This window comes from Rubrobacter marinus (assembly GCF_011492965.1).
Lineage (GTDB): Bacteria > Actinomycetota > Rubrobacteria > Rubrobacterales > Rubrobacteraceae > Rubrobacter_F > Rubrobacter_F marinus.
On sequence record NZ_CP045121.1, the window covers coordinates 449,072 to 504,912 of the forward strand.

Sequence of the window (55,841 nt, forward strand, 5' to 3'; positions counted from 1 at the left end):
ACCCCGAACGCGCGCCATGGCAGTACGGCACCCCGTGGCTGATGACCATGAGGTACCACGACGCTAAGATGAAGTTAAGGAGAGAGCTTCGAGCGCCTGGGCTTCTAGCCTGGCCTGACATGGGGGAGATGAGTCTCGACGGACTACCCAAGGGAAAGCGCGGGGAGACCCTGCGCATGGCGGCCGAGCACTCCCGGCTATGGGAGCTTCAGCCGTGACGGTGCGTCCCAGGGTACTGCCGCGCCAGTACTTGCCAGTCGCGCGACTTGGTCCTAGCATATGCGAAGCAAACGTGGCTAGATCGGCGGTACCTTGAAACAAATAACAGAAGGAAGCAGCCCAGCGGTGGCATCAGCCTCTATGGTCCTCGGGGGCCTCGCTACGCATGCCAGCAGGACGATGATGCTTGCCGAGCTTTCGCTGCTCCTGGAGGCGGTGCCTGCGGGCAGCTCGTCGAACGACTACGCCCGAGCGGTCACGGACGACAACGTCCTGCTGAAGGCGGCGTCTTCTACCCGGAAGAAGACTCTTCGGCACCTGCGCGAGCTGTACGCCCTGGACGAACGGGACGTTACGTTCGGCATCCTGCGCAAGCTCTGGGAGTACGACCCGCCGTCGCGCCCCTTGCTGGCGCTCTTGATGGCGATCACCCGCGACGGCCTTCTACGTACTACGGTTCCTGTAATCGTGGAGGCGCCCTTTGGTGACGCTGTCGACGCCGGCAGGCTGTCCGAGGCCGTAGGCGCGGCTTTCTCGACCAGGCTGACGAGTGACGTGCGCGCCAAGGTCGGGCGCAACACGGCCTCGTCCTGGACCCAGTCCGGGCACCTGAAGGGAAGGGCGAAGAAGGTGCGCGTCCGCGCGGGTGTCTCGGCCGGCGCCGTCGTCTTCGCGCTCATCCTGGGGCACCTCCACGGGGTACGGGGCCTCCCCCTGTACGATACGGTGTGGTCGCGGTCTCTCGATGCGTCCGGCAACGAGATCGACGCGCTCGCCTTCGCCGCCTCGCAACGGGGATGGATGGAGTACCGCAGGATGGGCGAGGTGGCCGAGTTCGGCTTCTCGAAGCTTTTGCCCCGGAGGGACGAATACCGTGGCTAGCGTCGAGGGTCTAGTCAAGGCTTACGAGCGCTTCGTGAGCCTGCCCTGGGGCAAGAGCGTCGCCCCTCAGCAACGGGTCTGGTTCGCCCTCTACGACCCGCGCGACGAGCGGCGCCTTCGAGTCCGGATCGGAGCTTTCGAGGCGGCGACGGTCCGCTCCGACCACGCGTGGATCGCGTGCGACCTCACCGACGAGTTCGCCCGCTGGATGTCCGCGCACGACTACCGCGAGAGCTACTTCGAGTCCCCGGAGGATCTCGGCGGGATGGTCCTAGATGAGTTCGCCGATCACGTCGCTGAAACCGTCAAGCAAGCCCTCGCCTCCCCGAGCGCCGGCCCGGAGAGCGTGGTCGCGCTCTACGGGATCGCCTCCCTCTTCGGCTTCGTGCGGGTCTCCCGGTTGATGGAGATGGTCGCTCCGCACGCCCGTGGTCGCCTCCTGGTCTTCTTCCCCGGCGAGCACGACAACGGCAACTACAGGCTGCTCGACGCCCGCGACGGCTGGAACTACCTCGCCGTCCCCGTAACTGCTCAGGAAGGTATCCCTCTGTGAGAAACCGAGAAGTCTTCGTCAAGGACCCCCTGAAGACCACCATCCCCAATGACGGGGTGGCGAAGCTCGGCGAGCCGAGCACGGAGCAGGAGTGGGAGGTGCTGCGCTACGAGCTCTCTACCTTCGTCTGCAAAGGCGAGTACGAGCGGGGCCTCGACAAGATGCTTTCCAGCTACCTCGCAAACCTCGGCAAGGCCACGCAGCCCGCCGCCTGGGTCAGCGGTTTCTACGGCTCCGGCAAATCCCACCTCGTCCGCGTACTCGAGTTCCTCTGGCGTGACGTGGCCTTTCCGGACGGAGCGACCGCCCACGGCCTAGTGGACCTGCCCGACGGGATCCGAGAGCACCTACGCGAGCTGACCACGATCGGGAGGCGCGGAGGGGGCCTCTGGTCGGTCGCCGGCACCCTGGGTGCCGGAGCCGGCGACAGCGTGCGGCTGTCGATCCTGAGCATAGTGCTCCAGAACGCCGGGCTGCCTGGGCAGTACGCTCAGGGCCGCTTCGTCCTCTGGCTGAAGCAGAACGACCTCTTCGATACCCTTAAGGAGAGGGTCGAGGCGGACGGACGGGGTTGGCGCGCCGAGCTCTCGAACCTCTTCGTCTCCCGGCACATCCCCCGCATCCTGCTGGAGCTCTCGCCGGGCTTCGCATCGAGCGAGGCCGAAGCCCGGCAGACCTTGAAAGCTCAGTACCCGGAGCGGCAAGACATAAGCGACGAGGAGTTGCTCGACGCGATGACGGAAGTGCTCGCGTTGCAGTCCGGCGACCGGGAGAACCCGCCCTGCACGCTGCTCGTGCTCGACGAGCTCCAGCAGTACGTTGGGGACAACGCGGACCGTGCCCTGCGGGTGCAGAACGTGGTCGAAGCGTGCTCCTCGCGCTTCGGAAGCCGCGTCCTGTTCGTTGCTACCGGACAGTCGGCGCTGCAGGCCACGCCGCAACTCAGCCGGTTGCAGGGGCGGTTCACGGTCCGGGTCCCGCTCGCCGACGCCGACGTCGAGCAGGTCGTCAGGGAGGTCGTGCTCCGTAAAGCCGAGGACAAGCGGCCCGACCTCCGCCGCGTTCTCGACGACAACAGCGGCGAGATCGACCGCCAGCTCAGCGGGACCGAGATCGGGCCCAGAAGGGCCGACAGCGACGTGCTGATCGCCGACTACCCCCTCCTGCCCGCCCGGCGGCGCTTTTGGGAGCGTGTACTGCGCGCGACCGACAGGGCCGGGTCCAACTCTCAGCTCCGCGCCCAGTTGCGCATCGTCCACCAGACCACCCGCGAGGTCGCGGACGACCCCGTCGGTACCGTGGTGCCGGCCGACGCCCTCTACGAGCACCTGTACCTCGATATGATCTCGACCGGCGTCCTTCTTCGCGGGGTGGACAACACCATCCGCGAGCAGCGGGACGGGACCCCAGGAGGCGAGATCCGCTCGCGGCTCTGCGCCCTGATCTTCCTGATAAGCCAGCTCCCGACCGAGCCCGGCAGCGACACGGGGGTCCGGGCGACGGTGGAGACCCTGACGGATCTTCTGGTCGAAGACCTGCGCGCCGGCGGCGCCTCCCTTCGCGCTAGCATCCCCCAACTCCTCGAAGGGATGGTGGAGAGCGGCAAGCTGATGCAGGTGGACGGCGAGTACCGGCTGCAGACGGTCGAGGGCGCCGAGTGGACGGCCGCCTACGGCAGCGCCTACGCCCGCATCATCGGCGATGACGGCCGGATCGCCAACGACCGCGCGAGGGAGCTGAAGCAGGCCGTTGCCGGCGCCCTCAAAGGGCTGGGCTTCCCCCAAGGCGAGAGCAAGACGCCCCGCAAGGTAGAGCCGCACTTCGGCGCCGACGCTCCGCAGACCGGCACGGGGGCCGTCCCCGTCTGGGTCCGCGACGAGTGGTCCGTGGGCGCGAAGGCCGTGAGCGACGAGGCGCGCGCGGCCGGCGTGGAAGACCCGACGGTGTACGTGTTCTTGCCGCGCCGCGGCGCCGACGAGCTCAAGAAGGCCCTCGCGAGCTACGAGGCGGCCACGGAGGTCCTGAGCAGCCGGGCGACGCCGAGCACGCGCGAGGGCGAGGAGGCGCGCGCGGCGATGGAGTCCCGCCAGCGCAGGGCCCGCGCCGGCCTGGACGCCGCCATCGGGGTGGTGCTGGAGAACGCCCGCGTCCTCCAAGGCGGGGGCACGGAGGTCGTGGAGGGCTCCTTGCGGGCCGCGGTCGAGAGGGCCGCTCGTGCCTCCCTCGAGAGGCTCTACCCGCAGTTCCGCACCGGCGATCACGCCCGCTGGGATGCCGTTATGAAGCGCGCCCGCGAGGGAAGCGGCAGCCCGTTGGAGCCGCTGGGCTACGAGGGCAACGCCGAGAGCCACCCGGCCTGCTCCCGGATCCTCGCCTCCGTCGGCGCGGCTGGGAAGAGAGGCCGAGACGTGCGCGCCGAGTTCAGGATGCCCCCCTACGGCTGGCCGCAGGACGCGGTGGACGGCTCGCTCCTTACGCTCCTCTCGGAGGGTCTGCTGAGGGCCTCCCAGAACGGCAGGCCCGTCACCGCGAAAGAGGTCGACGGCGCTAAGGTAGGGGCCACCGAGTTCCGGTCCGAGACCGTACACTTCACCCGGCTGCAGCTCATCAAGGTCCGCAAGCTGTTCGCCGACGCGGGCATGCAGGTGAGGAGCGGAGACGAGCTTCAGGCCGCCCTCGCGTTCCTCGACGCGGCGATCCGACAGGCCGAGGCCGCCGGCGGAGACGCTCCGCTCCCCGCGCCGCCCGACACCCAACACCTGAAGGCTATGAAGTCCCTGAGTGGCAACGAGCTCCTGCTGGCCCTCCACAACGCGGCCGATAGGCTGCGCGAGGAGATGGCCCTGTGGAAGAAGGCCGAAGCAGAAATCCGGATCCGCCTGCCGCGCTGGAGACGCCTGACGCGCCTCCTCGACCACGCCCGACCGCTCCACGAGTCCGACGGGCTCCGGGGGCAGGCGGAGGCCATCCGCCGGGAGCGGACGCTGCTCGACGAGCCAGACCCTGTACAGCCGCTCCTCCGGGAGACCGCGGACCTCTTGCGGGCGGCGGTAGGGAGCGCCCACGCACAGTACGCCTCGACGTTCGAGGCCGGGCTGCGGAACCTGGAGGGCTCGGAGGCTTGGCGCTCCCTGCCCGCGGGGGAGGCAGGAAGCATCCGAGCCGCCAACGGCTTATCGGCCCGACCGGAGCCGGGTCTCGGTACCGCCGAGGCCGTCCTCGACTCCCTCGACCGCACCTCGCTCTCCGAATGGGACAGCCTAATTGTCGCCCTCCCCGAGCGCTTCGCGCGCGCCTCTGAGGCCGCCGCGAAGAAGCTCGAACCGCAAGCCTTCCGCCTCCGGCGCCCCAGCGCTACGCTCAAGACGGCTGCTGAGGTCGACGCCTACCTCGACGAACTGAGGGCCGAGATCATGACCCACATCGAAAAGAAGCGGCCGGTGATCCTGTGAGCCGCCCGTGCTAACGCGGTGGACGCCTGCCCCGAGCGGCCCGGAAAGCCCAGAGGATCGGTCGCGCCGGAGGGAAGCAAGGAGAACGTCAAAGATACGGGGGGACAGAGATGCAACTCTTTAGGGTGCGTACCGACGATCACCTGAGCGTGGAGGGCGAGGTCGCCCCCAGCCGTTTCAAGGACTGGACCGTGGGCGGTCGCACGGGCCGGGAAGAGCACATCGAGGAGCTGCTCGTGCGTCACCCTGGCCTCCTCAACTTCGAGACCTTTGACCTTGGCATGAGCTCGAACGACGAGGTCCTTATAGTCTCCCAGCAGCCCATCGCCTCTAACAGAAAAAGGGCAGATCTCCTGGGAGTGCATAGAGACGGCAGCCTCGTGGTGATCGAGATAAAGCGCGACGCCGAAGACGCGAGCCATCGCACTGAGAGCCTGGAGTTCCAAGCCCTGCGCTACGCCGCAGCGAGCAGAAAAATGACCGCGTCCGAGGTGATTGGCCTCTTCAAGAACCATCTAAGGAAAAAGGAGGCGAGTGAGGAGACCGGGGAGCTGGGAGACTCCTATTGGAGGGCGCTCGCCGTAAAGCGTCTCGGCTCTCACCTTGTAGAAGAGGACGAGGAGATGACCGAGGAAGACCTCGCCTCTATCATCGATCCGCGTAAGAAGCAGAAGATTTACTTGGTGGCCGCGAGCTATGAAGGGGACGCTACGGCCGCCTGCGCCTGGCTGCGCGAGCACGGTATCGACATCTCGGCCTTTCGACTGAGGCCGTATGTCATCGCGGGCGAACCTGTACTCGAGCGGGAACGGCTTATCCCGCCGCCGGAACTCGACGAGTTTATGAGCGAAACGTTCGCCGCTGTGCAGGCGCCCGAAACGCCAACAACCGCTTCCACGGCCCGGAAACCCATCATAAAACCCAGTGAGTTGACGTGGTCCGACAGGGAAGAACCGGTGTATGTGGCAAGTTGGCGAGCCCTACTCCAGCACGTCATTACCCGGGCGCTCTCGGAGGGCATGCCTCCCGAACAATTGCCCTTGAGATGGGCTCATGACGACAAGAGCGGCATGATCGCTTCGGCGTGGATAGAGACTCAAAATTCTTCCGTGGAAGGGCAAGATCGCCATGAACACAGTGGGATGTTCGTAGATCTGCACGGCTCATCTGAATTCATCAGGGGTACGGTGAACACCATACTGCAAAGATGGAACACGCCGGTTGAGCTAACAGTAGAGACCGTCAACGGCGACACCTACGAGTTCCCGCTCTCCCCATGACCAGGGAAATGCCAACGCGGTAGACCACGATACGCGCGCGGACCAAATTCCTGCGTCCCACCCCCAAGCCCCAAGAGGTCCACATCCAAAGGAGACTATGGCACCCCTAGATCCAGCCCTCCGCAGAGTCCTTGAAGTCAGGATCATCGCCGCCCGCAAGGCCGCGGAAGCGGCAGCCCGCTCCGCGCTCGACGCCCTCGCCGTCCGCGAGAGGGAGCCCTACGCAAACCTCGGCCCAGAGGACCGCAAGCTCCGCAACCAGTTGCGGGCCAGGGCGCGACAACTTGGGGAGGGGAGCCTGGAGGCAGGCTACGACCGGCTCGTGGCCGAGTGCGCCTACGAGCAGTGGCACCGGATGCTCTTCGCCCGCTTCCTCGCCGAGAACGACCTCCTAATGCACCCCGAAGGCGTCCCGGTGACGCTGGCCGACTGTGCGGAGCTCGCCGGCGAGGAGGGCGATGCGGACGCTTGGGCGACCGCATCGCGCTACGCCGCTCGCATGCTCCCCGGCATCTTCCGCAACGAAGACCCCGTCCTCAAGGTGCGCCTCTTCCCCGAGGGGCGCAGCGCCCTGGAGCGCATCCTGGAGGAGATCCCCCCGCCCGCCTTCACCTCCGACGACGGGCTCGGCTGGGTCTACCAGTTTTGGCAGACGGAGGCTAAAAGAGAGGTCAACGCGAGCGGGCGCAAGATCGGGGGCGCCGACCTCCCTGCCGTCACCCAGCTTTTCACCGAGGACTACATGGTGAAGTTCCTCCTGCACAACACCTTGGGGGCGTGGTGGGCCGCCCGCCACCCCGACAGCCCGATCAACGAGACCCTCGAATACCTCCGCCGCCTCGACGACGGCGCCCCCGCGGCCGGAAACTTCCCCGGCTGGCCCGAGACCGTGGCCGAGTTGCGCGTCCTCGACCCCTGCTGCGGCAGCGGCCACGTCCTCACCGCCTCCGCCGACCTTCTCGCCCGGATGCGCGCCGAGGAGGAGGGGCTGGACGAGGCAGAGGCGTTCGAGGCCGTGCTGCGCGACAACCTCTTCGGGCTGGAGCTCGACGCCCGCTGCACCCAGCTCGCCGCCTTTGCTCTCGCCCTGCAAGCCTGGAAACGTGGCGGTTACCGCGAGCTGCCGATACCGAACGTCGCATGCAGTGGTCTCGCGGCCGGCGGGCGCATGGAGGAGTGGACCCGGCTCGCGAACGGCGATGCTCGCCTGGAGGAGACCCTGCGCCGGTTGCACGCCCTCTTCAAGAACGCCCCCGACCTCGGAAGCCTCATAGACCCGTCGCGCGTTTCGCAAGCTTTCACGTTTGAAGTCGCCGACTTCGAGGAGGCCGAGGAATTATTAGGGAAAGCACTCACCCGTGAAAAAAACGACGTTGATTTGACGGCTGCTGTATTTGGTGAGACAGCGCGTGGTTTGGCGAGGGCCGCAGCATTGCTAAAGGGGCGTTACCACCTTGTCGCTACGAACGTCCCGTATCTAGCTCGCGGCAAACAAGACGAAATCCTCAAAGATCACCTCGAAAAGTATTACCCAGCTGGTAAAGCCGATCTCGCAACTGCTTTCGTCCAGCGGTGTAGCGACTATTGCGCCCCTGGTGGCTCTTACGCTCTGGTGACACCACAGAACTGGCTCTTTCTTGGCACATACAAGAAGCTGCGCGAACGTCTGCTTAAGACACAAAGTTGGGACTTCGTCGTTCGGTTGGGTCCGAAGGGTTTTCAGACGCCCATGTGGGATTTCAACGTGATGCTGATAACTCTTAGCAACACCCCGCCCGCTTCGGGTTACCCAATGGCCGGCCTCGACGTCAGCGATCGCAAAACGCCCGCCGAGAAGGACCACGCTCTCCACGATGCGGAAGTTTTGACACTTCCGCAGGCCGAGCAACTGGAGAATCCGGATGCTCGCGTGGTATTGGAAGAATCATCTACTCTGCCTCTACTGCAGAAATACGCACGGAGCTTTCAGGGAATAAAAACGGGAGACGATCTGCGTTATCGAAGGACTTTTTGGGAAGTTCCCTCCTTCAAGGGTGTACGACCCTTCCACAGTACGGTAGCTTCGACGCAAACTCACGGGGGTCTTGAACATGTCGTTGACTGGCGCGATCACGGGGCGGGAATGGCTCGCTTACAGGGCATGGGTGCGTGGAGGAAGCAGGGTGTTGCTGTAAGCCAAATGGGGAATTTGCCTGCGGCGCTATTCTTCGGCGATGTTTTTGATAGCAACATGTCTCCAATAATTCCAAACGATAAAGCTTATCTTCCTGCTATCTGGTCGTTCTGCTCTTCTCAAGAGTTTAGTGTTGAAGTGCGCAAAATCGATCAAGCCTTAAAGCCGACTAACACAGCTCTTGTGAAGGTTCCCTTCGACCTCGAACGCTGGCAGAAGGTCGCAGACGAGCAGTACCCGGACGGCCTGCCGGAACCGTACTCTGACGACCCGACGCAGTGGTTGTTCAAGGGAATAGTGACGGACACGACCGAGCCGTTGCAGGTCGCGGTGGCGCGGCTGCTGGGCTACTCCTGGCCGGATCAGGCCGAGGACGGCCTCGCACCCGACGCGGACAGCATAGTCTGTCTGCCGGCGGTCGAGGACGAACTGCCCGCCGCCGAGCGGCTGCGCTCCCTCCTGGCGCGGGCCTACGGCGAGGAGTGGTCGCCCGCCCTGCTCGACCGGTTGCTCGCGGGCGCGGACCACGCCGGCAAGGACCTGGGTACGTGGCTCAGAGACAAGTTTTTCGCCCAGCACTGCAAGCTCTTCCACAACCGCCCGTTCATCTGGCACGTCTGGGACGGCAGGAAGGACGGCTTCTCCGCCCTTGTCAACTACCACCGGCTAGATAAGTCGAACCTCGGGCGACTGATCTACACCTACCTCGGCGACTGGATCGAGGCCCAGACGAGCGCGGCGAGGGCCGGCGTAACCGGGGCGGACCTTCGCCTCGCCGCCGCCCAGGACCTCAAGAGGAGGCTGGAAGCCATCCTGCACGGCGAGCCGCCCCACGACATCTACGTCCGCTGGAAGCCTCTCCACGAGCAGCCCATCGGCTGGGAGCCTGACCTCAACGACGGCGTGCGCCTCAACATCCGGCCCTTCATGCAGGCCGGCGTGCTCCGTGCGAGGCCCAACATCAAGTGGAACAAGGACCGCGGCAAGAACCCCGACGGCTCCGAGCGCCACAACGACCTGCACCTCACGCGGGCGGAGAAGGATGAGGCTCGCAGAAAGCAGGCGAACACGCCGTGAGCAAAGTTCACTACTTCCAGCGTTACAGCCAACGGGAGAACGTCGCGACGAACAACACGCTCCTGCTGCTCTCGCGCCTGTACGCCCACGACCCCTCGTACCTTGCCGCACTCTTGAACGACCTCCTCGAGCCGACGGAGCCCATCAAGGTCGGCCCGACATTCACCCAGCAGCGGAGCCACGAAGGCGCGAGCGTCCCCGACGCCCTCATAGAGCAGAGAAGCTTCAAGCTCGTCGTCGAGGCCAAGCGGGGGACGGAGGCCACCCTGGCGCAGTTGAAGGAGCACCTGAACGCCTTCAAAGACGAGGAGACGAAGGTACTTGTGCTGCTTACGCCTACCGAGCAGACAGACGCCTTCAAAGAGGGGTTGAGAAAGGCGGTGAAGGAGTTCAACGTCCAGAGCGCCGAGAAAGGAAAAGAGGTCGTAGATCTCTGCACGACGTTCGAGAAGATAATAAACAGCTTCGGCGCCATCCTGGCCGACCACGACCACGAGATGCGGGAGCTCCTAGAGGACTACGAAGAGTACTGCTACGAGGAAACGTTGCTCCCTCAAAGGGATTCGTGGTTGCGAGCAGTCCCCTGCGGCAAGACGTTCGAAGACAACAAGGAGCTGAAGCTCTACTACCAGCCGGTCACGCGGTCGTCGAGAGAACACAAATACCTCGGCATCTACAAGGACAAGCAAGTCCGGTTCATCGGAAAGGTCCAACACATCGTCGAAGCCGACCTTGTCGAGGGAGAGCTATCCGGCAAGCTGGACGGCCTCGGTTCGGGAGAGCGAACCAGGATCGAGAAAGCCATCATGAAAGCCAAAAACATAGAAGGCTATGATATTTCCACCGGACACAAGTTCTTTCTCGTAGAGGAGTTCCACGAGACCTCGTTCGAGAAGGTGTCCCCAGGTGGCTTGCAGAGCCAGCGCTACTTCGATCTCGTAAACGAGTTGGGCCTGAAGAACGCGAAGGAGCTGCCCGAAGTAGCGGAGATAGCTCCATTGCTGAGTGAGAAGAAGTGGAGATAGCCTGCATAGAGGGCGGCAACCATACGACGCCACCCCGAAGAAATGCCTCGACATGGGACGGCCGCGGGACGAAAGGCAGAGCACCTGGCACCTCTTCAATGAGAAGCGGCCAATATCACCTCAAAGCCATCGGCGGCGTCGCGCGCATCAAGGAGAAACGTAGAACTGGGGCATTAGCACGTAAATACGTGCTACGCTACTTTGCGTGAACGGAACGGAGGCGCGCATGGAGACCAGGAACATAACGCTGTCCCTGCCCGAGGAGGTGCTGCGGGAGGCCAAGGTCTTAGCGGCGCGACGGGGCACGTCCGTCTCCGCGCTGCTCGCCGGGGCACTCTCGGAGCTGGTGGAGCGCGAGAGCGGGTACGCCGCGGCCAGGGAGAGGAGCCTGGCGGCGCTCGGCGGGGGTCGGGACCTCGGCACCGGAGGAGAGATACGTTGGGGCAGGGACGAGCTGCATGAACGTTGAGGCGGGGAGCCGGGAGCGGCGCTTCGTGGACACGAACCTCTTCGTGTACGCCCACGACGCTTCGGCCGGGCCGAAGAGGGAGGCCGCCCGGGACCTCATCGCCGGGCTGTGGGGGGAGCGCTCTGGCTGCCTGAGCGTGCAGGTCCTACAGGAGCTGTTCGTCAACCTGACGCGTAAGGTCCCGAAACCGCTGCCGGCGCGGGACGTAGCCGCCCTGGTGGAGGACCTCTCCGCTTGGACGATCCACTCGCCGGGCCCGCGCGACGTACTCTCCGCCGTAGAGCTGCACCAGCGGATGAGCGTCTCCTTCTGGGACGCCATGATCCTGACCAGCGCCCGCTCCCTGGGGTGCCGCGTCCTCTACTCCGAGGACCTGGGCGCCGGGCAGAGCTACGACGGCGTGCGCGTCATGAACCCCTTCGCGCCGGAGGACGGGCGGTGAAGAGCAGCCCAAGCGCGGCGCCGGCGACCCCTTGGGACGCCCTGCGCGAAGCCCTCCGCGCCGCCTCGGGCTACAACCGCGCCGACGTGGCGCCCCCCGCGGCGGTACTCTGGACGGACAAGGAGCGCCGCTGGGAGGGCATCGTTACTCGCCTGCGCGGCGATCTGCCCGTCCTGACGCTCGGCCCCTACGCCCCCGACGCCCTCACCGGGCCCGCAATCTGGCTGCGATGCGTCATCGCCGGAACTCTCCCCGAGGTAGAACTGCCGGCGGGGGACGCCCCGATCCTCTACCTGCCGGGCGTGGGACGTGCCGACCTACGGGCCGTCGAGGATTGTCCGAGGGAGCTTCAGCCGCTCGCCGAGTTGCAGTATCGGGGCGTGCTTTTCACCCAGAAGAACGCCCGCGACTGGACCCCGGCGGCCCTCCTGCAAAACAAGCTGGGCGTCGGGGTCTCCGAAGACGCCGCCACCCGTGAAGCGCTCGCCCGCTCCCTCCCAAAGCTACTCGACGAGCCCTTAGCGAGCCTCGAAGGCCGCTCCCCCCTGAACGCGGCCTACCTCGACGAGCTCCTGAGGCCCGACCCCGAGCGCGGCATACTGCTCTGGCTCGACGACCCCGAGGGCCAACGCACGCGCGCCGCAACCGTGGACCCCGGAGGTTGGGCCGCGTTTCGCGCGATCTGCAGGAGCCGTTACGGCTTCGACCCCGACACCGACGGCGACGTCACCGCCGCCGGCCTCCTCGGCAAACGCGAGGGGCCGTGGGAGGCCGTGTGGCGGCGCTTCGCCGAGGCGCCCACCAGATACCCCAACCTGCCCGGCGTGCTGGACCGCGCCCGGCCACACAAGACCACCCTCTTCGAGTCCTCCGCCGCCTACTGGCCCGGGGACAACCGGGAGGAAGAAAACCGGCTCCGCGCCTCGCTGCTAGGCTTGCCGAACGAGACCTTCCCCAGGGAGGCGCTTCTCGCCCTGGAGGCCGAGCACGGCGAACGGCGCGGCTGGGTATGGGCCGAGCTCGGGCGTGCCCCGCTCGCGCACGCCCTGCTGCCCCTCGCCGCCCTCGCGAGGGCCGTCGGGGAGCCACACGGCACGGGAGACCCTGCGGAGCTAGCCGAGCACCACGCCTCCGGCGGCTGGAAAGCGGATCGGGCCGCCCTCGAAGCCCTCGCCTCCGCCGTCTCCACAGAGGATTCGCGCGCCGTCCAGGCGGCCGTCGAGGCCGTCTACCGCCCCTGGCTGGAGGAGTGCGCCCGTCGCTTTCAGGAAGCCGTCGCCGCGACGTCCCTCCCCTCTCTGGAGCCCATCGCCTACGGCCCGGAGGGCGGGCTCTGCCTCCTGTTCACCGACGGCCTCCGCTATGACGTGGCCCAGCGGCTCGCGGAGACCCTGGAGGAAGGCACCGCCCACGTCGAGCGGGACTGGCGCTTCTCAGCCCTCCCCGGCGTCACGGCCACCGCCAAACCCGCCCTCTCGCCCGCGGGACCTTTGCTAAGTCCCGGTAAAGACTTCGACGCCGTCGCAAACGGTTCTAGGGTCACGGCGGATGGCCTCCGCCGCCTCCTCACGGACGCCGGATACCAGGTCCTCAAGGGGGAGGAGGTCGGCTCCCCGGATGGGTCGGCCTGGACCGAGTTCGGCGACCTCGACGCCACCGGTCACAGGAGGGGATGGAAGATGGCCCTCGACGTCGAGCGTTCGGTACGGGACCTTGCGGAGCGCATCCTCGAACTCCTCGAAGCCGGCTGGCCGGAGGTCCGCGTCGTCACCGACCACGGTTGGTTGCTCCTTCCGTACGGGCTCCCCAAGGTGGAGCTCCCCCAGCACCTGACGGTGGTCCGCAAGGGACGCTGCGCCCGGCTCAAAGGGGACTCGAGCGTCGATGCACAGGCCGTCCCCTGGACCCTCGACCCGGAAGTGCGGGTCGTCGTGGCCCCCGGCATCAGAGCCTACGAGGCCGGCAAGGAGTACGAGCACGGCGGCCTGAGTCCCCAGGAGTGCGTTGTGCCCGTCCTGACCGTAACGGCGGGCGCCCCCGCCACGGCCGCAACCGCGACCATCGCCGAGATCAGGTGGACAGGCCTCCGGTGCCGGGTTCGCGTAGAAGACGCGCCGGAAGGCGCGAGGGTAGACCTCCGCTCCCGTGCCGCCGACCCCTCGACCTCCATAGCGCCGGCCAAAACCCTAAAGGGCGGAGCGGCCTCCCTGCCCGTCGCCGACGATTCCCGAGAGTTCGAAGCCGCCATCCTCGTCGTGCTGGATCCCGACGGACGGGTGCTTGCCCAAAGGCTCACCACGGTGGGAGGCTAGAATGCCCGCGATGGAGCTCGACACCCTCGACAGGATCGCCGCCGAAGTCTTCGAGGGCTACGTCGTGCGCAAGGACCTCGCGCTCCGCTTCAAGGGACAGTACCCGGTCCCGACCTACGTGGGGGAGTTCCTGCTGGGCCGCTACTGCGCCAGCACGGACGAGGAGGAGATCGCCGAGGGCCTCGCCATCGTCGAGCGACAGCTCAAAGAAAGAACCGTGCGCGCCGGCGAGGAGGAGCTCTATAAGGCCCGCGCCCGCGAGGAGGGGCGGGTCAGGATCATAGACCTCGTCACCGCCCGCCTCGACTCGAAGAGCGACTCGTACCTCGCCACGCTCCCGAGCCTGCGCCTCAACGACGTCCGCATAAATCCTCAACTCGTTGCTGGCAACGAACGTATGCTCACCGGCGGCTTCTACGCCGAGGTCGAGCTCGAGTACGACGCCATCGTCGCTCAGGAGCAAAGCGGTCACCCCTTCGGCGTTGCATCCCTGCGAGCCATCCAACTCAGCACCCGCGCGGTCCTGGAGGACCTGTCCCGCGGACGCGAGTCGTTCACCACGGAGGAGTGGAAGCGCTTTCTGATCCGGAGCGTGGGTCTGGAGCCCGACGCCCTCTCCGAGCGTGAGCAGGACATTTTGCTCCTCCGTATGGTCCCGTTCGTCGAGCGGAACTACAACATGGTCGAGCTAGGACCCAGAGGGACCGGCAAGAGCCACCTCTACCAGCAGGTCTCGCCCTACTCCCACCTCGTCTCGGGCGGCAAGGCCACCGTCGCGAGGATGTTCGTCAACAACGCCACGGGCCAACGCGGGCTCGTCGCCCAGTACGACGTCGTCTGCTTCGACGAGATCTCCGGCGTCTCCTTCGACCAGAAGGACGGCGTCAACATCATGAAGGGCTACATGGAGTCCGGCGAATTTTCGCGCGGCCGCGAGAGCATCCGGGCCGACGGCGGCATCGTGATGGTCGGCAACTTCGACGTGGACGTCGAGCACCAGCAGCGCATAGGCCATCTCCTCAGTCCTATGCCCCCCGAGATGCGCGACGACACCGCCTTCATGGACCGCATCCACGCCTACCTCCCCGGCTGGGACGTCCCCAAGATGCGCTCCGACCTCTTCACGGAACACTTCGGCCTGGTGAGCGATTTCCTCTCCGAGTGCTGGGACCGCCTCCGCTCCGAAAGCAGGGTTTCCACCCTCCACGGTCGTGTCCAGTTCGGCGGCGCCCTCTCGGGCCGCGACACGATGGCCGTGCAGAAGACCGTCAGCGGTCTCCTCAAGCTCCTCTACCCAAACGCCCTCAAGCCCGTAACCGACGAGGACCTCGAGTGGGCCGTGCGGCTCGCGCTCGAGTGCCGCCGGCGCGTCAAGGAGCAGCAGAAGCGCATAGGGTCGGCCGAGTTCCGCAACACGCACTTCTCCTACCGCATCGGTGAGGACGGAATAGAGCAGTTCGTCCTTACCCCGGAAGTGGGGAGCGATGACCAGATAGGTGCCGACCCGCTTCCGCCGGGCCAGGTTTGGGCCATCGGTCCCGGCGGCCCAGACGACTACGCTGGCCTCTACCGCGCGGATGTCACCGTCGGCCCCGGCTCCGGCGTCCGCATCCTCAACCAGCCGGTCCCGCCGGCCTTCCGTGAGAGCGCCCGCTACGCCGAGCAGAACCTCTACGCTCGAGCTCAGGCCCTCGTCGGCGACCGCGACCCGCGGGGGCACGAGTTCTCGGTACAACTCCGCGCCTTCGACGCCTCAAGAAGCGGTGCGTTCCTCGGGTTGCCCGCCCTCCTGGCGCTGTGCAGCGCACTGCTGAAGAAAAGCCTCCGCGGCGGCCTTATAGCCGTCGGCGGCCTCAACCTCGGCGGCGGCCTGGATCCCGTACACAACGCCGTGAGCATCGCGGAGCTCGCGGTGGAGAAGGGCGCGGCTTCTCTCCTCATCCCCGTCTCCGCCCGGCGCCAGCTCAACGATCTCTCCGACGAGATGGCTACCAAGCTGACGATCCTCTACTACTCCGACGCCCGCGAGGCACTGGTCAAGGCACTGGGGAATTTTTAGGTGGACCACGGTGCGACATCGCAGCCGAGCCACGAACGAGGCGGACAACGCGTTGGGACAGAACGTACTCTCTTCCCGGCGACGTGAAGAATAAGGATCTGATGGGCGGTCGCTTGATGCGGGGTCGGGGCATGAACCCAAAGGTTTCTCCGCCTCTGTTTGCGGCATCCTACGGTGCCCCGAACTTGGGCGGGAGCACGTGACGCATGCGCATCTCGTACAACGCCCTCCCGACGAGGGAGGTCCGATCGAGGAGATCCCAAAGGTCCGAGACCTTGACCAGCAGGTCGGCGTCGGCCACCTTACTGGCCGGCGCGCCTCCTGAGGGTCCGCGCGGCAGTGCCCTCGTGGCGGCCTCCGTGCAGGCTATTCCGGTCGCGAGGTAGCTGATCATGATGCTCTGCGCGTACTCGGTCTCGACGACCTTCTCCTTCTCGGACGTCGTGAGCCTCATGTTGCCCTCCATGAAGCCAGGCATTAGCTTACGAAACCCGGAGTGGCTGTATCCAGAGAAGTAACCGTACTCCCTCTGCCAGCGCCGGAGCGCGTCCTTAAGCTGGGGATCGGAGACCTCGTCTATTACCTCCGCGGGCATCGGGAAGTTGGCGATGGTCTTAGAGGCCGCCTTCAGGTGGGGCGGCCTGGGCGTCCCCGGCGGGTTCCGGTAGCGCCACTCCACGAACTCCTTCTCCTCGTCAGAGATCCCCAGCCCCTTGCGCTCGTTCTCCAACCCGTCCGCATGCTCCTTCAAAAAATCGTCGTACCTCGTCAAACCCGAACGTTCGTCGACGTCCAGCAGGTGGCGCTCGTAGGCTTTGCGCCATTCGTCTTTGAGGTAGCGCTCGGTCCATTGCTCGGGGTTCTCAAGCAGCAACGCCACCACGTAAACCTTCTCGATCTGCTCCCGGGTTAGCGACATCGCGTCGGCCACGGCCGAAGGGTTCTCCTCGCGGTTCTTCATGAGCAACCTGATGCTCTTGTGTGTGCCTAGGAACTGCCTGAGCATGTCCGCCATCAGCGCCCGAAACGTGGCGCCCAGATCCGCCGACCGCTCGAAGGCGAGCGCCAGTGGATTCACCACCCGGGCGATTTGGTCATCGACCTGCTCCGCGTTGATGGCGTCCTCGACGTCGATGTCTCGCGAGTGCGCGTAATGGACCAAACGCCGCCTCCCGGAATTCTGTGGTTTATTCTGATTCCGAGTGACCAGTGCCGGCGGTCCGAAGAACTGGGAAGAACTCGAACTGCTTATACCCGAGTCCTCCCTGGCGGCGCTGCTTGCGGAGAAGGCGTAACTTGGCCAGACGGTCGGTGCGGTTGCTACAGGTAGTTAGCTTAAGGCTGAGCCTCTCGGCTAGCGAATCGTTTGTGTCTCCGGGACGAACTGAAGCAAGGGTGTGCGCTAGATAATCGGGCAGCTCGCCGACGACGTCCAGCACGGCCGGTCCTTCTTCGGGGACGTCCGCGATCAACATGGCAAGCTTCTTGCGTTCGAGGGCTACCTGGATTTCCTCCATGAGGTCCTCCTGCTCGCCGGACGAAAGGATGAGCACCACGTAGCGATCCTCGGCCTCACCAGCCGATAGCTCCTGCGCCAGTACGCGGAAGCACTCATCCGCGAAGGAAAAGTTCATGAACTCCGACGCCCGCGCGTCCACGCCCAGCACGGAGCCGGAACCTAGAGACCCGAGCCGTCGCTTGAGGCGGTCCCGCTCTATCGAACCGGTCTTGCGACCGGCCAAAACGCCAGAGACCCCCTCTTCGGGCACCGCCACGACGTCGTCAAGCGCGGCCAGATCCGCGGCGTGTGTGCTCAGAGTGGTCATGGCGCTCCTTTCATCACAATCAGTGAACGCTTAGTTTACTTTAGGCGCCGTCCGGGCCCAGTGTCAAATCTCACCCAAGCCGGAACTCGGCCTCAACGCACGTCCCGCAGAAACGGTCGGCTTCCTCCACGCGCGCGCCGGAGTACCCGGTGAATCCCACCCAACCCTCCCCGGACCAGGCAGTGAGCACGCCGTTGCCCTTTCCGACTTGCCTGAGGGCGCTGCCGAAGCCGCCCCCGCGGTCGTCGCTCACGCTCGACACCTCGTCCACGGCCGCCAGCCGAATGAGGTCGCCGTCGGTCAGGATGCCGCGGCCCACAGCTGCGGGGTGGTGTTTGAGCGTGGCCGGTATGCCAACACCCGCGTCCGAGACGGCCACGCAGATCCTCTTGCCCCCCGACCGGTAGGTCTGGACGGCAGTGTAGGCGCCGCACAAAGACTGGGCGTGGACCACCGCGTTCTCGAGGAACTCGGACAAAACCTTGCAGCAGCGCTGCACCTCCGCCTTCGCCAAGTTTTCTTTGGAGAGGAGACGATGGAACTCTAGGGTCACGGCCTGGACCTGTTCCTCGGTTTGAACGGTGCGCAGCTCTGACAGGGACGCATCGGCGTGTCGGGCGCCGACCTCCAGACGCGTAATGTCCCGATCGTAAACTGCCTTGTCACCCAAAACGTCGAAGACGTCCATGCGCTTCATGTAGCCCGCGACGTGGTCGGGTGGCAGCCGCACGCCCAGAGGGCGGTCCTCCATCGTCCACGTCTCTATGAGGCTGGACAGGCCGACCATCCCGCCGGGTCTGACGAACCGCACCCCCGACAAGTCTAGCTCGCCATTGGCGAGTAAGGCGCCAGACGATAGCTTGGCGCGGAGGCTTCCCATAGTGAGATCCCAGCTCGAACCCGCCCTCATAGCATAACCACCACCACGGGATGGATGTTAGCCCAAACCGGCCGCATCCCGCAGACGCCCCTTCCCTGCTTGACAGCAACAGGGCGAGTTGGTAGGTTTTCATTAAATTTGATGAATACTTTGAAATCAACTCGTTCGAACTGAGGAGGACTGCCTTGTCCGAGGACATGTACCGTAACAAGCTGGTCCGCCTGCAGAAGAAGAGGGCGGAGTTGGAGAAGGGGAAGGGGCGGGAGGCCAAGGAGTTTGAAAAGCTAGAGTCAGAAATAAGCAAGGCTCAGAAGGAGATGCTCCGGACCAAGAGCGAGATGACGCGTCGCTCGAAGGCCCGTCAGGTGGAGTCGAAAAGGAAAAGCGCGGTCAAGGCGCAGGAGAAGCTCGCTAAGATCGAGTCCGATCTCGCCAAGAACTTCTCCGACCAGGCTGGTGCCCAGAGGCAGCTCGACCGGGCGGTGGCGCAGCGGATGAAAAAGGAGGAGTCGCAGGAGAAGAGGCGTCAGGCGGAAAGGATGCGCCACGAGCGGTCCGTGAGCCGCGAAATCCGCGAACAAAACAGATTGTATTCTGAACGGCTCAGCGCGGAGCAGTTGCGGGACTTACCCGAGAAGATCAAGGTGCTGTTCTTCGCTGCCGATCCGTTCGAAGAAGACCGTCTGCGCCTGGACCGGGAGGTCCGCAACGTCGCAGAGAGGCTCCGCATGGCGGAGTACAGGGACTCGGTGGGGCTGGAGCCCCGCTGGGCGGTGAGGCCGGGCGACCTCCTGCAGGCGCTCAACGAGGCCAAGCCGCGCGTCGTCCACTTCAGCGGGCACGGCTCGGAGGACGAACTCCTCTTCGAAGACGAGGCCGGCAACCCCAAGCCCATATCCAAGGAGGACATTACACGATTCATCGCGCTGGGCTCGGACCACGTGCGAGTCGTGATCTTTAACGCCTGCTTCAGCCGCGACCAGGCCGAAGCGGCGGCCGAGCACGTCGACGTCGCAATAGGCATGAACGCACCCATAGGTGACGAGACGGCCATAATGTTCGCTGAGCAATTCTACTCGGCCATAGGGTTCGGAGCGTCGGTGCAGCGCGCCTTCGACCAGGCGCTGAACCGGATAGGGCTTGAGGGGCTCCCTGGCGCGAAGACCCCAGAGCTGTTCTCGCGCGAGGGCGTGGACCCGGACGAGGTTGTTCTCGTCCGGCCGGACCTCGAAAGGAGGGCGTCTTGAACTTCCTGCACTACGAGGTCAACGCGGGGCCCGGCGACGTAGTGCGGGTCACCCTCGACAAGCAGGCCAACGTGAGACTCATGGATAGCCACAACTTTCAGCGCTACCGGAATGGGCAGAGCCACGAGTATTACGGCGGTCTGGCGGAGGTCTCGCCGTTCAACTTACGACCGCCTCACCGTGGGCGGTGGCACGTAACGGTGGACCTTGGAGGTTACGGCGGTAGCGTTAGGGCCTCCGTCTCCGTGTTATGACTGGAAACTTTCTGGAGACGTTCCGTGTACGTACACAGAGATGGTTTAGTCCAAGCATGAGCCTGAACTGCACGACCCAGGGGGTAGGTTAATCGTGGAACTCTATCGACCGGAGCTTATGCGCGGCATAGTCGACGTGCAGCGAGAGTTAGCCCAGCTAGAGGAGGTACGCCGGTCGGCACTAAGGCCGGTCGACGCGGCCGCAATGGCCGGGCTGGCCTCAATATGGGAGGCTCGCGCGGCTGACATCTTCGGTGTGGGGCAGCGTGCCGCCGAGGTGGCGTCCGGCATGGGACTCTACGGCGTGTCCAAAGTAGCGGCCAATCTCGCGGAGAGCCAGCGGAGCGAGATCGCGGGGCTAGGAGCTACGGTACCTTCCATGCCGCTCTCCGTCCTCGACGCGGGAGCCGCTGCAATTGCGAAGCCGTACGGGCAATGGAAGGCGCCCCTCATGAGGTGGACCGAACTTCCTCTCTCGGAGGTTGTCTCCGCTCAGCTTCCCTCCTTAGCTCGCCTCGTATCGGAAGCGGTCCGCCCGCAGCTGGCGAGCGCCTCTTTTGTGGCCGACCTCGACGCCGCTCGGGCGGCATCGAGGCCATCTGTCGAGTTACCAACATTCGAGTTTCCTGAAATCGACCTGGCGCCTTGGTCGCCGTACAATCCCGAGGATGTGTCGGAGGCCGAGCCCGGGCCTCAGCAGGAGGAAGAGGTCCAGGCTTCGGGAGATAGCATCGCTCCACCGACGGATCCCGAGGTCCTTTTCCGGAGAATCGAAGCTTTGGAGCGCGAGGTGACCCGTCAGAGACGCCCCTTCGTCGTCCGGCTAGGCGAGAAGGTCGTCGCCGGGTTGCTCGTTAGACTTATCTGGGAGCAGACACCAGTGAGCGACTACACCGTTGTGGCGATAGACAAGCTCGAAGTCGTCATCGACGGAGTTACATACATCCTACCCTACATTTCGTAGCTGGCTTGTTCGGCAGCATCACAGGAGACGACGGGTGATATCAGCCAAAGAAGGGCCTGGCCCTTCGCTTTTCAGGAGACTCGTGGTGGGCATTGCGGTCGCCGCGGCGCTCGTCACTGGCTTCCTGCTGTTGCAGCCCTACTTCAGCGCCCTCGTCGCGTTTGACAACCCCGAGGCACAAGGCGCCCCTTCACGAGCGGTGGTACGGGTGAGCGCACCCGAGGGCGAGCCTTACCGCATCGAATGGGGCTCAGGATTGCTGCCACCGATTGAGACAGGGACAATCGACCCCAAGCTTGGCTACCGAGATCATACAGTGAACACGAGGGCCGTGGATCCCTCCGGAGGGATCCACATGACGGTCTACGCCGGGACCGGAGACCCTTACCCTTTTGGGGATCCCAGCGAGGAGATAGGGGCCGTCCTATTCGCCTCCGGCGAGTACGCAACCTGCAGCAGGGCCAAGCAGTCCGTCAAGCTCGACTGGGCTCCTGGTAGCGAGAACAGAAACCTGATCGACTTGCTCCGCAAAAAGGTGGAATGCGGAAGTTACCGCTCCCGCATTCCCTAACGAGCAGGCAGAAGGCGGAAAGAAGCCAGAACAGGAATCAGAAATTCCTTCAGCATCTCCGCCAATCTTCAGATAACGAGATCCCCAGCGAGTAACCAATGCCCCGCTTTGCTGCTGCAGCAAAAATCGTTCAGACGGGCCGCCGTCGGCTCCGCAGGCTACGCCGACCCCGGCCCTAAGCCCAGCCCGCAATCGGCGCAACCCGGTAGGCCGGCCGGCTACCGCCCGCCGGCTCGTTTTCCTGAGTTCTTGCCAGGAACGCCAAACCCTAAGCCCGGGCGTACCGGAGCGCGCGAAGGGGCACCAGCGTAGCACCGGCAGTCGTCCTCGCAAGGGGGCCATAACAATCTCATAGTCCGGCTAGGACACGCGGCCGATACACGGTCATGGCCCCCTTGCGCTCCCTTGGTGCCGGCGCTCTCTCGCCCCCAAGTCGCGCTCCGCCAGGGAGCGGGGCGCAAAAAGAAACGCCCCGGCGGTGTTGGTAGCACCCCGGGGCCCGGCACAAGGAGGATGAGTCCTTGAGCAAGGGAAGTGTAGCGCGCCGCGCGTGTCGGGGCCTCGCGCTCTGGCGGCGCCTGGGCGCCGAGATCCGAACCACGCCCGCGGGCGGCCTGTCCGTCCCTTCGTGCAGCCGGCCCGGCCGCAGCTACCGGGTGTCTTTGGCGGGAGAGGGGCGCTGCGGCTGCGCCGACTGGCGGCGGCGCAAGGAGCCCTGCAAGCACGTGTACGCGGCGCTCGTGTGGGCGGCGAAGCGGCGCGTCGCCCTGCGGATCGCCGAGTCCGAGAGGGTGGCGGCATGATGGCCGCCGCTCCCGCCTCCGGGCGCCGCGAGGTCCACCACCGCGTCCCTCGGTGCCTGCTGAAGGCCTTCGACCGGGCTCAGGAACCCGGCCTCGAGCCCAAGGACCTGCAGGCGTGGTTCGAGTGGGAGGAGGAGGCGTTCCGCTACGGGGTGGACCCGGACCTTTCGCGCGAGGAACTGGCAAAGGTCATCGAGGGCTCCACGGTCGAGCTCGCCGGCGACGAGCACCGGGCGCTGCACGGCGCCGCCGGCGACTTCGCCCGCTGGGGAAGGCTCGGGGGCATCGAGACCTTGCGGCGCTACGGCCATCCCTGGTTCGCGCTGCTGGCGCGGAGGCGCTGGGGGAAAGTCGGCGTCGAGGCGCTCGCGGTTTATCGTGAGGAGCTTGTAGCGAAGGCGGAGGCGGCCTGATGGCCGCCCCGCTCTTCCCCCTGGGCCGCGTGGTGGCTACCCCCGGGGCGCTCGCGCTGCTCGCGGACGCCAGTGCCGATGCTTTGCCGTTCCTCGCCCGCCACGCCTCTGGCAACTGGGGCGAGGTGTCGCCTGAGGACGCCCGCGAGAACGAGCTCTCCGTCCGTCAGGGCTTCCGCATCCTCTCGTCCTACCCCATGGGCGGACACCGCATCTGGGTCATCACAGAAGCGGATCGCTCCTCGACCTGCCTGCTCCTGCCAGAGGAGTATTAGCGGCAGTACAGCTAAGGGCTCCGGAAGCGCAAGTGCCCCAGAGCCCGCACCTTGCCGATGCGCTGTTCCAACTTTGTCTTTAGATCGTCTACGTTTAGCCGTAGGATCAACGCACGTTCGGGTAGGCTACGAGTTATGGAGGTGAACACGCAGAAGCTAAAGGAGTTGAGGAGGCGCAGGGTGCTCTCGATGCGAGAGCTCGAGGCACTCTCTGGGGTCTCCCACAACACGATCTGGCGCATGGAGAGCGGCCGGCAGGGGGCGCACCCGAGGACGGTGCGCAAGCTGGCGAAGGCCCTCGGGGTCGAGCCCGAGGAGCCGCTTAGGGAGGAGTAACGTGGGGAAGAAGCGCGGCAACGGCGAGGGGTCGATCACCCGCCGCAAGAACGGCGGCTGGATGGCCCAGTACGCCGTCCACACGGCAGAGGGACGCAAGCGCAAGACGGTCTACGGCAAGACCCGCAAGGAGGTGGCGAACAAGCTTAACAAGGCCCTCTCCGACCGCGAGAACGGCCTGATCTTCGACGCCGGCAGCCAGACCGTCGGCGAGTACCTGGAGCGCTGGCTGGAGGATTCCGTCAAGGGCAGCGTCAAGCCCCGCACGCACGAGTCCTACGGCTGGCTCGTCCGCAAGCATATCGTCCCCGAGATCGGACGCGTCAAGCTCGCCTCGCTCAACCCCGCCCACCTGCAACGCCTCTACCGCTCTAAGCTCGAGGCCGGCCTCAGCCCCCGCACCGTGCAGTACGTCCACGTCGTAGTGCACCGCGCCCTCAAGCAGGCCCTCCGCTGGGGCCTCGTCCCGCGCAACGCCTGCGAGGCAGTCGACCCGCCCAAGCCCCAGAAAAAGGAGATAACGCCCCTTTCCCGCGACGAGGCCCGCCGCCTTCTCGAAGCCGCGCGCGAGGATCGCCTCGAAGCCCTCTACGTTCTAGCCGTCCACTGCGGCCTCCGCCAGGGCGAGCTCCTCGGCCTGCGCTGGGAGGACGTGGACCTCGAGGCCGCAACCCTCCAGGTGCGCCGCACCCTCACCACGGCCAAGAGCGGGCCAAAGTTCTCCACGCCCAAGACCGCCAAGAGCCGCCGCACCGTCAAGCTCAACCGCCCGGCCGTCGAGGCCCTCCGGCGTCACCACGAGAAGCAGTTCGAGGAGTCGACCATCCTTGCCGACGAGTGGCAGGACTACGGCCTCGTCTTCGCCACCACCAACGGCGCCCCCATAGACCCCAGCAACCTCGTCGCACGCTCCTTCAAGCCCCTGCTCAAGAAGGCCGGCCTCCCCAACATCCGCTTCCACGACCTCCGACACACCTGTGCGACCCTGCTACTCAGCAGCGGTGTCCACCCCAAGCTGGCCCAGGAACTCTTGGGCCACGCCACCATCTCGATAACTTTGGACACCTATTCACACGTTCTACCCGGCATGGGCGACCAGGCCGCTGCGGCCATGGAGGATGCCCTCTCCTAGAATTTCCCATGACCGTACTCAAGCCAGTCTCTGCAGAGATTAGTGATGAGTTGAAGGCGTCTACGGAATTTGTCAGTAGTAGCAGCGATGTCTGGTGGCTCTTGTGACGTTCTACAGAGATGCTTGCGCGGGGACTCCGGCCACCGTAAGCTCCCGATGGATGGGGAACGCACTTCCTGCAATAGTCAAGGGTGTCGATACCGAAAACGGTCGTAAAATAGTAAAGCTGAGGTTTAGCTAGAGTTCATGACCCAGGACGAGTTCGAGGCGCTCATGGCGGACGCGGATAAGAGAATAGAGCAAGATGTGTCGTGGACGGAGGACGAGAACCACTCTCCCGCCGTGCAGTTCCGCGTGCAGGTAGAGTCGCAGGCGGGATACCCGCTGTTCGTAAAAGGGTTCTTGAACAGGGCTTCGCAGAAACTGAGCTATGTCTTGGTCCATCGCCCCGAAGGACGAATTTACGGCCTGGACCTCGGCCAAGCGCACCGAAATCCGGATCGCCAACTTGTGGGAGCTGATAAGCATAAACACAGATGGAGTGAACGAACAGGCGTAAAAGAGGTGTATGTCCCGGAAGACATCACCGCAACTTTCGCTCAACCTATCGAGGTATGGAAGCAGTTTTGTACCGAGGCTAGGTTGGTTCACAACGGAGTAATGAACCCTCCTCCGTCTCTCCAGATGGGAATGCTGCTATGACGCTGACGCCGTGCGAACAGATCGGTAAGGGCATGGGGGAGCTGTTCGAATGCTCTCCTATGGAAGGGTACACACGAATCAGAACGCCATACCTATACCCTGACGGTGACGTGATCGACTTGTACCTGACGGACCACAGCGACCCTCCGGCCTTGACCGACCTTGGGGAGACTCTGACTTGGCTGCAGGCACAAACCGTCGCTACCCGTAAGACTGCTCGGCAGCAGCGCCTGATAGAAGACATCTGTCTGACCCACGGTGTGGAGTTCTTCAGGGGTATGCTGGTCGTGCGCGTACGGAAACCCGAAGGATTCGCTGATGCCGCCACACGGCTGTCGCAAGCTATCCTCAGTGTCGCCGATTTATGGTTTACTTTCAGGGGGCGGACCGCGGCATCTATCAACGACGATGTCGAGGAGTTCCTTACCGGTCGGCAAATCGGGTTCGAGCGTAACGAGAAGGTTGTGGGCCGTTCGGGGCGTGTGTGGACGGTAGATTTCCACACTAGGACTCCGCAAAGAAGTGCCTTGATTTACGTCCTGAGTACGGGCAGCCGGGCCACCTCACGGAGGCTGGTCGAGCACACCCTGGCGACGTGGTACGACCTTAATAACTTGCAGGTCGGGCCGGAGGCGCTGAGGTTCGTCTCTCTGTTCGACGACGAGTTGGATGTGTGGACGCCGGAGGACTTTGGGCTCTTGGAAGATTTATCAGAGGTGGCCTACTGGTCCCGTAAGGATGAGTTTGTGGAGCTGCTTACGGGCTAAGGCGAAGTAGCAGGGGCAGTGAAGGGGCCGGGATTTATAAACCCCGGCCCTTTCGCCGTTAGGAGCCGATGTCACCCCTCGCCCTCTCAAAAATAGGTGCCACAACTCGGTTGCAGTACGGTTGCAGTAAAAAGGCCCGGAGCAAATCCGGGCCTTCTCTCTTTGCCGCGTTTTCTCTGCAAAACGCGATATTTCTGTGGCGCGCTCGGCAGGACTCGAACCTGCGACCTTCTGATTCGTAGTCAGACGCTCTATCCGGCTGAGCTACGAGCGCGTGTATGTGGGCACGGTCTGGCCGTGTGGTAAGGATGATACCGCCGGAGGCGGGTTTACTCAAGGCGCTGGGGGTCTTGGGGTATACTTGCCGTAAGCCAGAGTACGGGAGCGGGGTGATGGGGCGCGGTGAGTGCGGCCATTTTGCTTGTTATAGGTGACGACGAGGAGCGGATGCGCTTGAGGAGGGCGCTCTCGGGGAGGGGTGGCGTGTGATCCCGGCGGGCACCGGGGCCCAGGCCCGCCAGATGGCGGACCGGCAGGGCTTCGAGGTCGCGGTGGTGGACAACCGGCTCCCCGACGAGCGGGGTTTTCAGCTGATCAGCAAGGTCCAGAAGCCCGGCGTGTACACGGTGGCGCTGCTTCGCGACGAGGACACGATGGACCGCATCGTGGGGATCGAGCTCGGGGCGGACTACTACATGCGCTCGCCGGTGAACCCGCGCGAGCTCGTAGCGAGGGTGAAGCAGATCCTCCGCCGCAGGGACGCTCAAGGGGGCGACGACGCCCCGAGCCGCCTCTACGTCGGCGACCTCGAGATAGACCCGGACCTCGTCGAGGTGAAGAAGGGCGGCGAGCCCGTGAAGCTCTCCCCGCGGGAGTTCAAGCTCCTCCACACCCTCGCCAAGAGCCCGGGGCGCGTCTTCCCGAGGGGGAGCCTGCTGCGCCAGGTCTGGGGCGAGGACGAGTACATCGACGAGCGCACCGTGAACGTCTACGTCCAGCGCCTGAGGACGAAGCTCGGGGACAACACCGACAAGCCCAAGCTTATAGAGACCGTGCGCGGGTTTGGTTACCGGCTCGTGAGGCCGCCCGGCTCCTGATCTCCTGGCGCCGCCGCTAGGGTTGGTGGACCGCCGGATCAGGGCTCCTCCCCGGATGGTCTCGCCTGGTCTCACGTCGTAGCCGTGCCCGACGATGCAGTCTTCGAGGTACGCCCCGTCCCCGACCGAGGCCCCGGGGAGCAGGATGCTGCTCTTGATGGTGGCGTTGGGACGCACCCAGCAGTCCGTCCCGACCGTCACGTCGCCGGCGAGGGTGACGTCGCGCCCGACCACGGCGTCCCTGCCCACGACCACGTAGCCCGAGAGGTTCGCGTCCGGGTGGATCTGGGCGTTCTCCCCGACCCAGACGGACTCTCCCCGCTTCTCCCCCGGGACCCTGACCCGCACCCTCCCCGAGAGCACGTCGAACTGCGCCTGGCGGTACGCCTCCAGCGTCCCGATGTCCGACCAGTAGAAGCTCCCCTGGTAGCCGACGAACCTCTCCCCGGCCCCCAGCAGCCGCGGGAAGACGTCCTTGGCGAAGTCGAAGAAGGCGCCGTCGGGGACGTACGAGAGCGCCCCGGGCTCCAGGACGTAGATGCCCGTGTTCGCCAGGGTGCTTATGGCCTCCTCCGGGTCCGGCTTCTCCTGGAAGCCCAGGATGTTGTCCTCCCCGTCGGTCTCGACCACCCCGAACTCCGAGGTGTCGTAGACGCGCCGGAGCGCCAGGGTCGCCAGGGCGCCCTTCTCCTTGTGGAAGCGGACGAGCCCGGTGAGGTCGACGTCGGTGAGGGCGTCGCCGGAGACGACGACGAAGGTCTCGTCGAAGCGGCCCGCGAGGCGCTTGACGCCGCCGGCCGTCCCGAGCAGCTCGTCCTCCCGCGAGAGGCGCACGGTCATGCCGTCGATGCTGGACTCCTCGCCGTAGGCCGCGAGCAGGGCGTCGGCGAGGTAGTGGACGTTCACGTGCGCCTCGGAGAAGCCGTGGCCGGCCAAGAGCTCGAAGATGTGTTGGATGATCGGGGTGTCCGCCACCGGGGCCATCGGTTTCGGCACCTCGCCGGTGAGGGGGAAGAGTCGGGTCCCCTTCCCCGCCGCGAGCACCATCGCCTTCAAAGGCGGACCGTCGGCAAGGCCTCCAGGAGACTCTGCAAAGAGCCCTTGCGTGCCATATATTCTCCCCGGTGCATGCGCGGACTCTACACGAACTCTTCCCGTCGGCCAAGATCGACGAGCCCCTGAGGCGCTACACGGCCTGGAAGATAGGCGGCCCCGCCGACGCCCTCCTCGAGCCCGGGAGCGCCGAAGGGCTGATCCGGGCCGTCCGCAAGGCCCGGGAGAACGACGTCCCCGTCACGGTCCTGGGTGGCGGGACGAACGTCCTCGTCCTCGACGGCGGCATCCGGGGGCTCACGATCCGCCTCGCCCGCTCCCTCACGAGCGTCGAGATCGAGGGGAACGGCGTCGTCGCCGACGCGGGCGTCCTCTACCCGGTCCTCGCGAACGCGACGGCCTCCAGAGGCCTGGAGGGCCTGGAGTTCGGGACCGGCATCCCGGGGACGGTCGGCGGCGCCGTCTACATGAACGCTGGGGCCTACGGCGGGGAGACGCGGGAGGTCCTCGACTGGGCCGACGTCTACCGCCCGGAGGACGGCGAGGTCGTCCGCATGGCGAACGCAGACCTCGAGTTTCGCTACCGCGGGAGCGTCCTCCACGAGCACCCCGGCTGGGTCGTGCTGCGCGCCGGTTACGGGCTCGTCCCCGGCGACGCGGAGGAGCTCAAGGCCCGCATAAAGGGTTTCCGCAAGCAGCGCATGACCGGCTCCCGAACAAGCCGAGCTGCGGCTCCACCTTCAAGCGCCCCAAGGACGACTTCCCCGGCCGCGTCATAGAGGCGGCGGGCCTCAAGGGCACCAGGATCGGGCAGCTGGAGATCTCGCCGGACCACGCCAACTACTTCGTCAACCACGGCGGCGGCACGGCGGGGACGCCCTGGCGCTCATGGAGCTCGCAAAGGAGACCGTCCGCGAGAAGCTCGGCGTCGAGCTGGAGCCGGAGGTCAGGGTGCTCGGAGAGCCCCTCTAGCCGCGAGCCCGCCGGTTCGACGGCCCCGGAGGACAGCGCGTCGTTCTGACGGGTTCCCGCCGGCGGGGGGCTAGCCCGCGGCCGACTGGCCGTCGCCGACGGCCTTCGGCGAGCGCCGGAACAGCTCGGGGATGTCGCCGAGGTCGGTGTGGAGGTCGCAGACGTCGAGGAGGGCCTGGGAGGTGCACTGGGCGGCGCTGATCGCCTCGACGCGCAGCCCCTTCTCGCTCTGAAGGTACTCGACGGCCTCGACGTAGTCGCCGTCGCCCGAGACGAGGACGTAGGCGTCGGCGTGGTCGGCCAGGCGCATCATGTCCACGACGATGCCCATGTCCCAGTCGCCCTTGTGGGTGACGGTCTTCTCGCCATCGGGGGTCACGGTCTCGTGGACGGTGAGCGGCTTGGAGCGGACCTTGTAGCCGAAGCGGTTGAGGTTGTAGACGAAGGAGCGGGCGCCCGAGCCGCCCTGAGCTTCTTCCGTCTCGTGCTTCTCCACGATGTAGAACGTCGCGCGCAGGAGCTCCCGGCCGGCGACGGCGGCTTCGAGGAGGATGCCGTAATCCAGGACGCCCCTGTAATAGCTCTTGATGGAATGGTAGAGGTTCGCGCCGTCCACGAAGACCGCGACCCTACCCCCCTCGTTTCTGGACCTCTGAACGGCTCCCACGGCGCCGAATGGTAACAGAAAAAGCGCTTGACCGGGCCGCTCCGGAGGGGGGTGCTATGGTATGCTCGTGCGCTGAACGGGGCCGCCCGGTCCCGGTTCGAGGTCGTTCGGAAGCAGCAGGACGAGGGCGGAACATGGACTTCAATGTCAGCATAGACGAGCACGCCGACGCGTACTCCATAGTGGTCGTGAACGGCGAGGTGGATCTGCACACCGCCCCCAAGGTCCAGTACGCCATAGAGCGGGGCGCGGAGGGGGTGAGGGTGGTCGTCGTCGACATGGCGGGCGTCGCCTTTATGGACTCGACCGCCCTCTCGACGCTCATGAGGGCCAAGGAAACGCTCGAGAAGGGCGGAACGTCCCTCAGGCTCACCGCCCCGTCGGGGGCCGTCCAGCGCATCTTCGACGTCACCGGCTTCGGCGACTACTTCGAGATCTACCCCTCCCGCGAAGACGCCATCGCACGGTAGCGCGCCGGACGGGGCGCTCGACCCGGCGGTCCGCGCGGCTCGCCCCCCTCTGACCTCTCCGAGCTTGCGTAATAGAATCGGGGGACGATGATGACGGAGGCGAAAAGGATCGTTGTGCCCGAACCCCTGGCGAGGCTCGGGGAGGCGTTCGCGCGCAGGGGGCACGAGCTGTACCTCGTCGGCGGGTACGTCCGGGACCTCCTGCTCGCGGGCGAGAGCAAAAAGGACGTCGACGCGACGACGGGGGCAAGGCCGCAGGAGATCAAGGGGGTCCTGAGGCCGCTCGCCGAGCACCTGTGGACGATGGGGGAGCGGTTCGGGACGATCGGGGCGAAGGTCGGCACCTACGACGTAGAGGTGACCACCTACCGGAGCGATCTGTACACCGAGGGGAGCCGCCACCCGGAGGTGACCTTCGGCGAGAGCCTGATGGACGACCTCGCGCGGCGGGACTTCACCATCAACGCGATCTCGGCCGGCGCCGGAACCGGCGAGATCCACGACCCGTTCGGCGGCAGAAAGGACCTGTCCCTCGGGGTCATCCGGGCCGTCGGCGAGCCCCTCGACCGGATGCGCGACGACCCTCTGCGGATGCTCAGGGCGGTGCGCTTCGAGACCACGCTGACGACGCAGGAGAGGCCGTTCGCCATCACCTCCGAGCTCGAGGCGGCGATCCGGGAGAACGCCCACTGGCTCGAGAGCATAAGCGCCGAGCGCATAAGGGAGGAGTTCGAGAAGATCCTCGTCTCCGACAACGTCGCCATGGGCCTGCGCGCCCTCGTCCGGCTCGGCCTGATGCCCTACATCGTCCCCGAGTTTATGGAGACGCTCGCCGTCGAGCAGGACACCGAGTTCCACCACAAGGACGTCTTCGAGCACACCCTCATAGTGACGCAGAACGTGGAGGCCGACCCGATCCTGCGCAAGGCCGCCTTCTTCCACGACATCGGCAAGCCCCGCACCCTCGTCTACGAGCACCGCTGCACCTACTGCGGCCACAAGAGCACGCAGAAGACGCCCGGGATGGGCGAGTGCGAGCGCTGCGGCGGGCGGACGCTGCCCAAGAAGATCCACTTCTACGGCCACGAGAACGTCGGCGCCCACATCGCGAAGAAGGCGATGAAGCGCCTCGCCTACCCCAGGGACGACGCCGATGCCGTCGCCCACCTCGTCTCCAACCATATGCGCCCGATGGGCTACGCCGTGGGCCGCGACCCGTGGAGCGACTCCGCCGTCCGTCGCTTCGTCCGCGACACGTACCTCGAGCGCGGCGGGCGCGTCCTCGCAGACGTGGACATGCTCCTGAAGCTCGCCCGCGCCGACATCACCGGCAGCGCCCCAAGGAGGAGGCAGGTGGCGGTGGCGTCGTGGGAGAGCCTCAAGGCCCGCGTCGACGAGGTGCGCGCCGAGGACGCCATCGAGAAGCTCGAGAGCCCCCTGGACGGCAACCAGCTCATGAAGCTCTTCGGGCGGGGCCCGGGGCGCTGGATCAAACCGATAAAAGACTATCTGGAGAACGAGGTCGTCGAGGGCCGCCTCGGCAAGGACGATACGGAAAAGGCGGCCGAGCTCGCCACGGCCTACGCCCGGGAGCACGGCATCTTCGAGGAGGGATAGAGCGTGACCTTCGATCCTCTGACGACCACGACCTGGCTGGCCGAACACCTCGACGACGGGGCCCTCCGCGTCGTCGACATCCGGGGCTACGTCAAGAAGAGAGACCTCGGGGAAGGCCGCCAGGAGGCCGAGTACTCGGGCGCCCGCGAGGAGTACGAAGAGGCCCACATCCCCGGCGCCGTCTACGTCGACTGGACCTCCGACATCACCGACCCCGACGACCCCGTCCCCGCCCAGCTCGCCCCTCCGGAGCGCTTCGCCGCCCTCATGGGCTCCCTCGGCATAGGGGACGGCGCGCACGTCGTCGTCTACGACCACGCGGGCGGCCAGTTCGCGACCCGCCTGTGGTGGGCCCTCACCTTCTACGGCCACGACCGCGTCTCCGTCCTCGACGGCGGCTGGAGAAAGTGGACCGCCGAAGGCCGACCGACTACCCCGGAGATCCCGGCCCCCACGCCCGCCGGCTTCACCCCTCGCCCGCGCCCGGAGTGGCGCGCCAGCGCCGAAGAGGTCCTGGACGCCGGCAGGACCGGCGACGCCCTCATCCTCGACGCCCGCGACAGGGGCCAGTACACCGGCTCCATAACGCGCGGCGCGGGGCGCCCGGGGCACGTCCCCGGCGCCGCTCACCTGCACGCGGACAGCCTCTTCGAGGAGGGCGGCACCTTCCGGTCGAGGGAGGATCTCGAACAGAAGCTCCGCGAGGGCGGGGTGCCCGAAGACAGGGAGACGCCCGTCGTCGCCTACTGCAACGGCGGGGTGGCGGCGACCGTTCCGCTCTTCGCCATGCACCGCCTCGGCTACAAAAACCTCGCCAACTACGACGGCTCGTGGAACGAGTGGGGCGTGCGGGAGGACCTGCCGGCCGAAAGGTAGTGACCGTCGCGGGCGAGGCGCTGAGATCCAGCGGTATAGTAGAGGTATGAGCAAGGCTCTGAATACGAAGATCGTCTCGCGAGACCCCGACGTGGTGAGTGGCGCCCTGGTCTTCGCGGGAACACGAGTACCCGCGAGGAACCTGGTGGATTACCTGAAGGCCGGTCACGACTTGAACGACTTCCTCGACGACTTCCCGGGCGTGAGCCGCGAGCAGGCCGAGGGCTGCCTGGAGCTAGCGATGGAAGCCGTGGAGGAGCTTCGCCCTGTGCGTGCTCCTCGATGAGAACCTTCCCCGTAAACTAGCACGACTCTTCGGCCCCAGAGTCGAGGTCGTCACGGTCCGCGAGCGTGGCTGGGGTTCGAAGAAGAACGGAGAGCTTCTCGCCGCGGCAAGCGGAGAGTTCGACGCTCTACTTGCCGCCGACCGTAACCTCCCCGACCAGCAGAACCTCGCGCGTTACGATGTCACCGTGCTGGTCCTCGAGGCTCGCAGCAACACGCTGGAGGACCTTGCCCCACTCGTTCCCGGGGCGATCGAGGCTCTACGCCGGGCTAGGCGGGGCGAAGCGGCGCGTGTTGAGGCCTGACGGCGCCTCCCACCCAGAGTCTTCTAGCGCTGAAACTCCTGCGCCTTGAAGCGCTGGCCGGTCACGTCCCTCGACTCGTCGGAGGCGAGGTAGAGGAAGACGGCGGTGTTCTCTTCCGGTGTGATCCTCGTCTGCGGGTCTTCTTCGGGGTAGGCGGCGGCGCGCATCTCGGTGCGCATGCTGCCGGGGTCGACGGCGTTGGCGCGGATGCCGCGGTCCCGCAGCTCCGCGGCCAGAATCTGGGTGAGGCCCTCGACGCCGAACTTGCTGACGGAGTAGGCGCCCCACTCGGCCCGGCCCTCCACGCTGACGCCGCTCACCACGTTGACGATCGAGGCGCCCTCCGGCATGTGTGGTATCGCAGCCTTTGAGAGGAGGAAGGGTGCCGTGAGGTTGGCGTCTATGACCCGGCGCCACTCGTCCTCGGGGTATTCTTCTATCTTCACGCGGGGGCCGAGGAGGCCCGCGTTGTTCACGAGCACGTCGATCTTGCCGAAGCGCTCCACCGCGGCTTCTACGAGCCTCGCCACGTCGGCCTCGGACGCCACGTCCGCGGTCACGGCGAGGACCTCGGCCCCCGTCGCTTCGGCCTCCTCGGCGACGGGGCCGAGGGAGCCCTCGCTGCGGGCGGCCATCGCCAGCTTCGCGCCCTCCTTCGCGTAGGCGAGCGCGAGCGCCCTGCCGAGCCCCCGGCTTGCCCCGGTGATGAGTGCGACTTTGCCTTCGAGCATGGTCCGTCCTTTCCGCTTGCTAGCTCTCGACGCCCCTGCTCCTACGCTCGTTCGGGGCGCGAACCCCGACAGTCTACAGCGACTGCCGCCTGGATCCCCGTGCGCCGTCTTGCTCCTCGCCGGGAGGATCCCGGACCGGTCGGCCTCTAACTTACTGCAAACCCGTGCCGCTTGGCGTATAAAGGGTTCGTGATCGCATCCGTGGCAGAATCGGCGATGGGGACGAGGACGTACCTTGTACGGTGAGAACGCGCCGCCGTCCTGGGCGCGGCTGCCGGGTGCGCGGTGCCGGGCCGTGGAGCACCTGACCAAGCTGGAGGGCTTGCAGGAGTTCGAGCTCCTAGCGGGCCTCGAGGAAGGCTTCTTCCAGTCGATCGCGATCTCCGCCGAGGTCCTCGAGATCGGCGCCGGAACGGCGATCTACCGCGAGGGCCAACCCTCCGGCGCGGTCTACTTTATGCGCGAGGGCCGGGTGAAGCTCCACCGCACGAGCGGCGGCCCGAAGTCGCGCGACCAGATCCTGGGCGTCGTCGGCGACGGCTCCGTCCTCGGCCTCGCCTCCGCCCTCGAGGGCAAGCCCCAGAGCCACGGCGCCTCCGCCCTGACCGACTGCGTCCTCTACGCCGTCTTCCGCGACGACCTCGTCAACCTCGTCCTCGCCCACCCCGAGGCCGCCCTCAGGCTCGCCCAGGCCCTCGCCGCCCGCAACCGCGAGCTCGAGGACCTCGTCGGCGACCTGGTCTTCCACAGCGCCCCCCAGCGCGTGGCGCGCATGCTCCTGAACCTCGCGACCGAGGAGGGGCGCGTCACCAAGCGCGGCGTCGTCTTCGAGCCCTCGCTCTCCCGCCAGGAGATGGCCGAGGCGACCGGCATCTCGCGCGAGGCCCTCTCGCGCGCCCTGAGCCGCCTCGCCCAGGAGGGCATCTTGAGCCTAGACGGCAAGACGATCACCATCCTCAAGCCCGTCGAGCTCCGCGCCCGAACCTGAGAACGCTTCGCAATAAGAACCCGTTTTGCGGGTAATTTGATCTGGATCACGCGCGTCCATGATGCCGATCATGGGCCCCGATGATGGGCGTCATCGGGGGGTATCCGGCCCCTCCCGGCCTTGTTATAAAGCCTGTACAGAGAGCAGGTTCCGAGAGGAGGAACACAGTGACCTACGTTATCACCGAGCCGTGCATCGGCACGAAGGACCAGTCCTGCGTCGAGGTTTGCCCGGTCGATTGCATCTACGACGCGGGCGATCACTTCATGATCAACCCCGAGGAGTGCATCGACTGCGGCGCCTGCGAGCCGGAGTGCCCGGTCGAGGCGATCTACCCCGAGGACGAGGTCCCGGACGATCAGGAGAGCTACATCTCCAAGGCCGCCAGCCACTTCGAGTAGGACCGCAGGGGCTGTACGGACGGGGGAGGGGCCTTCGGGCTCCTCCCTTTTTCGCGCCGCGCGCTAACTGCTGCTGGACTAGAAGCCCGCGAGCGGTCCGACGCGGACCTCGCCGCCCCCGCAGACCTTCTGCCCGAGGCGCGCGAGGCAGCGCTTGAGCTCGACCCGGGCCGCGCCTCTGGCCGGGGAGGAACGCATGATGCTTCGGAGAAGCACGTCCTCCGGGCGCAGCTGCGTCCTGAACTCGGCGAGCACGCCGTCTCCCCGGTCGCGGATCACGCACTCTCCGTAGCCCGAGATCGGGCCCTCGTACGTCCACCGGAGCAGCCCGTGCGGCTCCGCCTCCTCCAGGACGCTCAACACCTTGCGCCGCGCCCCCAAGAGCGAGACCTCCCACTCCGAGACCATCCCCCGGGACCCGGCCCCCTCCAGGATCTCGACCCGCTTCACCCCGGGCGCCCAGCCAGGGAAACCCCGGACGTCGAGGAGCGCCTCGTAGAGCGCGCCCGGCCGTACCGGCGCGAAGAGGCTCGCCCCGAGTACCTCCCCCTGTTTGTTCGAGGTTGCAACGCTCATGTTGCGAGATAATACAACACGACGGCGCGGCCTCCGCCACTTCTCGCCCTATAATCGCGGCGTGGAGCGTTCGGACGGCATGAGGTGGCGGACGGTGGGGGCGGAGTACCTCTTCTGCAACCCGTGGTGTTCGTTCCGGGTGGACGAGGTCGAGTTGCCGGACGGGGTCAGGATCGGGTACGGGGTGTTGGAGAGCGGCGGGTTCGCGGCGGTGGTCCCGGTGACCTCCGACGGCCGCGTGGTGCTCGTGAAGCAGTGGCGCCAGCCCGTCGGCGGGTTCACGCTGGAGCTGCCGGGTGGGGGCGTGGAGGCGGGGGAGGACCCGCGGGAGGCCGTGCAGAGGGAGCTTCGGGAGGAGGCCGGCTACGAGGCCCGCGACCTCGTCCACATGTACTCGGTGCACACGAGCCCCGGGCGCTCGACGGAGGTCTGTCACCTCTTCCGGTGCCGGGCCGAGAAGCTGGACCGGGGACCCGAGCCCGAGCCGACGGAGTTCGTCTCGGCGGTGGAGATGCCGATCTCGGAGGCCAGGGAGAAGGCTTCGCGCGGTGAGATCACGGCCGCGACCACCGTCCTCGGGCTGATGCTGGCCGGGGGGAGCTGAGGTTGTGCGGGGAAACGCGCTAAGTTACATTGGTCGCGAGAGAGCGATCGGGGAGCCGAGAGGCTGAGAGGGCGGTCGGGTTCGTCAGGAACCACGGCGCCGACCCGTTTGACCTGATCCGGGTAATGCCGGCGGAGGGAAGCACGCCATGTCGAAGCACGGAGCGTCCGGGGACCCCGGACCTCGACTCTGCTCACTTCCCCCTCCTGGCGAGCCCAGGGTTCGACCGAGGAGGTAGAGGGGCAATGCATCTTCACGCTTTCGGGGCCCGTGGGTCCGAGCCCGGCGGGTCGTGGCCCGTCGGGGAGCCCGTCGCATGAGGGCGGCCGGCCTGGTCTCTCGCCACCCGGAGGCGTGGCGTGGCGCGACGGAGCACCCGTTTCTGGACTCCGTGCGTGACGGTACCCTGCCCGCAGGCGCCTTCGAGGCGTGGCTCGGGCAGGACTACCTGTTCGTCGGCGACCTTCTGGCCTTCCAATCTCGCCTGCTCGCCCGAGCCCCGCGCCCGGCTCAGGGGGTGCTCGCCGCGGGGCTCGTGGCGCTCGAGGACGAGCTCGGCTGGTTCGAAGAGATGGCGAAGGAGCGCGGGATGACGCTCGGAGACGCGCGACACCCCACCACGGAGGCCTACCGGAGCCTCCTCGACGGGCTGGAGGAAGCCCCGTACCCCGTCGCTATAACGGCGCTGTGGGCGCTGGAGCGGGCGTACCTCGAGGCCTGGAGGAGCGCCGAACCGGGACACCCGGACTACGCAACCTTCGTCGAGCACTGGACGACGCCGGAGTTCGCCGGGTACGTGGACGGGCTCGAGGAGGCCGCCGACGCCGTGCTCGGGGCCGATGGGTCGCCGGAGAGGCGCGTCGAAGAGGCGTTCCTCGAGATCGCCTCTGTCGAGAGGGATTTCTGGGAGATGGCCCTGTCCCACGCCGCTCCCAGGCGCGCCGGGGGCGAGGGGTGAGCCTGTCGAAGGCTCTGTGGGAGGAGAATGCGGGGTTCGCCCGGGCCTCCCTGGAGCACCGCTTCGTGCGGGGCCTCGGGGACGGCAGCCTGCCGCTCGGGAGCTTCCGGGCGTACGTCGCGCAGGACGCGTTCTTTCTGGAGAGCTTCGCCCGGGCCTACGCCCTCGCGCTCGCCCACAGCCCCGACGGCGAGGGGATGCGCGAGTTCGCGGGGCTCGCGAAGAAGCTCGAGCGCCTGATAGACCGCTACGCCTCGGATGAGCCCGCCGTACACGACGCGTACCGCCGCGCCATGGAGCTGGAGCTCGCCTTCTTCGAGGCGAACGCCGGGGCGGATTGATCTTGGCCGGTGTTCGGGTCGGCCGTGGGCCCGTGAGGGCGGAGCCGAAGCTCGCCGCCCGGGGGATCGGGGTCGAGAAGGGCGGCGTGAGGATACTGGACGGCGTGGACCTCGAGGTCGCGCCGGGGGAGTTCGTGGCCCTGATCGGGCCGTCCGGCGCGGGCAAGTCCACGCTCCTCGGCCTGCTGGCCGGTCTGGAGGCGCCCTCCGAGGGCGTCGTCGAGAAGGACGGGGTCCCTCTATCGAGCCCCGGGCTCGTCTCCTACATGCCCCAGAGCGATCTCCTCCTCCCCTGGCGGAGCGTCGTCGCCAACGTGGCCCTGGGGCTGGAGGCCACGGGGGTCTCGAAGAGGGAGGCGCGGGAGCGGGCGTCGGAGTCGCTGGAGCGCTTCGGGCTCGACGGGTTCGGCGGAGCGCCCCCGTGGACGCTCTCTGGAGGAATGCGCTCGCGCGTGGCGCTCCTCAGGACGGCGCTCCTGGATCGGGACGTGCTCCTCCTCGACGAGCCTTTCGGCGCCCTGGACGCCCTGACGCGCCGGGACTTGCAGGGCTGGATCCTCGGGGTGCGCGACGAGCTCGCCGCCACCATCGTCCTCGTTACCCACGACGTCGACGAGGCGATCCTGCTGGCGGACCGGGTCGTCGTGCTCTCGGAGCGTCCCGCCCGCGTCGCGCTCGACCTCGAGGTGGACCTCGAGAGGCCCCGCACCATGGAACAGGAGACGACCGAGGGCTTCGCGGCCCTGAAGGCGCGGCTCCTCGGGGCGCTCGGGGTGCTCCGATGAAGCATCGCAAGACAGGGGCGCGCAAGAAGGCCGGCGGGGGCAGGCTCCGGCGCGCGCTCCCGGCGGTGCTGCTCGGCCTCCTGGTCCTCGCGGGGTGGGAGGGGGCGGTGCGGCTCTTCGGCATCCCGTCCTTTCTGCTGCCCGGACCGGTGGAGATAGCCGGGGCGTTCTGGGAGGCCCGGGCGCTGCTGCTGGAGCACTCCATACCAACGGCGTTCGAGGCGATCGTGGGCTTTCTCTGCGCGGCGGTGACCGGGGTGGTGTCGGGCTTCCTGATCAACCGCTCTGCGCTCATGGAGCGGGCGTTGTACCCGTGGCTCGTCGCCTCGCAGGCGGTGCCGATCATCGCGCTCGCGCCCGTGCTCGTGACGTGGTTCGGCTACGGGCCGGTGCCGAAGGTGATCGTGGTGACGCTGTTCTGCTTCTTTCCCATCACCGTCGCCACGGCGGACGGGCTGAGGTCCATAGACCCGGAGTTGATCCGTCTCATGCGTTCTTTTGGCGCCACGGGGTGGCGCGTCTTCTCGATGGTCGAGGTGCCGGGGGCGCTGCCGTTCCTGTTCGGGGGGTTCAGGCTCGCCGTGACGTACTGCGTCATCGGGGCGGTGACGGGGGAGTGGGTGGGCTCCAGCGAGGGCCTCGGTTTCCTCATAAACGCGGACAAGTCGCAGTTCGAGATCGCGCGCCTCTTCGCGGAGATCGGCATCCTCTCCTTTATGGGCGTCGGCCTGTTCCTGCTCGTCGCCGGGCTCCAGCGCCTCGTCGCCCCCTGGACCCTCCGGAGGAACGGCTGATGCCTTTGTGTTAGTGTGACCGTCAAACACGGCGGAGCTTCCCCGCAGGGGCGCGGGGCGGCTGAGAGTCGGCGAGAGCCGAGACGCTTGGAACCTGACGTGGGTAATCCCACCGGAAGGGAGTGGTCCTCATGGAACCCCCGTACGAACAGGCCATCGACCGTACCATCGAGGCGCCGCCCGCGCCGCTCCGCTCGCCGGCAGTCAGGTGCCTGCTCCTCCTTGCGCTATCAGGCCTCTGCGCGACCCTCGCCTCCTGCGGGGGAGGGCCCGCGGCGAGCTCCGCCGGATCGGGAGGGGGCGGCCCGGATGCGGTTACTCTGACGCTCGACTGGTACCCGAACGCCGACCACGCCGGGGTGTATGTGGCGCAGGAGAGGGGCTTCTTCGAGGACGAGAACCTCGAGGTCGAGATCCAGCAGCCCTCCGACCCTGCCGCCGTCCTTCAGCTCGTCGCCGCCGGGAGGAGCGAGTTCGGCATCTCCTACGAGAACGAGGTGACAAACGCCGCCGTCCGGGAGATCCCGGTGCAGTCCGTAATGGCGATCATGCAGGAGCCCTTGAACTCCATCATCGCCCTGGAGGGGTCCGGCATAGACGGGCCCGAGGACCTGGCGGGCAAGAGGATCGGCTACGCCGGGCAGAGCTTCGGGACGGCGGTAATCGACACGGTGGTCGAGGAGGCGGGGGCGGACCCGGCCTCCGTCGAGAAGATCAACGTCGGCTACGACCTGCGCCCGGCCCTGACCTCCGGGCGCGTCGACGCCATCGTGGACGCGTACTGGAATATCGAGGCGGTCGAGCTCGAGAGGGAGGGCTTCGAGACGAACGTCATAAGGCTCCCCGAGGTCGGCGTCCCGAACTACAACGAGCTCCTGGTCGCGACCTCCGACGACTACGCGCGGGAAAACCCCGAGGTCGTCCGGCGCTTCGTCTCCGCGCTCGTGAGGGGCCACGAGGCCGCGCTCGAGGACTCGGAGGCCGCGCGCGACGCCCTGCTCGCGGCGAACGAGGAGCTCGACCCCGAGGTCGCCGCCCGTACGCTGGAGCTTACCGTGCCCATCTTCGGGAGCGGAGGGGGCCCGGTCGGCTACCAGGACCCGGAGGAGTGGGAGGCCTACATAGCGTGGGCCGTGGAGAACGGCGTCCTGGAGGAGAAGGTGGACGTGGGGGACGCGATGACGAACGAGTTCTTGCCGGAGGGCTAGGGAGGGGGCGCCTTTGAAGCGTGTCTTGAGCATAGCGACGAGCGATTCGGGGGCGGGGGCCGGCATACAGGCCGACCTGAAGGCGTTCCTGCGCTGCGGGGTCTACGGGACGACGGCGATCGTCGCCACCACCGCCCAGAACACCGTCGGCGTCACGGACATCTTCGCCTTCCCCCCGGAGGTCGCGGAGAAGCAGATCGAGGCCGTCGCCTCGGACATAGGCGTCGACGCGGTGAAGACCGGGATGCTGTTCAACGCCGGCATGGTCTCCGCCGTCGCCGGGGCGATCGACCGACTCGGGCTGCCGAACGTCGTCGTGGACCCGGTGATGGTCGCCGAAAGCGGTGCGGTCCTCTTGGAGCCCGACGCCGTCGAGACGTACAAGAGCGAGCTCTTCCCGCTCGCGACCGTTATCACCCCGAACCTGAACGAGGCCTTCGCGCTCGTCGGGGAGCCCGTGGACGAGGACCGGATGGAGGACTGCGCGGTGACGCTGCACGCCATGGGGCCGAAGGCCGTCATCATCACCGGCGGGCACACCTCGACCGGGGCCGACCTGCTCTACGACGGGGAGGGGTTCAAGAGGATCGAGGGTCCCGTCCATCCCTCCGAGAACACGCACGGGGCCGGGTGCACCTACTCCTCGTCGCTCGCGAGCTTTCTGGCTCTGGGGTACGGGATCGAGGAGGCCGCGAGCAGGGCGCACGCCGTCGCCTCGGAGGCGGTCGAGCACGGGCTCGGGGAGATCGGGGAGGGCGCGGGGCCGGTACACGCCCTCGGCGGCGTGCTGAAAGGGGTAGCCCAATGAACGCTCAGGAAGCTCTACGCAAGATCTCGGACGAGAAGCCGCTCGTCCACCACCTGACAAACTACGTGACGGTCAACCTCGTCGCCAACGTGACGCTCTCGACGGGGGCGCTCCCGGTGATGGCGCACGCGGCCGAGGAGGTCGAGGAGATGGCGAGCCTCGCCTCGGCGCTCGTCCTGAACATCGGGACGCTCGACCCGGGCCAGATCGGCTCGATGCTCCTCGCGGGTAGAAGAGCGAACGAGCGCGGCATCCCCGTAATCCTCGACCCGGTGGGTGCGGGGGCCACTTCCTTGCGCACCCGCACCGCCGAACGCCTCCTCTCCGAGCTCGAAATAGGGGCCGTCTGCGGCAACGCCGGCGAGGTCGCCACGCTCGCCGGCCTCGACGCCGAGGTGCGCGGGGTGGAGAGTCTCGCCGGCGACGCGCAGAGCGCCGCCCTGCAAGCCGCCCGCTCTTTGGGCGTGACCGTCGCCGCCACGGGGCCCGTGGACTACGTGAGCGACGGCGCGCGCACCCTCGCCGTCTCCAACGGGCACGCGCTGATGGGCCGCGTCGTCGGGAGCGGCTGCGCCTCGACCTCCACCATCGGCTGCTTCGCCGCGGTCGGCGGGGCGGACGCGGAGACCGTCGCCCACGCGCTCGCGTACTACGGCCGGGCGGGGGAGGTCGCGGCCGGGAGCTCCGGGGTGGGGGGCGGGGGCACCTTCGAGCCCCGCTTCCTCGACGCCCTCGCGGCGCTCGCCGGGGAGCCGGGGGAGCTGAGGGGGAACGTGCGGGTGGAGGAGATGTCCGTTGGCTAGGTCGGCCGCGCGCGACGGAGGGTACACGAGCACCCGGAAGCTCGCCCTCGCGGGGCTCTTCGCGGCTTTAGGGGTGCTGCTCTCGCTCTTCGCGATCCCGGTCGGCGGCGCGCGCGTGCTGCCGTTCCAGCACGCCATCAACGCGGTCGCCGGGGTGGTCCTCGGGCCGTGGTGGGCGGCGGGGGCCGCGCTCGTCGCCGCCACCCTGCGGTTCTCGCTCGGGACGGGGAGCCTCTTCGCCTTCCCGGGGAGCCCGTTCGGGGCGCTCGTGGTGGGGCTCGTCTACGTCTACCTGAAGCGGGACGAGGCCGCGCTCTCGGAGCCCCTCGGGACCGTGCTCATCGGGGCGCCGCTCGGCGCGCTGCTCATCTCCCCGTTCCTGGATCTGGGTGCTGCCGGGGGCGTCGGGGTGCTCATGGTCTCGTTCGCGCTGTCGAGCATCCCCGGCGCGATCCTGGGCTACCTCCTGCTCAAGGCGCTGCGCCGGGCGGGCGCGATCCGCTAGGCATCGGTTCACGGAACCGGACGGGCCATCTTGTATAACTAGCGGTATGAGGACGGATTCACCGATCGAGCGCATCCTGGGCGAGACGGACCACCGCCCGTACCCCGTGCCGGAGGGCTCGTGGGCGCTGAGCATGAAGTGGCACGACGTGCTCTTCATGCACTGGCCCGTTCCGGAGGAGTGGCTGCGCCCCCTCATCCCCCCGTCGCTGGAGCTCGATTCCTTCGACGGGTCGGCCTGGCTCGGGGTGGTGCCGTTCAGGATGTCCGGGGTCAGGCCGCGGCTTCTGCCCGCCGTTCCCCCGCTCTCGAACTTCCCGGAGATCAACCTGCGCACCTACGTCACCCGTGACGGAAAGCCCGGCGTCTGGTTCTTCAGCCTCGACGCCCACAACCCCGTCGCCGTCCGCCTCGCCCGCGCCACCTTCTCGCTCCCCTACTTCGACGCGAGGATGTCCTCCCGCCCCTCCGGCGACGGGATAGATTACAAGAGCGTGCGCACCCACAGGGGCGCGCCGCCCGCCGCCTTCATAGGGCGCTACCGGCCGACGGACGGCCGGTCCGACGGGGGCCCCGGGACGCTGGAGAACTTCCTGACCGAGCGCTACTGCCTGTACAGCGCGGACGGCAGGGGGCGCGTCCGGCGCGGGGACATCCACCACGAGATGTGGCCGCTCCAGGCGGCCGAGGTCGAGGTGGAGTACATGGAGATGACAGGGCAGATCGGGGTGGTCCTCCCCCAGACCGAGCCCGTCGTCCACCTCGCCCGCCGCCTCGACGTCGTCGCCTGGGCCCCCCGGCGGCTGGACCCGTGAAGCCCCTCGAACGGTTGGGGGAGGCGCGCCTGCTCCTCGTCACCGACCCGCGCCCCGACCTCGCCGACAGGGTGCGCGCGGCCGTTCGGGGCGGCGTGGACGCGGTGCAGCTCCGGGATAAGCATGCCTCACGCGAGGACCTACTGAGGCTGGCCGAGGAGCTGCGCGAGGTCTGCGAGGGGGCCGGCGCCCTGTTCACCGTCAACGACGACGTGGAGCTCGCCCGCCTCTCCCGCGCCCACGGGGTACACCTCGGCCAGGAGGACGGACCGCTGGCGGGGGCGCGGGAGGCCCTCGGTCCCGACGCCGTCGTCGGCCGTTCGGTCGGGAGCGCGGAGGAGGCGGTCGAGGCCGTCCGGGAGGGGGCGGACTACCTGGGGGTCGGCACGATCTACGCCACCCCGACGAAGCCGGAGGAGGAGGCGGACGGCCCCGCGCTGCTCGGGGAGGTCGCCGACCTCGGGCTGGTGGTCCCGTGGTTCGCCATCGGCGGCATAACGCTCGAGACCGCACGGGAGGCCGCGGCGGCGGGGGCCTACGGCTTCGCGGTCGTCCGGGCCGTGCTCGACGCCGACGACCCCGCCTCCGCCGCCCGAGAGCTGCGTTCCATCCTGGACGCGAGCTCCAGGCCTTGACGGTCAAGGCCGACCTCGTCTCCGGCATCCTCCCCGTCCGCCCCGACGGGCGGATGCTCCTGCTCCAGCGGCCCGGCACGAAGACCTGGGAGCCCCCGGCGGGGCGTCTCGCCCCCGGGGAGAGCTTCGCCATCGGGGCCGTCCGCGAGGTCTACGAGGAGACGGGCATGCTCGTGGGACCGCAACGCCTCCTCGCGACCTGGGTCGGGGAGCGCCCCGGCGGCGGCCTCCTCGCGAGCGCCACTTACATAGGGCGGGCCACGCGGGGCGAAGTCCGGATCTCCCACGAGCACCTCGGGTACAAATGGGTGACGCTGGACGAGTGGCTGGAGCTCCCGAGCTGGTGGAGCCGCGAGAACATCCTCGGGGTCGCGGGGCCCCTGGCCGCGCTCCCCGAGGAGGCCGCCCCCGAGCCGCCCCCCCCGGCGCCGCCTCGTCCCGGGGTGGTGAACGCCAACCTGGGCGCGGGGACCGTCGTCGTGGACGGTAGCGGAGGCGAGCCGAGGGCGCTCCTCCTGCGGCGCCGCAAGCCGCCCGTGGGGTTGTGGGAGAACCCGGGCGGGATGCTCGAGCCCGGCGAGGACTTCGTGCGGTGCGCCCGGCGCGAGACCGTCGAGGAGACCGGTCTCGACGTCGAGCCCGCGGCCCCGTGGTGGGCCCGGGTCGAGGGCTGGAACGCCCCCGACGACCCCGAGCTCTACGCCGGCGTCGGCTTTCTCGCGCGCCATCCAGGGGGGGAGGTCCGGCTCGAAGACTCCGCCCACGACCGCCACCTCTGGGCCACCGAAACCGAGTGGCGATCGCTGCGTACCTGGTACACGAGCGACGAGTCCGACGCCCTGTGGGACGCGGTGAGGAGGCTGGCATGGTAGGGCAAGAGGCGCGGAAGAGACCCGAAGAGGGGCCCGCCGGGGGAGTCGCGGGGCCTCCGGGGTCGGGCGACTCCTCCCGCTCCCGGGGGGGCTGGAGGACGTGGGTGCTCGTCCTCGGGGTGTTCGTGATCCCGATCCTGCTCTACGCCGCGATCCCGGCGGTCGCGGCGCTGGCGATACCGCCCGGCAGAAAGGTGGCTTTATCGGCCGCTCTCGTCGTCGTCGCGGAGGGGACGTTCTTCGTCTCGGCGCTCGTGCTGGGACGGGAGGCCGTCCGGCGCTACCGCCGCTACCTCGACCCCCGCACCTGGTTCCGCCGGACCCCGAGAGGCTGAACGAGTTCGACGTCATACGCCGCCTCTCGGGGCGCCTCCCCGCGCCCCCCGCGGAGGTCGTCGTGCCGATCGGGGACGACTGCGCCGTCCTGCGCCTCGGAGACGGGCTCTGGGTGGCCGCCGCCGACATGCTCGTCGAGGGGCGCCACTTCGAGGCCTCCTGGGCCACGCCCCGGGACGTCGGGTTCAAGGCCGTCGCCGTCAACGCCTCGGACGTCGCCGCGATGGGGGGGACGCCCCGCTTCGTCCTCGCCTCCGGCGGCGGCGCCGACCCCGAGACGACGCTCGGCTGCATGGAGGGGCTCTTCGAGGCCTGCGAGGAGTTTGGGGCGTACCCGCTCGGGGGCGACACGACCGGCTCCCCGCAGCTTGTGGTGGACGTGGCGATCCTCGGCGAGCTCCGGGGGCCGCCCGTCCTCCGCTCCGGCGCCCGGGCCGGGGACCTGCTCGCCGTCACCGGCGAGCTCGGCGCCTCGGCGGCCGGTCTCCTCGCCCTCATGGGCGGCGACGATCGGGAACGTCTCGTCCGCAAGCACCTCCGTCCGGAGCCGCGGGTCCTCGCGGGGAGGGCGGCGGCGAGGCTCGGGGCGCGGGCCATGATCGACCTCTCCGACGGCCTCGCCTCGGACGTCCGGCACGTCTCCGAGAGGAGCGGCGTTCGCTGCTGCGTCGACCTCGGCCTCCTCCCCGTAGCCGACGACGCCCGCGAGTACGTCTCGTCCCTGGGCCGCGACCCCGAGATGCTCGCCGCGACCGGCGGCGAGGACTACGAGCTCCTGATCTCCGCCCCGGAAGGGGTCATGGAGGCGCTCGCGGAGGAGTCCGACGTGCCGGTGACCGTCGTCGGGGAGGTGGTGCCCGGAGACGGGGTGGTCTTCCTCCGGGACGGCGAGCCGGTCGGCGACCTCTCCGGCTGGGACCACTTCCGCAAGGGATAGCGGGTTCGTCGCCGTTCGCCCCGGGTATGGTCCGAACAGACGTCGAGGGGAGGACCAACTCTTGCCATACGAGAACCTGAGCGACCTTCCGGAGAGCGTGAGGAGCAACCTGCCCCACCACGCGCAGGAGATCTACCGCGCCGCGTACAACTCGGCCGAGGAGCAGTACGGCGAGGAGAGCCGGGCCCACCGCGTGGCCTGGAGCGCCGTCGAGAACAAGTACGAAAAGGGCGACGACGGCAAGTGGGTGGAGAAGTAGAGACCTGCGGGGGACCGGCTCCGCCCCACTCCTAACGGCCGGTCAACGAGCCAGCGCGTGCCGCGTTAGCGCACCCGGCTGGGACGAGCGGAGACCGAGCCCTCGCTTTCGCGGATGAGCCTCCGGCCGAACAGGACGAAGGCCGCACCCAGCGCGAGGAAGGCGAGGTCGAGGGCGAGGCGGGCGAGGCCGGGCGGCAGGCTGTCCAGGACGTGGTGGATGCCGAGCAGGTGGTAGTTGACGATCCCCTCGACGAGGTTGAAGATGCCCCAGCCCATCAGCAGCGCCCCGACGAGCGTCCTCGTCGGCGGCAGGGCGTCCGAGGCGCGGGCGGCTCGCCACAGCAGCAGGACCCCCGCTATCGTGAAGGCGTAGGTCGCGACGTGGAACAGGCCGTCCCAGAGCGTGTTCAACTCGAGGCTTCCGACGCTCGTCGGGGGGCTGGTCGCGGTCAGCATGTGATGCCACTGGAGGACCTGGTGCAGCACGATGCCGTCGAAAAATCCCCCGAGGCCCAGGCCGAGGATCACGCCCGCGGTAACGAATCTTCTGAGATCCATGACCCCCCGTGTACCCTGCCGCGCCCACCGGGTAACCCGGCCGATGGGGAGACCTTCGTCCTCACCTCCTCCGCAGGGACCCAGGCGCCGTAGGGCTGCGCCGGGCGTTCCGGCTCCGCGCCGGCGGTGCCGAAGCTCTAGCCTCCGGAGCGCACCCGGCCGCGAGGCCGCGCGAGAACGCGGTTTCGCCACGAGCTCGGGGGGCTTGCTCTCGTGCGTCGCGCGCACGGGGGCGCATGCGGGCCGGTCCCGGTCCGGCGGGACATACGCCCAGCGGAGAGTTGGCCCCTTTGTGGATACCGGCGTTCCTCGCTGCTTGTTAGGTTCGAGCCAGACCACCGAGCCGCGAGGAGGCAGGATGATAAGCGACGCGAAGACGAAGTTCGAGGGCACGGCGCTCGGAGCTTTCAGGGCCGGACTGAGGGGCGAGGCCTACGCGCCCGGCGAGGAGGGCTACGACGGGGCGCGCAGCGCCTGGAACCTCGCCGTCCACCAGGAGCCCGCGCTCGTGGTGATGGCGGAGGATGCGGCTGACGTGCTCGCCGCGGTCCGCTTCGCTCGCGCGCGGGGCCTCGGCGTCGGCGTGATGGCGACCGGGCACGGCGTCGGCGCCGCCTGCGACGGGGGCGTCCTGATCAACACCTCGCGCATGCGGGGCGTGAGCGTCGACCCCGGGTCGCGGACGGCGAGGGTGGAGGCCGGCGCGAAGTGGTCCGACGTCGTGCCGGAGATCCAGAAGTTCGGGCTCGCGGGCCTGGTGGGGTCCACCACCGACGTGGGCGTCGTGGGCTACACCATGGGTGGCGGCTTCGGCTGGCTCGGGCGCCGGTACGGCCTCAACTCCGGGACCATGAGGGAGGCCGAGGTCGTAACGGCGACCGGCGAGCTGATCAGGGCGAGCGCCCACGAGAACGCGGACCTGTTCTGGGGCCTGAAGGGCGGCGGGGGCAACTTCGGGATCGTCACCTCGCTCGAGCTCGACCTCTACCCCCTGGAGACCGTCTACGGCGGCAACCTCTTCTACGGGTTGGAGAGGGCGAGGGAGGTGCTGAACCTCTACCGCGAGTGGGCGGAGACCCTCCCGGACGAGATGTCGACGGCGGTTGCGTTCCTGAACTTCCCGCCGATCCCGGAGCTCCCCGAACCTTTACGCGGCGGGTCTTTCGTCGCCGTGCGCGGCTGCTACTGCGGGGACAGCCCCGAGGAGGGCGAGGATCTGCTCCGGCCCGTGCGCGAGGGCCTGGGCGAGCCCGTCGTGGACGCGTTCGGGGTCATGCCCTACGCGGCGATGGACTCCATCAGCATGGACCCGGTCGACCCCATAGGGGCCTGCCAGAGCGCCGAGATGCTGCGCGACCTCACGCCGGAGGCCGTGGACGCGCTGGTCGAGGTGGCCGGCGCGGGCTCGCCCCTGATCATGCTGGAGATCCGGCAGCTCGGCGGGGCGCTCTCCCGCGTTCCGGGGCACCTGAGCCCGTTGGGCCGCGGCGAGGCCCGCTACAGCATGAACGGGGTCGGGGCCGCCTTCTCGCCCGAGATGGTGCGGGGCGTGAGGGCGTACCTCGCCCGCCTGGCGGAGGAGACGCGCCCGCACCAGACGGGCGAGACGTACGTCAACTTCATGGAGGGCGACGACGCGAGCGAGGAGCGCGTGCGGGCGGCCTACCCGCCCGAGGACTGGGAGCGCCTCGTCGCGCTCAAGGACCGCTACGACGGGGAGAACCTGTTCCGCTTCAACCGCAACATCGCCCCGTCGCCGGCGAGGGACGGCGAAGCGGCCCCCGGCGCCGGACGCCGGGGTTAGGGCGGACCTGGAGGCGCAAGAGCCGGCCGGGGCCTTCGGGCACCCCACGGGTGGGGCCCCGGACCGGGACCACAAACGAGGCTCGAGAAAGGAGACGAAGGACATGATCTACGGACTGCTGCGCAACGAGGAGGCCAACACCGCCGTGGTGCTCGCCCTCGGAACGGCCATCGTGGCGCTCGTCGCCAACGGCTCCGGTTCCCCGAAGCTCGGCCGGATCTTGTCGGGCGCGCTGTCGAACCCGGTGCCCCGGAGCCTCCCCAGGGTCGAGGCCGCGGGCGTACCCGCACCGGAGCACGTCTTGGCCTAAGGCCGGGTACCCCACGAGGACGGGCGCGCAGGACGACCGAGGAGGTTGCCGTGACGGAGCTGAGGGGTCCGCAGGACCTCCCGGGCGGCGGTGAAGGCCCCGCCGCCCGGGAACTCGCCGGGGACGTCTGCGTGGTACGCGCGATGTACGGGGCGCTCGATCAAGGAGACGACGGTAACTTGGCCGGCTGGGCGGACCCCGGGATCGGCTGGGTGGATCCCCTGAGCGCCGTCCTGCCCTTCGACGGCCTGCGGCGCGGCTGGCCGTCCGTCCTGCGCAGCGCCTTCCGCCGCGACCCGTCGGGGAAGGGCCCGCGGGTCTCGCCGGAGACCTTTCTGGAGTTCGGAGACGGCGTACTCGTCGTGGGACGTTTTCTGTGGGCCGGGCGCAAGGCGGACGAACCGTTCGTGCACGAGTGCTTCGTGCGGGGCGGGAAGGTGGCCCTGATCCGGGAGTACCGGGCGCTCTGAGCCGCCCGCGACGGAACCGAAGCCCACCGCACACCCTGCGAAGCCGTGAGCGGCTCACCGGCATCGTAAGGCCACGAGGGACGCCACGGATGGTGGCGTCCCTCGCACTTTTGGCGGACGTCTCGAGCGTCGCCTCACGGTGAGGGGGTAGGCCGGGACACCACCGGCGCGAAGCGGGGTGGAGCGAGGACCGGTAGTGGGGTTATCCTTGAAGCCGTCCGTCGTCGCGCGGGACGAGTGGCGTGCGGCAACCCCTCGGGAAGGAGCGAGAAGAGGTGGCCTTGAAAGCGGCGCGGCTGGTGAACCTTCTCCTGGCGGGGATGCTGACCGGCAACGAGTTCAGCGGGCTCATGGCGATCTACCCGGCGCTTGGCCGGCTGTCGCCGCTGGCCCGCCTGCAGGCGGAGCAGGAGATCTACCGCCGCTACGGCAGGATCATGCCTTTCTACATGAGCTCTACCATTGCATCTTTCCTACCCGTACTGCTCCTCCTGCGCAGGCCGGGCTCTTCCGCTTTCCGCTTCACTCTAGCCGGGATGGCGTGCTTCGTCGCGATGCTCGTCATCACCCTGACCAGGAACCTGCCGATCAACAAGCGCATCGAGGAACTGCCCCCGAGGAGGCATCCGTCGAGGAGTTCCGGGAGCTCAGGGAACGCTGGGACCGGCTGCACGCCGCCCGCAACCTCTTGAACATCGGCGGGCTCGTCTTTACGTGTCTGGGGGCGTTGTCGCGGGGCGGATCCGAAGAGCGCGGATGAGGACCGGGACGGAGATCTACCCGATCTTGCGCTGTTCGTGACCCCCGCCGCTCCGTCCTACCCTACCCCACGGGCCACCCTTCGAGTTTCCAGGCCGCGTCCCAGAACATCCACTCGTAGCGGCTCGTGGTGACGAAGGCCTCCATGACGCGGGCTCTCTGGGCGGGGTTCAAGCCGTCGCAGGCGCCGTCGGTGAGGTCGAGGACGGCCTCGACGAGGGTGCCGAACTCCTCGCCGCCGTAGGTGTCGATCCACCTCTGGTAGCGGGGGGTCGGGGAGCCGCGTTCGCGCAGGGTCTTGCCGACGCGCTCGTAGATCCAGTAGCACGGCAGCACCGCGCCCAGAACCTCCGGGTAGTCGCCCAGGGTGGCCGTCCTGAGCAGGAAGCTGGTGTAGGCGAGCGTGGTGGGGGCCGCCGCGGTCCCTTCCGCCTCCTCCCTGGCGACGCCGAGATCCTTCAGGAAGCCTTCGTGCAGGCTCCTCTCCACGGCGATGGCGCCGACCGCGTGCTCGTCGAACATGACGAGGGCGCTCTCGTCCCGGGAGCGGACCCCGGCGAGGCTGAGGGCGCGGGCGTACTCCCTCAGGTAGAGGGCGTCCTGAAGGACGTAGTGGCGGAAGCACTCCTCCGGGAGCGTGCCGTCCGTGAGGCCGCGGAGGAACGGGTGGTCGAGCACCTCCCGGTAGATGCTCTCGATGGAGCGCCACAGCTCGCCCGTAAAACCCTCGCGCCCGGTCGTCCCCGCAACCTCGGTCATGCAACCTCCAGAGCTCGTTCTCCCGGGGGCCACTCTAACCCGACGGGGGACCCCACGCCCGTTTACACCGCCGTTATGGGCGAGCATAATGCGCCGGGATCTGGTCGAACCGGCACTTGGGAGGGGCGCGTATGAGACGGGCATGCTACTGGGGTACATCATCGTCCGGGGCGCGCGGCTCCAGGCTCTTGTGGCTGGCGCTCTCCGCCTTCTTCGCCTTCGCGCTGGGCCTGCTCGCCGCCGCCGGTCCGTCCGGCGCGCAGACGAACGACGGCGCGTTTCTCCTCCGCGAGGGGACGCCGCCCCCGGGGGCGAACGACCCGTCCTGCCGCCCGAGCGCCGAGCATCCGTACCCGGTGGTGCTCGTCCACGGCACCTTCGAGACGATGGACCAGAACTGGGCGGTCCTCTCCCCGAGGTTGCGGGCGGCGGGCTACTGCGTCTACGCCCTCAACTACGGCAACCGCGGGCTCGGGCCCATCCAGGACTCGGCGCGCGAGCTGGACAGGTTCGTGGACGGCGTGCTCGGCCTGACGGGGGCCAGAAAGGTCTCGCTCGTCGGCCACAGCCAGGGCGGGATGATGCCGAGGTACTGGATCAAGTACCTCGGAGGTAAGGTCTTCGTCGACGACCTCGTCGGCATCGCGCCCTCCAACTACGGCACCGAGCTCGGCCAGCCCGACTTCCGGGCCGCCCTCGGCATCCCGAACCCGTGCGTCGCCTGCGAGCAGCAGCGCGCCGGCTCGCAGTTTCTGAGGAGGCTCAACGCGGGCGACGACACGCCGGGGACCGGCTCGTTCACCCAGATCGCGACGGACGACGACGAGATCATCGTCCCCTACACCCGCTGCTTCCTCAGGGGCGAGAGGCGCACCGAGAACGTGACCCTCCAAGACTACAACGCGGGCCTGCCCGTCACCCACCAGAACATCTACAACGACCCGTTCGCCCAGAGGCTCGTCTTCGACGCCCTGGACAACCCGGGCCCGCGAACCCGGAACGCGCCTTCGCCTCGCCGCTCTAGGGAGCGCACCTGCCCTTAGAAGCCGAGGAGGAGAGCCCCGGAGACGATCTCCGGGGGCTCTCCTCCTTTGACCTACCGAGGTGTCCGAGGGGACGTCGCCCTACGGCAGGGCGGTTTAGTGTTCGATCCACTCCACGTAGGCGTACTTGTCGGTGGCCGGTATTTGCGTCTCGAGCCACGTCGGGAACCAGGAGTTGACGTAGAGCTGCATGGGCTCGTCCGGGATGCCGCCCTCGTAGCGCTGCATCTCCTCGCCGTCGACGTAGAAGACGACGGAGTCCTCGCCGTAGAAGAAGGCGTAGTCGTGGAAGTCCTCCGTGGGGTCGAAGGGGAGCTTCTTCTCCTCGGTGTGCGTCTGCTCGCCGTCGGCGTAGGTCGTGAAGAGGATCTTGCCGGACGGCTCGTTGAAGATCTCGATGTCGATCTCGCTCTCGAGGTCCGGCGGCTCGTAGAGGAAGAAGCCCGTGATGGAGGAGGGGGCGTCGGGGACCTTCATGCGCGCCGTGTACATCGAGCCCGGGCGGTGGAGCTTCTCCGACTCGATCTCCCCGCCGCTCACGGTGCCCGCCGGCAGCGCGAGCCGGACCTTCCCATCCTCCATCGAGACGTTCTCCGAGCGGATCTTGCCGCGCCCGAGCTTCCGGTCCGTCGCCTTCCACCCGGCGGGCAGAGCGCCCCCCTCCGCGAACTCCTCCGGCGGCGCCTCGGAGACCCGGAACGCCGACTCCTCCTCGCGGTTGTCGAGGCGCTCGGCCCCCGCCTCCGGGTCCTCGCTCCAGACGGAGACGCGCGCCGCGTAGTAGCCGGGCGCCTCCAGCGGCGGCGTGCGAAGCTCCGTCTCGGGCGACTCCTCGCCGGGGCCGGCCTCGACCGGGACGACGAGGGCGTCGATCCACCCGCCCTCCGCGTCCCGGACGCTGTAGCCGACGGAGAACGTGTGGGCCTCGGAGCCGGTATTCTTTATCCGCACGGAGGCGACCGCCGGATCGCCCGGCCTCACCTCGCCCGCGGCGGGCTCGAAGGCGACGATCTCGGCCGGAAACAGCGGGCCGTCAGGCCCGCGGCCGGGCATCTCGCAGCCCGTGGCGAGCGCGACCGCGAGGAGCAGCGCGAGGAACCCAAGGGGTCGCACCGGGCTCTGGTCTCCTCCTCGTACCGGGGCGGGGGAGAAGAGGGCAGCGGTTCGTGTGCCGAGGCTCAAGAGTTGGGGCTCCTCTCTCGGGAACCCGCCGGCCGGCTCGCGGCGTCCCGTTCCGTCCCGGACGGCGCGTACCGCAGGGCGGCTTCCAGGGCACGAAACCTCTCGGATTCCAGGAAGTCGTGTACGTAGACCTTGCCGCCGCGGCTCTTCGCGTAAGCCGCGATCTCCTGCGCGTCCTTCGGGTCCGGCGACTCCGCGTCGAGCGTCCTAAGCGTGAACGTGAGGCCGTTCTCCTCGGCTATCCTGCGCTCCTCCTCTATCCAGGGAGCATCGTCCGGGTTCTCGGGGTCGAGGGTCGAGATTACCTCCTCGACGTCCCGGCGTACCACGAAGTTGAACCACTCTTCCTCCGTCGGGTAGGGGCCGAGGACGACCTGCTCGCCGTCGAAGGGGACCAGCCTGCCGCGCTCGAAAGCCTCGGGTAGGGGCTCGAGCTTCTCCGGCGCGGGCGTCTCCCCGGCGCCGTCGAGCATCTGTCGGACGTAGTCCACCCGGTGCTTGCCGAGGTAGCAGTGAACGTAGTAGCGCTTCTCGTCGCCGGCGGTCAACTCCTCGATTTCGCGCAGGGCGCTCTCGTTGTCGCTGATCCAGGGCAGCATGGGGTAAGAGTGGATCGGGATGCCGGCCTCCTCGCCGTTGCCCAGCTCCTTTTTCAGAAGGACGTTCTCGAAGGGGATATCCGGGTTGAGCAGCGTGATCACGCCGTCGTAGCCTTCGTCCTTTAACTCCTCGATCCTCCGGGCGTCCGGGTAAGAGCCGTATGTGAAACGCTCGCCCTCGATGTTCTCTTCGGTCATCTCGCCGAGGGCGACCATGAAGTCGGTGTCGAGCAGGAAGTAGAAGGTGGCGAGCGAAGCGAGCGCCGTGATGCCGAGTACGCCCAGACCGGCGGGAACGGCGCGCCCCCGCGAGAGGAAGAACCAGCTGAAGAATGCGGTCGCGCAGACGCTGATCAGGGCCCAGCCGAACACGAGGGCGGCCAGGGCTACGTCTACCGCGCCCTGAGAGGTCCCCCGGTCTGCGAGCCACTGTTCGAAAGGCACCAGAAAGAACAGCAGGTACAACACCCCACCCGCGAACCCGAAGAAAAGGAGGAACGCGAGCCGGAGCAGCCATCTCCTCCACCCCCTCACCGGTCGGGACCCTTGCATCGCATCTACCATCGCTCCTCCTGGGCCACCTCTCTGCTCCTCGTGGCGTACGCCGCGCACATCACGCCGCTCCCTGACCGCGCTTCTTCGGCCCCTTGCCCTTCGCCGGATCGAAGCCCTGACGCGCCATGTCGCCCCAGGACTGGTTTTTGCGCAGGAAAGAGACGATGGCGTAGGCGCGCCAGATCGTGTTCAGCTGGCGGTAGCCGAAGTTCTCGAGGACGCCGTAGACCGTGAGCTTGACGATGTCCGACCAGCTCGGGTAGCGGTTCAGGCGCAGCTCCTCGAGGAGGACGGCCGCCACCGAGAGCAGGACCCCGAGGCCGACCGCCGCGATAAAGAAGGCGATGGCGAACTCGACGTAGAGGTAGCCGAAGGCCAGGCCGAGCACGAGGGCCAGGTAGCCGAGGAGCTCTATGACGGGGCCGGCGAACTCGAAGAGAAAGAAGTACGGCATGGCGAGCATGCCCACGGCCCCGTACCTCGGGTTGAAGAGCATCCTGCGGTGCCTGATGAGCGTGTCCATCAGGCCCCGGTGCCAGCGGTCGCGCTGGCGCCTCAGGACCTTCAGGTTCGCGGGGACCTCCGTCCACGAGACCGGGTCGGGGACGAAGGCCACCCGGTAGTCCTCGCCGCGCTCGCGCAGGGTGCGGTGGATCCTGGTGACGACCTCCATGTCCTCGCCCACCGTGTCGTGGGCGTAGCCGCCCGCGTCGATAAAGTCCTGGCGGCGGAACATGCCGAAGGCGCCGGAGATGATGAGGAGGGCGTTCATCACCGCCCAGCCCGTGCGCCCGGCCATAAACGCCCTGAGGTACTCGACGATCTGGAAGTTCGGGATGGACTGGTTCGGCGTCGCTATCTTGACGACCCTCCCCGCCTCGACCTCGCAGCCGTTCGCGACGCGCACGATGCCGCCCACCGCGACGACCTTGCTCGACTCGATCATGGGCCGCGCGAGCCTGAGGAGGGCGTCCTCGTCCAGGATGATGT

Annotated in this window: 61 protein-coding genes, 1 tRNA gene, 2 pseudogenes and 1 riboswitch (1 of these 65 cut by a window edge); of the genes and pseudogenes, 51 read left to right on the forward strand and 13 right to left on the reverse strand. The window is 67.6% G+C overall.

Going from position 1 to position 55,841, the window contains the following annotated elements:
- Window positions 1-345 precede the first annotated feature (345 nt).
- The 10 genes from GBA65_RS02310 to brxL all read left to right on the forward strand — a co-directional run bounded on the left by GBA65_RS02310 (window position 346) and on the right by brxL (window position 15,943).
- Window positions 346-1,101: a hypothetical protein gene (locus tag GBA65_RS02310; protein WP_166395199.1), complete on the forward strand. Its 756-nt coding sequence runs from the start codon at window positions 346-348 to the stop codon at window positions 1,099-1,101.
- The gene (locus GBA65_RS02315) at window positions 1,094-1,654 is read left to right on the forward strand and encodes a BREX protein BrxB domain-containing protein (protein ID WP_166395200.1); all 561 of its coding nucleotides are present in this window, start codon (window positions 1,094-1,096) and stop codon (window positions 1,652-1,654) included. Before GBA65_RS02310 ends, GBA65_RS02315 begins: the two co-directional genes overlap by 8 nt.
- The gene (gene brxC, locus GBA65_RS02320; protein ID WP_166395201.1) at window positions 1,651-5,106 is read left to right on the forward strand and encodes a BREX system P-loop protein BrxC; all 3,456 of its coding nucleotides are present in this window, start codon (window positions 1,651-1,653) and stop codon (window positions 5,104-5,106) included. Before GBA65_RS02315 ends, brxC begins: the two co-directional genes overlap by 4 nt.
- Window positions 5,107-5,255: 149 nt before the next feature.
- Window positions 5,256-6,386, forward strand: a complete 1,131-nt coding sequence (locus GBA65_RS02325) for a PDDEXK family nuclease (RefSeq protein ID WP_207956084.1) — start codon at window positions 5,256-5,258, stop codon at window positions 6,384-6,386.
- 97 nt (window positions 6,387-6,483) lie between these two features.
- Window positions 6,484-9,636, forward strand: a complete 3,153-nt coding sequence (locus tag GBA65_RS02330) for an Eco57I restriction-modification methylase domain-containing protein (protein ID WP_166395203.1) — start codon at window positions 6,484-6,486, stop codon at window positions 9,634-9,636.
- Window positions 9,633-10,661, forward strand: coding sequence for a hypothetical protein (locus GBA65_RS02335; protein WP_166395204.1), 1,029 nt, complete (start codon window positions 9,633-9,635; stop codon window positions 10,659-10,661). The genes GBA65_RS02330 and GBA65_RS02335 overlap by 4 nt, the downstream gene beginning before the upstream one ends.
- Window positions 10,662-10,887: 226 nt before the next feature.
- On the forward strand, window positions 10,888-11,130 hold the full coding sequence (locus tag GBA65_RS02340; protein ID WP_166395205.1) for a ribbon-helix-helix protein, CopG family: 243 nt from the start codon (window positions 10,888-10,890) through the stop codon (window positions 11,128-11,130).
- Window positions 11,120-11,572, forward strand: a complete 453-nt coding sequence (locus GBA65_RS02345; protein WP_166395206.1) for a PIN domain-containing protein — start codon at window positions 11,120-11,122, stop codon at window positions 11,570-11,572. Before GBA65_RS02340 ends, GBA65_RS02345 begins: the two co-directional genes overlap by 11 nt.
- The gene (gene pglZ, locus GBA65_RS02350) at window positions 11,569-13,884 is read left to right on the forward strand and encodes a BREX-1 system phosphatase PglZ type B (protein WP_166395207.1); all 2,316 of its coding nucleotides are present in this window, start codon (window positions 11,569-11,571) and stop codon (window positions 13,882-13,884) included. The genes GBA65_RS02345 and pglZ overlap by 4 nt, the downstream gene beginning before the upstream one ends.
- 10 nt (window positions 13,885-13,894) lie before the next feature.
- Entirely contained in the window at window positions 13,895-15,943 is a 2,049-nt protein-coding gene (gene brxL, locus GBA65_RS02355) for a protease Lon-related BREX system protein BrxL (RefSeq protein WP_166398297.1), read from the forward strand.
- Window positions 15,944-16,112: 169 nt separating this feature from the next.
- Here the strand turns inward: brxL and GBA65_RS02360 are convergent, their stop codons facing one another.
- The 3 genes from GBA65_RS02360 to GBA65_RS02370 form a co-directional block, all read right to left on the reverse strand.
- Complete coding sequence (locus tag GBA65_RS02360) at window positions 16,113-17,105, reverse strand: hypothetical protein (protein ID WP_166395208.1); 993 nt, start codon at window positions 17,103-17,105, stop codon at window positions 16,113-16,115.
- Between the two features lie 25 nt (window positions 17,106-17,130).
- Window positions 17,131-17,769, reverse strand: a complete 639-nt coding sequence (locus tag GBA65_RS02365) for a hypothetical protein (RefSeq protein WP_166395209.1) — start codon at window positions 17,767-17,769, stop codon at window positions 17,131-17,133.
- A gap of 70 nt (window positions 17,770-17,839) precedes the next feature.
- Complete coding sequence (locus GBA65_RS02370; protein WP_166395210.1) at window positions 17,840-18,580, reverse strand: ATP-binding protein; 741 nt, start codon at window positions 18,578-18,580, stop codon at window positions 17,840-17,842.
- A 254-nt stretch (window positions 18,581-18,834) separates the two neighbouring features.
- Between GBA65_RS02370 and GBA65_RS23890 the strand changes: the two genes are divergently transcribed.
- From GBA65_RS23890 to GBA65_RS02425, 11 genes are all read left to right on the forward strand, one after another.
- A complete protein-coding gene (locus GBA65_RS23890) occupies window positions 18,835-19,896 on the forward strand; it encodes a CHAT domain-containing protein (RefSeq protein ID WP_166395211.1) in 1,062 nt (353 codons plus the stop codon).
- Window positions 19,893-20,150: a DUF1883 domain-containing protein gene (locus GBA65_RS02380; RefSeq protein WP_166395212.1), complete on the forward strand. Its 258-nt coding sequence runs from the start codon at window positions 19,893-19,895 to the stop codon at window positions 20,148-20,150. Before GBA65_RS23890 ends, GBA65_RS02380 begins: the two co-directional genes overlap by 4 nt.
- A 94-nt stretch (window positions 20,151-20,244) precedes the next feature.
- A complete protein-coding gene (locus GBA65_RS02385) occupies window positions 20,245-21,114 on the forward strand; it encodes a hypothetical protein (RefSeq protein ID WP_166395213.1) in 870 nt (289 codons plus the stop codon).
- A 34-nt stretch (window positions 21,115-21,148) separates the two neighbouring features.
- On the forward strand, window positions 21,149-21,685 hold the full coding sequence (locus GBA65_RS02390) for a hypothetical protein (RefSeq protein ID WP_166395214.1): 537 nt from the start codon (window positions 21,149-21,151) through the stop codon (window positions 21,683-21,685).
- A 521-nt stretch (window positions 21,686-22,206) separates the two neighbouring features.
- A complete protein-coding gene (locus tag GBA65_RS02395; RefSeq protein WP_166395215.1) occupies window positions 22,207-22,488 on the forward strand; it encodes an SWIM zinc finger family protein in 282 nt (93 codons plus the stop codon).
- A complete protein-coding gene (locus tag GBA65_RS02400) occupies window positions 22,485-22,901 on the forward strand; it encodes a hypothetical protein (protein WP_166395216.1) in 417 nt (138 codons plus the stop codon). The genes GBA65_RS02395 and GBA65_RS02400 overlap by 4 nt, the downstream gene beginning before the upstream one ends.
- A complete protein-coding gene (locus GBA65_RS02405; protein ID WP_166395217.1) occupies window positions 22,901-23,176 on the forward strand; it encodes a hypothetical protein in 276 nt (91 codons plus the stop codon). The genes GBA65_RS02400 and GBA65_RS02405 overlap by 1 nt, the downstream gene beginning before the upstream one ends.
- A gap of 135 nt (window positions 23,177-23,311) precedes the next feature.
- Window positions 23,312-23,512: a helix-turn-helix domain-containing protein gene (locus tag GBA65_RS02410; RefSeq protein WP_166395218.1), complete on the forward strand. Its 201-nt coding sequence runs from the start codon at window positions 23,312-23,314 to the stop codon at window positions 23,510-23,512.
- A 1-nt stretch (window position 23,513) separates the two neighbouring features.
- Complete coding sequence (locus tag GBA65_RS02415; protein ID WP_166395219.1) at window positions 23,514-24,644, forward strand: site-specific integrase; 1,131 nt, start codon at window positions 23,514-23,516, stop codon at window positions 24,642-24,644.
- A 246-nt stretch (window positions 24,645-24,890) separates the two neighbouring features.
- Complete coding sequence (locus GBA65_RS02420) at window positions 24,891-25,346, forward strand: DUF6978 family protein (protein WP_166395220.1); 456 nt, start codon at window positions 24,891-24,893, stop codon at window positions 25,344-25,346.
- Window positions 25,343-26,113: a DUF1828 domain-containing protein gene (locus GBA65_RS02425; protein ID WP_166395221.1), complete on the forward strand. Its 771-nt coding sequence runs from the start codon at window positions 25,343-25,345 to the stop codon at window positions 26,111-26,113. The genes GBA65_RS02420 and GBA65_RS02425 overlap by 4 nt, the downstream gene beginning before the upstream one ends.
- Before the next feature lie 197 nt (window positions 26,114-26,310).
- Here the strand turns inward: GBA65_RS02425 and GBA65_RS02430 are convergent.
- A tRNA-Arg gene (locus GBA65_RS02430) sits at window positions 26,311-26,387 on the reverse strand.
- 247 nt (window positions 26,388-26,634) lie between these two features.
- Here GBA65_RS02430 and GBA65_RS26010 point away from each other — a divergent pair.
- Window positions 26,635-27,210, forward strand: coding sequence for a response regulator transcription factor (locus GBA65_RS26010; RefSeq protein ID WP_407691132.1), 576 nt, complete (start codon window positions 26,635-26,637; stop codon window positions 27,208-27,210).
- Window positions 27,211-27,630: 420 nt separating this feature from the next.
- On the opposite strand, the pseudogene GBA65_RS26015 reads toward GBA65_RS26010, so the two are convergent.
- Window positions 27,631-28,257, reverse strand: a pseudogene (locus GBA65_RS26015) (nucleotidyltransferase family protein); the annotation flags it as partial.
- 77 nt (window positions 28,258-28,334) lie between these two features.
- Here GBA65_RS26015 and GBA65_RS26020 point away from each other — a divergent pair.
- A pseudogene (locus tag GBA65_RS26020) lies at window positions 28,335-28,760 on the forward strand (FAD-binding protein); the annotation flags it as partial.
- A gap of 116 nt (window positions 28,761-28,876) precedes the next feature.
- Window positions 28,877-29,284 carry a hypothetical protein gene (locus tag GBA65_RS26025; protein WP_407691133.1) on the forward strand — a complete coding sequence of 136 codons (408 nt, stop codon included), beginning with the start codon at window positions 28,877-28,879 and terminating at the stop codon, window positions 29,282-29,284.
- A 21-nt stretch (window positions 29,285-29,305) separates the two neighbouring features.
- On the opposite strand, the gene GBA65_RS02445 is transcribed toward GBA65_RS26025, so the two are convergent.
- Window positions 29,306-29,902, reverse strand: coding sequence for a LabA-like NYN domain-containing protein (locus GBA65_RS02445; RefSeq protein ID WP_166395223.1), 597 nt, complete (start codon window positions 29,900-29,902; stop codon window positions 29,306-29,308).
- 134 nt (window positions 29,903-30,036) lie between these two features.
- Here GBA65_RS02445 and GBA65_RS02450 point away from each other — a divergent pair, with 134 nt between their 5' ends.
- The 5 genes from GBA65_RS02450 to GBA65_RS02470 all read left to right on the forward strand — a co-directional run bounded on the left by GBA65_RS02450 (window position 30,037) and on the right by GBA65_RS02470 (window position 33,455).
- Window positions 30,037-30,372, forward strand: a complete 336-nt coding sequence (locus GBA65_RS02450; RefSeq protein ID WP_166395224.1) for an STAS domain-containing protein — start codon at window positions 30,037-30,039, stop codon at window positions 30,370-30,372.
- A 114-nt stretch (window positions 30,373-30,486) separates the two neighbouring features.
- Window positions 30,487-31,989 (forward strand): HDIG domain-containing metalloprotein, encoded by a 1,503-nt coding sequence (locus GBA65_RS02455; RefSeq protein ID WP_166395225.1) that lies wholly within the window; start codon window positions 30,487-30,489, stop codon window positions 31,987-31,989.
- A gap of 3 nt (window positions 31,990-31,992) precedes the next feature.
- The gene (locus GBA65_RS02460) at window positions 31,993-32,865 is read left to right on the forward strand and encodes a sulfurtransferase (RefSeq protein WP_166395226.1); all 873 of its coding nucleotides are present in this window, start codon (window positions 31,993-31,995) and stop codon (window positions 32,863-32,865) included.
- Between the two features lie 46 nt (window positions 32,866-32,911).
- The gene (locus GBA65_RS02465) at window positions 32,912-33,151 is read left to right on the forward strand and encodes a DUF433 domain-containing protein (RefSeq protein ID WP_166395227.1); all 240 of its coding nucleotides are present in this window, start codon (window positions 32,912-32,914) and stop codon (window positions 33,149-33,151) included.
- Complete coding sequence (locus GBA65_RS02470; protein WP_207956087.1) at window positions 33,138-33,455, forward strand: hypothetical protein; 318 nt, start codon at window positions 33,138-33,140, stop codon at window positions 33,453-33,455. The genes GBA65_RS02465 and GBA65_RS02470 overlap by 14 nt, the downstream gene beginning before the upstream one ends.
- Window positions 33,456-33,478: 23 nt before the next feature.
- Here the strand turns inward: GBA65_RS02470 and GBA65_RS02475 are convergent, their stop codons facing one another.
- Complete coding sequence (locus GBA65_RS02475) at window positions 33,479-34,186, reverse strand: SDR family NAD(P)-dependent oxidoreductase (protein WP_166395228.1); 708 nt, start codon at window positions 34,184-34,186, stop codon at window positions 33,479-33,481.
- 235 nt (window positions 34,187-34,421) lie between these two features.
- Here GBA65_RS02475 and GBA65_RS02480 point away from each other — a divergent pair, with 235 nt between their 5' ends.
- Both GBA65_RS02480 and GBA65_RS02485 read left to right on the forward strand, forming a co-directional pair.
- On the forward strand, window positions 34,422-35,174 hold the full coding sequence (locus tag GBA65_RS02480) for a Crp/Fnr family transcriptional regulator (RefSeq protein WP_166395229.1): 753 nt from the start codon (window positions 34,422-34,424) through the stop codon (window positions 35,172-35,174).
- Between the two features lie 167 nt (window positions 35,175-35,341).
- Window positions 35,342-35,575 carry a 4Fe-4S dicluster domain-containing protein gene (locus GBA65_RS02485; RefSeq protein WP_166395230.1) on the forward strand — a complete coding sequence of 78 codons (234 nt, stop codon included), beginning with the start codon at window positions 35,342-35,344 and terminating at the stop codon, window positions 35,573-35,575.
- A gap of 78 nt (window positions 35,576-35,653) precedes the next feature.
- Here the strand turns inward: GBA65_RS02485 and GBA65_RS02490 are convergent, their stop codons facing one another.
- Entirely contained in the window at window positions 35,654-36,151 is a 498-nt protein-coding gene (locus GBA65_RS02490; protein WP_166395231.1) for an SRPBCC family protein, read from the reverse strand.
- A gap of 79 nt (window positions 36,152-36,230) precedes the next feature.
- Here GBA65_RS02490 and GBA65_RS02495 point away from each other — a divergent pair, with 79 nt between their 5' ends.
- From GBA65_RS02495 to GBA65_RS02565, 15 genes are all read left to right on the forward strand, one after another.
- The gene (locus GBA65_RS02495) at window positions 36,231-36,755 is read left to right on the forward strand and encodes an NUDIX hydrolase (RefSeq protein WP_166395232.1); all 525 of its coding nucleotides are present in this window, start codon (window positions 36,231-36,233) and stop codon (window positions 36,753-36,755) included.
- Between the two features lie 38 nt (window positions 36,756-36,793).
- A riboswitch (TPP riboswitch) is annotated at window positions 36,794-36,912 on the forward strand.
- Between the two features lie 159 nt (window positions 36,913-37,071).
- Entirely contained in the window at window positions 37,072-37,713 is a 642-nt protein-coding gene (locus tag GBA65_RS02500; protein WP_166395233.1) for a thiaminase II/PqqC family protein, read from the forward strand.
- A complete protein-coding gene (locus tag GBA65_RS02505) occupies window positions 37,710-38,054 on the forward strand; it encodes a thiaminase II/PqqC family protein (protein WP_166395234.1) in 345 nt (114 codons plus the stop codon). Before GBA65_RS02500 ends, GBA65_RS02505 begins: the two co-directional genes overlap by 4 nt.
- A gap of 2 nt (window positions 38,055-38,056) precedes the next feature.
- Complete coding sequence (locus GBA65_RS02510; protein WP_228281621.1) at window positions 38,057-38,839, forward strand: ABC transporter ATP-binding protein; 783 nt, start codon at window positions 38,057-38,059, stop codon at window positions 38,837-38,839.
- Window positions 38,836-39,633: an ABC transporter permease gene (locus GBA65_RS02515; RefSeq protein ID WP_166395235.1), complete on the forward strand. Its 798-nt coding sequence runs from the start codon at window positions 38,836-38,838 to the stop codon at window positions 39,631-39,633. Before GBA65_RS02510 ends, GBA65_RS02515 begins: the two co-directional genes overlap by 4 nt.
- A gap of 131 nt (window positions 39,634-39,764) precedes the next feature.
- On the forward strand, window positions 39,765-40,841 hold the full coding sequence (locus tag GBA65_RS02520; RefSeq protein WP_166395236.1) for an ABC transporter substrate-binding protein: 1,077 nt from the start codon (window positions 39,765-39,767) through the stop codon (window positions 40,839-40,841).
- A 13-nt stretch (window positions 40,842-40,854) separates the two neighbouring features.
- Window positions 40,855-41,649, forward strand: coding sequence for a bifunctional hydroxymethylpyrimidine kinase/phosphomethylpyrimidine kinase (gene thiD / locus GBA65_RS02525; protein WP_166395237.1), 795 nt, complete (start codon window positions 40,855-40,857; stop codon window positions 41,647-41,649).
- A complete protein-coding gene (thiM, locus tag GBA65_RS02530; protein ID WP_166395238.1) occupies window positions 41,646-42,452 on the forward strand; it encodes a hydroxyethylthiazole kinase in 807 nt (268 codons plus the stop codon). The genes thiD and thiM overlap by 4 nt, the downstream gene beginning before the upstream one ends.
- Entirely contained in the window at window positions 42,445-42,957 is a 513-nt protein-coding gene (thiW, locus tag GBA65_RS02535; protein WP_166395239.1) for an energy coupling factor transporter S component ThiW, read from the forward strand. The genes thiM and thiW overlap by 8 nt, the downstream gene beginning before the upstream one ends.
- A gap of 46 nt (window positions 42,958-43,003) precedes the next feature.
- Complete coding sequence (locus GBA65_RS02540; RefSeq protein WP_207956088.1) at window positions 43,004-43,771, forward strand: YqjF family protein; 768 nt, start codon at window positions 43,004-43,006, stop codon at window positions 43,769-43,771.
- On the forward strand, window positions 43,768-44,406 hold the full coding sequence (gene thiE, locus GBA65_RS02545) for a thiamine phosphate synthase (protein WP_207956089.1): 639 nt from the start codon (window positions 43,768-43,770) through the stop codon (window positions 44,404-44,406). Before GBA65_RS02540 ends, thiE begins: the two co-directional genes overlap by 4 nt.
- Entirely contained in the window at window positions 44,403-45,278 is an 876-nt protein-coding gene (locus GBA65_RS02550) for an NUDIX hydrolase (RefSeq protein ID WP_166395240.1), read from the forward strand. Before thiE ends, GBA65_RS02550 begins: the two co-directional genes overlap by 4 nt.
- Window positions 45,272-45,613, forward strand: coding sequence for a transporter suffix domain-containing protein (locus GBA65_RS02555; protein ID WP_166395241.1), 342 nt, complete (start codon window positions 45,272-45,274; stop codon window positions 45,611-45,613). The genes GBA65_RS02550 and GBA65_RS02555 overlap by 7 nt, the downstream gene beginning before the upstream one ends.
- 62 nt (window positions 45,614-45,675) lie before the next feature.
- Complete coding sequence (thiL, locus tag GBA65_RS02560) at window positions 45,676-46,551, forward strand: thiamine-phosphate kinase (RefSeq protein ID WP_166394798.1); 876 nt, start codon at window positions 45,676-45,678, stop codon at window positions 46,549-46,551.
- Window positions 46,552-46,612: 61 nt separating this feature from the next.
- Window positions 46,613-46,810 carry a ChaB family protein gene (locus GBA65_RS02565; RefSeq protein ID WP_166395242.1) on the forward strand — a complete coding sequence of 66 codons (198 nt, stop codon included), beginning with the start codon at window positions 46,613-46,615 and terminating at the stop codon, window positions 46,808-46,810.
- Window positions 46,811-46,875: 65 nt separating this feature from the next.
- On the opposite strand, the gene GBA65_RS02570 is transcribed toward GBA65_RS02565, so the two are convergent.
- Complete coding sequence (locus GBA65_RS02570; protein ID WP_166395243.1) at window positions 46,876-47,370, reverse strand: DUF2243 domain-containing protein; 495 nt, start codon at window positions 47,368-47,370, stop codon at window positions 46,876-46,878.
- A 358-nt stretch (window positions 47,371-47,728) separates the two neighbouring features.
- On the opposite strand from GBA65_RS02570, the gene GBA65_RS02575 reads away from it, so the two are divergent.
- The 4 genes from GBA65_RS02575 to GBA65_RS02590 all read left to right on the forward strand — a co-directional run bounded on the left by GBA65_RS02575 (window position 47,729) and on the right by GBA65_RS02590 (window position 50,646).
- On the forward strand, window positions 47,729-49,174 hold the full coding sequence (locus GBA65_RS02575) for an FAD-binding oxidoreductase (RefSeq protein WP_166395244.1): 1,446 nt from the start codon (window positions 47,729-47,731) through the stop codon (window positions 49,172-49,174).
- 103 nt (window positions 49,175-49,277) lie between these two features.
- The gene (locus GBA65_RS02580) at window positions 49,278-49,484 is read left to right on the forward strand and encodes a hypothetical protein (RefSeq protein WP_166395245.1); all 207 of its coding nucleotides are present in this window, start codon (window positions 49,278-49,280) and stop codon (window positions 49,482-49,484) included.
- A 50-nt stretch (window positions 49,485-49,534) separates the two neighbouring features.
- On the forward strand, window positions 49,535-49,954 hold the full coding sequence (locus GBA65_RS02585; protein WP_166395246.1) for a nuclear transport factor 2 family protein: 420 nt from the start codon (window positions 49,535-49,537) through the stop codon (window positions 49,952-49,954).
- 275 nt (window positions 49,955-50,229) lie between these two features.
- Window positions 50,230-50,646, forward strand: coding sequence for an anthrone oxygenase family protein (locus tag GBA65_RS02590; protein ID WP_166395247.1), 417 nt, complete (start codon window positions 50,230-50,232; stop codon window positions 50,644-50,646).
- A gap of 130 nt (window positions 50,647-50,776) precedes the next feature.
- Here the strand turns inward: GBA65_RS02590 and tenA are convergent, their stop codons facing one another.
- Window positions 50,777-51,472 carry a thiaminase II gene (tenA, locus tag GBA65_RS02595; protein ID WP_166395248.1) on the reverse strand — a complete coding sequence of 232 codons (696 nt, stop codon included), beginning with the start codon at window positions 51,470-51,472 and terminating at the stop codon, window positions 50,777-50,779.
- A 188-nt stretch (window positions 51,473-51,660) separates the two neighbouring features.
- Here tenA and GBA65_RS02600 point away from each other — a divergent pair, with 188 nt between their 5' ends.
- Window positions 51,661-52,515 carry an esterase/lipase family protein gene (locus GBA65_RS02600; protein WP_166395249.1) on the forward strand — a complete coding sequence of 285 codons (855 nt, stop codon included), beginning with the start codon at window positions 51,661-51,663 and terminating at the stop codon, window positions 52,513-52,515.
- A 96-nt stretch (window positions 52,516-52,611) separates the two neighbouring features.
- Here the strand turns inward: GBA65_RS02600 and GBA65_RS02605 are convergent, their stop codons facing one another.
- From GBA65_RS02605 to GBA65_RS02615, 3 genes are all read right to left on the reverse strand, one after another.
- Window positions 52,612-53,628, reverse strand: coding sequence for a glycoside hydrolase family 16 protein (locus GBA65_RS02605; protein ID WP_166395250.1), 1,017 nt, complete (start codon window positions 53,626-53,628; stop codon window positions 52,612-52,614).
- Between the two features lie 65 nt (window positions 53,629-53,693).
- Complete coding sequence (locus GBA65_RS02610; RefSeq protein ID WP_166395251.1) at window positions 53,694-54,860, reverse strand: hypothetical protein; 1,167 nt, start codon at window positions 54,858-54,860, stop codon at window positions 53,694-53,696.
- A gap of 49 nt (window positions 54,861-54,909) precedes the next feature.
- Window positions 54,910-55,841, reverse strand: partial view of a HEAT repeat domain-containing protein gene (locus tag GBA65_RS02615; RefSeq protein WP_166395252.1) — the 3' portion only. The gene runs 1,855 nt beyond the window's last position; 932 of the gene's 2,787 nt are visible here — the last part of the coding sequence; its start codon lies beyond the right edge, outside the window; the stop codon is at window positions 54,910-54,912.

Bases quoted from the DNA above. Each gene is read 5' to 3' on its own strand.
- GBA65_RS02345 (WP_166395206.1), top strand. From the start codon at position 11,120: ATGAACGTTGAGGCGGGGAGCCGGGAGCGGCGCTTCGTGGACACGAAC.
- GBA65_RS02450 (WP_166395224.1), top strand. From the start codon at position 30,037: ATGGACTTCAATGTCAGCATAGACGAGCACGCCGACGCGTACTCCATA.
- GBA65_RS02365 (WP_166395209.1), bottom strand. From the start codon at position 17,769: ATGACCACTCTGAGCACACACGCCGCGGATCTGGCCGCGCTTGACGAC.
- GBA65_RS02465 (WP_166395227.1), top strand. From the start codon at position 32,912: ATGAGCAAGGCTCTGAATACGAAGATCGTCTCGCGAGACCCCGACGTG.
- GBA65_RS02515 (WP_166395235.1), top strand. From the start codon at position 38,836: ATGAAGCATCGCAAGACAGGGGCGCGCAAGAAGGCCGGCGGGGGCAGG.
- brxL (WP_166398297.1), top strand. From the start codon at position 13,895: ATGGAGCTCGACACCCTCGACAGGATCGCCGCCGAAGTCTTCGAGGGC.
- GBA65_RS02610 (WP_166395251.1), bottom strand. From the start codon at position 54,860: ATGGTAGATGCGATGCAAGGGTCCCGACCGGTGAGGGGGTGGAGGAGA.
- GBA65_RS02405 (WP_166395217.1), top strand. From the start codon at position 22,901: ATGGCCGCCCCGCTCTTCCCCCTGGGCCGCGTGGTGGCTACCCCCGGG.
- GBA65_RS02580 (WP_166395245.1), top strand. From the start codon at position 49,278: ATGATCTACGGACTGCTGCGCAACGAGGAGGCCAACACCGCCGTGGTG.
- GBA65_RS02475 (WP_166395228.1), bottom strand. From the start codon at position 34,186: ATGCTCGAAGGCAAAGTCGCACTCATCACCGGGGCAAGCCGGGGGCTC.
- GBA65_RS02555 (WP_166395241.1), top strand. From the start codon at position 45,272: ATGGTAGGGCAAGAGGCGCGGAAGAGACCCGAAGAGGGGCCCGCCGGG.
- GBA65_RS02410 (WP_166395218.1), top strand. From the start codon at position 23,312: ATGGAGGTGAACACGCAGAAGCTAAAGGAGTTGAGGAGGCGCAGGGTG.
- tenA (WP_166395248.1), bottom strand. From the start codon at position 51,472: ATGACCGAGGTTGCGGGGACGACCGGGCGCGAGGGTTTTACGGGCGAG.
- GBA65_RS02330 (WP_166395203.1), top strand. From the start codon at position 6,484: ATGGCACCCCTAGATCCAGCCCTCCGCAGAGTCCTTGAAGTCAGGATC.
- GBA65_RS02520 (WP_166395236.1), top strand. From the start codon at position 39,765: ATGGAACCCCCGTACGAACAGGCCATCGACCGTACCATCGAGGCGCCG.
- GBA65_RS02500 (WP_166395233.1), top strand. From the start codon at position 37,072: ATGAGGGCGGCCGGCCTGGTCTCTCGCCACCCGGAGGCGTGGCGTGGC.
- GBA65_RS02495 (WP_166395232.1), top strand. From the start codon at position 36,231: ATGAGGTGGCGGACGGTGGGGGCGGAGTACCTCTTCTGCAACCCGTGG.
- GBA65_RS02575 (WP_166395244.1), top strand. From the start codon at position 47,729: ATGATAAGCGACGCGAAGACGAAGTTCGAGGGCACGGCGCTCGGAGCT.
- GBA65_RS02570 (WP_166395243.1), bottom strand. From the start codon at position 47,370: ATGGATCTCAGAAGATTCGTTACCGCGGGCGTGATCCTCGGCCTGGGC.
- GBA65_RS02425 (WP_166395221.1), top strand. From the start codon at position 25,343: ATGACGCTGACGCCGTGCGAACAGATCGGTAAGGGCATGGGGGAGCTG.
- GBA65_RS26010 (WP_407691132.1), top strand. From the start codon at position 26,635: ATGGCGGACCGGCAGGGCTTCGAGGTCGCGGTGGTGGACAACCGGCTC.
- GBA65_RS02540 (WP_207956088.1), top strand. From the start codon at position 43,004: ATGAGGACGGATTCACCGATCGAGCGCATCCTGGGCGAGACGGACCAC.
- GBA65_RS02490 (WP_166395231.1), bottom strand. From the start codon at position 36,151: ATGAGCGTTGCAACCTCGAACAAACAGGGGGAGGTACTCGGGGCGAGC.
- GBA65_RS02420 (WP_166395220.1), top strand. From the start codon at position 24,891: ATGACCCAGGACGAGTTCGAGGCGCTCATGGCGGACGCGGATAAGAGA.
- GBA65_RS02340 (WP_166395205.1), top strand. From the start codon at position 10,888: ATGGAGACCAGGAACATAACGCTGTCCCTGCCCGAGGAGGTGCTGCGG.
- thiM (WP_166395238.1), top strand. From the start codon at position 41,646: ATGAACGCTCAGGAAGCTCTACGCAAGATCTCGGACGAGAAGCCGCTC.
- GBA65_RS02400 (WP_166395216.1), top strand. From the start codon at position 22,485: ATGATGGCCGCCGCTCCCGCCTCCGGGCGCCGCGAGGTCCACCACCGC.